This window comes from Paraburkholderia dipogonis, from assembly GCF_042680985.1.
In the GTDB taxonomy this organism is placed as follows: Bacteria; Pseudomonadota; Gammaproteobacteria; order Burkholderiales; family Burkholderiaceae; genus Paraburkholderia; species Paraburkholderia phytofirmans.
Genome location: NZ_JBHUFR010000016.1, coordinates 1 through 57,671 on the forward strand (window position 1 = coordinate 1; position 57,671 = coordinate 57,671).

Here is a 57,671-nt window from a genome sequence, read left to right on the forward strand (position 1 = left end):
ACATAGCCTGCACGCTCAGATCAAAGAGTTCCAGACGTCCATTTCTGCGCGCTTACCGTTCGTGGCCTCGATTCGCGCATCAATCGCTTTCTGTACCGACGCCACGAGATCGCTAAGTTCCTCTCGGACGGGTTCGTAGCGTTCCGGATCCAGCAGCGCGAAGGGCTTATCAAGTCGCACGATTTCCCCTGCGAATTGGAAATTGAGTGGCATTTCTTCAACAGCCAATATCAGTTGTTGGTCAGCAGGCGCTCGCTTCTCGATGAATCGAAGCATCTGCATCAAATGCTCATTGTCCTGGCCCTGCTGATTGGGAGAGTCAACGACGACAGGAAATCGGTGACCGTTTCCCGACTCCTTAGCTGTATGGAGGACTGCGAAAAGATACGCGAGCAAAGACCGGGGGAGTGCGCTTCCGGTCGCGGATATTGAAGCTTCAGGCTTCTTTTTGACATCTTCGCGCAGGTCCTGCACTTCGAGCTCGCCCGCGAATAGCTGAATGCGCTCCGAATAGAATTCGTTTATCTCCTTGGTTCGCTCAGGTACATCGTAGCGTGCGACTTCTTCCTTGAATGATCTGGCGTCGGATTCCTGCCTTGACAGATCGCGGCTGAGCTCTTCTATATCTTTCCGGAAAGCACCCTGCACGACGTGAACGCTTTGGCTATTAACGATGTCCTGAAGGCGCAGCGCACCTTTCTTCACCTTGAGTGTCGATTCAATTTCTTGCGCCGTTCGCTTAAGTCTATTCAGATTTCTCTCATTCTCAGAGAGACGCTGCTCGACACCGCGCATGTCCATTTCCAATTCGGCGACTACTGTCCGTAGCGTCGATGCGTCTTCGATCAACTCAAGCCGTACCGGAAAGCCGTTTTCATGGATGCTGCCGCAGGTCGGACAAGTGAGCGTCGGATGGGTTTCAGATTCCGTTAGATACTTGAGATCTCCCTCGAGATCTCGCAATGCGGTGCGGGCCGCGGTGATCTGACTTCCAAGAGTTTGCTTTTGAGCCGCAAGCTCAAAAACCTTCTTGCGCGCCGACTCTTGCTCAGATTTGAGAAAAGTTGAATTGTGGATCAAATCTGCAATTTCCTTCCGAAAGACATTAGTGTCTATCCGGACGACAGGCCGTGGGAGTGACTTCTTGACGCGCGCGAGCGCGACGCTCATAACGTCCAACTCGTTGCGCGTTTTTGCAGCCGCATCCTTGGCACGGGACTCGTGAAATTTCGCTGTGTAGTATCCGTTTGGGCGCTGCCCGGTAGTGTAGGCTACGAGCGGCTTCTTCCAGTTAGAGAACTGGCTCAGCTTGTCGAAGCTGCTCCATTGTTGGATCCAACTCGAGTCCTGATCCATATAAAACGGCAAAAAGAGATATGGAGGCGTGGCTTGGCTGAGCGTGTCTTGGTGCGTCGGCAACATCAGACGAAAGTCGAAGAGGTCAGCGAGGATTCCGCTCCATTCACGATAGCTTGTGGTTGCCTTCAAAGATTGTGACGTGTCGTCGCGTAACGCGTACACATTCACGTGGCGGAAGGCCGTATAAGTATGACCGTCGAGCGAAAACTGGAGTGCCGATAGTGCGAGACTATCCCATCGATCACTTTTTCCCTTTGTCTCGCATCCGAGTGTCCTGAAGATGTGTTTCACCAATGTCGACTTGCCCGTGTGGTTCTTCCCCACGAGAAGCGTCTTGTTCGAATCGAAGTTCACCCTGTATGCCGACCTTTCGGTCTCTGACACGAGCCAGAGCTTTATGAATCGCAAGCTTTTCATGGCTGCCTTTTCTCAAATTTCTAATCAGTCGAATTGTGTTTTCCAGTTCGTTCATCGGTTTAACCTATGAAGAACGACTGCAAGAAGGTAGGTTCGGTCAAAAACACCAGTTTCCTGGAACGGTGGCATTTCGGAAACTTGATCCGCGATCCAATTGGCAATTTCCCACATCGTTTGTGAGTCGGCGGGGTATCCATTCTTGTACGACTCTACTGCATCGACAAGCTGTTCCGTCAGCGCAGACGCTCTCCCGGCCTTATCGATGAGGAAGCGTTGCGCGCTCGCTCTGATTGCGCTGCGCGTAGCGAACGGAACCTTTTCAGATGTCAGTCCGGCAATGACCTCGTTAATGACGTCTGCATCGGACTTCCGTGAAAGAGTAAGGTGCAACATCCCGGAGAACTGCGTTTTGGAGATTCCACGCAACTTCATGAGATCGCCGTACGAGGCAGATTCTTGCGTCTCGGTGGCCTTGACCTTGATTTCACTATAAAGAGCCTTGCAAAACACATCGGCTCGCGCTCCGTGATCGGGAAACTTTGTAGCGAGATACTTGCTAACCCTCCCAATCGTATGGCTTTCGAGGTCATCCATCGCCAAGGGGCTTCGAACAAACGTGAGATCGGCGAAGTCGATCAGCTTTTCGTTGCAGCCGAGTTCGGTAGCAATGGCCGTTTGCAACGTGCTTTGTAATGCCGGCGAGAGTTCTGAGCCAGAAAACTCAATCTTTTCGACGGAGCTGTCACTGCTCGCAAGCTCTAGATCAACCGGGGCATTGCTTACGAACGCGATAGACCTCGTGTCGTCCCGGACGACGTTCCGTGACTCGAATAACTTCGCGAGGATCGACTTGCCTTCCTTCGGCTTTTTGCTCAAAGCCGTCTGTGTCCACTTTGTAGAGGTGCCTTCCTTCTTCTTTAACTGGAACAGGTCAAGACGACTTGGAGCGTTTTCACTATCTAGCACTGCAACGTCCTCGATGAACTCCAGCAGGACGACCCAGTCCTCCTTTTCAAGATCTAACTGAAGGATGTGACACAGCGCCCAATACCGCTGAAATTCGTGTCCCTTACCCCCATGCCTACCTCCACGCTCCTTTGTGAGGGAGTCGTTCAATTTCGCTTGCAGCATTACTTAGTCCTTTGTTGCCTAAGTTGCGCACCCTCTACCATCCGGAACTCACGCGGCGTTTCAAGGCGTACGTCCGGGCTGACCGAGCCACTACAAGGGAGCCGTTGGGCTTCTAAAGAGTGTTGCCAGCGAAAATTGTAGTATGGAAGCCGGATTTTTTGCTAGATTTTACTGTTCTCTCAATCGTTAACGAGCAGATTTGACGCAATGAGTGGTCGGCGAGCGGGGAGGCGTTGTAATCATGCGGGCAGCACGTCGCCTAGGTTAGGCAGGACGTTTGCTCTTAGTTTGTCCATCGCCTCCATTCCCGAAAGGATTACCTTGTTCCGGCCCGTTATCGCTTCTGACATTGGTGACCGTGCGTTATGGAGCTGGAGTCTCAGTGCGTAAGCAATGCATTCCTAACGAAAAGGCCGGTCTCTAGAAACGGCACTGCCACTCGCTCAACGAATCACTCGAGAGCATTTTCTCATGCAAATTGCATAAATCGGCAGAGGTCGGTACCCGACCTTGATACTCGAACGACTCGACCGGCAGAAAGCGGTCGTCAGTACACGTTGGTCGCGGCGAGACGAGTCGCTCACGATTGCTGAGATGCGAACGGCTGGGGAGCGTCATTGAGCAGACTGACCAAGCCTGCAACTGAATGTCAGCAAAGGCCGATTCCGGTCTTGGAGCGCAAAGAAACTATTACTCCGTCGGCTCTGATTCTTCACTCTGAATGCGTATGTAGCCAGCGACGATGTCTCCGGGATGGAAATTGAGGTGGGCGTGTCAACCGGAAGAGGGGGACTCCGTCACAACTGGCCGCTTCAATGTTGCACCAGGCGACGTCGACAAACTGCGCTGGGCCAGTCCGCATCGAATCCGCCATGCACACGCGTCCTATGCACTCGCGCGGTGCAGAGATGATGAGGCGCGAGCCAATCTCTGGCACGCGTCAATCAAGACGATGTCCCACGGCGACGACGTCAAGAGAGCGCATCAGCTAGCAGGCGTGTTCGCAGCCAGGAAGAGACTCTGAGGAAGCATTTATCGGTTTCGGCGAGAGCGCGAGTTGCGGCGCCTCGGACCCGCGAGGACACTAATTTTGCCAATCTCTGGGTGAGCCGCTTCGTAAACCTGCGCCTCCGCAACTTGCGAGAGAAACTTTTCCCGTGTCAGCTCGGCATATTTGCGGAGCCTCCGCCTTAGCACATCGGGCGATTCGTCGATGAGACTGAATTGGCGGCGTTTGGCTAAGATCTCAATCTTTTCGCGAAGTCTTAACCGCGCCTTTTGTCGGACTTTCATAGCTGCTCCGTGCAAAGTGTGCAGCACTACTGATGTAGAGCATGGAAAGCGCATTTGCGACGCCCGGGCATGAGTAACTCCGGTGCACTACATGCAGAATTCAAACGGAGGTCCAGATGGGTGATGGCATCTGCGCGGCTCGCAGCAGAGCTCGATTCCTTCAAAAACACGCTTCCAGATATAGTGCGACCTCGCGTTCCATCTGCGGGAAGGCAACTGCCACGAAAGTTAATTGTCGTCGCCTCTTCGCTGCAGACGCATGAATGACGGCAAAACCCAGCTATAAACTGTCGGTCTGTGCGTGTTTCGGTAGCCGGAGGCGCGTTTGGAAGTATCAGCTTTTCGCCTCGTGCCGGCGTTAAGGGCAAACCTCAATCGGAGGCGCTCTTCGTGGCAAGTACTGAGCGTGCGGCGGCCGTGATATCAGCCGGTCGGATCTCAGCAATGTTCTCGCGGATCGCTCGGGTGGCGGCGCGGTTCACCCCCTCTGCGATCACAGCATCCGCATCCGCAATCGAGCGACCCGAGAGCTCGGCAATGCATCGGCCGATCGTGCCGGTTACCAGTGTGTAGCGATTCTTGGCCACTTTCCACAACGTCGCGGTAACGTATTGCTCGATATCCGCACGCTCTGGCACGTCAAACCGGACCTTCTCGCTAAAGCGTCCTCCGCGTAAAGCCGCGGGATCCATACGATCATGATGATTCGTGGCCGCAACGAAGATGAGATCCCGGATGCGGCCGCCGGCACCGTCGAGCGTCGTGAGGATCTTGTTGGTCAACGATCCGACGTTCGAGTACCGCCGATCGACGAGGACATCGTCGGCCTCGTCGATGAACACGATTACCGGACGAATGTCGATGCCTTCGCGAACGAGGCGGTCCCATGAATCAGGCCGTGTCACGAGGTCGGCGCCAGTGATTTTCAGGAACGCATAGCCGGACGCTTTCGCGAGCGCCAGCGCAGCTTGCGTCTTGCCTGTGCCGGGCGGTCCGTAAAAGAGCAGGCCTCGAGGCAAACTGCCGCCGATTTGCTCTAACCGATGTACATTGCGCATCCGGTATGCCAAGTCGGACAGCACGTTGCGTGAATCCGCGGGCATGATGATGTCGTCCACAGCCTTGACGTTTTCGGGCAGTCGGCCGCGTCGTCCCTGAAGCAGACGCATGGCTCGCATTGCGATTTCGAAAGTGACAGGACCGGTGAACTCTCCCTCCAGTCGCATTTCGCGCAGTTGCCCACCGAGAGCAGTCAACCGTGATGCGCTGAATCCCTCCCAGCGGCCCGCCAGCGCCTCGACGGTGACGCGGTCGACGGTTTTGGGCCCGAGCTTTCTCAGGATAGAGTGGCCGATCAGATTGACGCGAGCCCTCAGATCCGGCGGCGGAATCTCGATCTTGAAATCGAAGCGACCTTCTCGGATGCCGGCGGTATCCAGCTGCTCCATGAAGTTGGTCGCCGCCATGAGAATCACATTCGACCCGCGCAGACTCACAATTTCCGTGAGCATCGTGTTGACGACGTCCCTGTCCATTGAGTGCATTTGGGCGCCGCCGTCGCGAGGTTTAAGGAACGAGTCGATCTCATCGATCAAGAGCACGCAGGCTCCCGTCCGGCGCGCCGTGTTGAAGACGGCCTTGATTTTCTCCGGCGTCTCATTAATCCATTTCGATGCCATGTCGCCGAACGCGATCGGGAGGAATGGCACCTGGAGCTCGCCGGCGAGAGCCTCCGCGAACAGCGTTTTGCCGTTTCCGGGCTCGCCGAAGAGCAGGATGCCGTTACGCGGCTCGTCGGTCCCCTCATCGTTCGTCAGGATGTCGCGTGCGGCGCGCAGCAGTCGCTGCTTGGTGTCTGCCATCCCAACCACGTTTTCGAAGGTGTACCGGGGTTTGCGAACGTTACTGTCGAAGTCGTGCTGTGACACGAGCGGGGGCGCCTGCCGCCGCGGGGGCTCAGCTGTTAAGGGTCGCGCTCGGACCGTCGTGCGAATGGGCGGCCTATCCAGAACTTCCGGAGTTATGGGAGCGGCGGAGTCTGCGGCAGCCGGTGCCGCCATTGTGGCGGGAGCCCGTGTCGCCAATTCGACGGGCGAGGCAGATGCCTCTCGTTTGGCGACGGTGGGACTCGACCGTGTGATTTTCGCGTCCAGCGAAACCCAGGCGCGGGCCCCGTCCACGATGAGTTGTTCTTGCGCGCGGCACGAGCGATACAACTTCTGGATAGTGGAAAGTTTCATGTGCTCCTCGAAAGTAGGATGGGTACGGGGGAACGTGCATCGCGCTTGACTAGCGGTGTCCAGTGTCTCGCGCGACATCGCGGACGCAAGTTGGGGCACCCAGTCAGGTCATGTGGTGCGTCCAGACCGGAATGCCCCAGCGGCGGCGATAAAAGCCGCGCATCCCGCGGCGCCGATAGCGCGGCGCGCGGATGGGCGCGTGACGCTCCACGTGCTTGTGTCCACGGAGTCGTTTCACGCGTTCGCGAAGTTCGTTACGCGCCTCGCGGCGTTTCCATGCGACTGGACGTGCGATCCGGCCTTGCAGCCGATGCAAGAACTGCTCGAGCACCTCGATGGGAACTTCGGTCGGGATGAGCAGCTCGGCGCGCCCATCGGTGATAGAGACAACCTCTCGGTTGTTGGCGGCAAAGGTGAATCGGCGGATTTTCATGGGAATTCTTCCTGTTCTTGGGAAAGGGGGGGCCGCGATATCCCGCGGCCCGAAGGTTCATTTGCAACGCTGCCTGATCCAGCGAATGAGCAGCATCAGGGGCTGGATGCACTCAAGAAAGAAGTCGCGGCACTCATTTACGAATACCTTCGCAAGCCGAAATCGGTCCATGTTTTGTTGCTCCGTTGAAAGAAAGCGGGCACGCCGGCCGTTGTGGGGCGGGTGGGTGCACGCGTTGTCGCGCAATGCGACGAACGCTGTGTAACTGCGCACGGTGATCGCAATGGAGGACCTCGCAAGGAGCGCATTCGGCGGTTGTACTGGTGCCGCGTGGGTCCGGGTAAGGGCGACGACATCGCGATCATCGATACGCGAACCATGTCGGCTGCGGGGCGCGGGCAACATGGTTCGCGTTGACTGACCTTGATGCCCACCCCCTCTGTTCAATGTCGAGGACGCAGGTACTAGGTGGGTGCGAGCTGCCGACTTCGTCAAGCGTGACAAGCGGCGTTCGCGACAGAAGTCGGTCGTCGGCCCCAGCCATGACGTCGAATGGACCGTCACACGCCTCGGCCGGACGATGTTCGGCGCCGGGGAGGAACGGTGCCTGTGCCAAAATAATCGCAGTACGAAGCAACTGTGTCGGCGTATGCGATGGAAGCGGGACTGTTTCATCAGAGACTCCGTGGAGGGTTGTCCGCCGGGGAAGGCACGCGTCGGCGGTGCGCATTGGTGCGCCGTTTATCCAGATAGGGCGGGCGGAGGCACTGGTCTGTCAGCCTCTTGCCCGACCCATCCCATCGCCGCGTCGTGTGTCGCGGCGACAGAACCAGGTTCTCACGTGGGCCCGTAGACGCAAATTGACGCCAAAGATATCGGCTTCGGCATCAATGCGAGATGAGCGGGCCGGCAAGGATTCGCATGCTCTTCGTCAAGCATGTTTTTCTGGTGGCCAATGTCCGCGAATCGTCGAGCAAGGCCGGCGGAGACGAAGCCACGCACGGATGCGGGAGCATCAGCGGCATTCAGAAGGGGGGATAGATGTCGACTACTGCTGGATCCCGTGCTAAGCCAGTTTGTCCATGTTCTCGCGGACCCCAGTGGTTGGGAGTGCCTCCCGATCGGTACGTCTGTTGCCCGGACGTCTATGCCGCGGCGAGATCGGGTCCTCCGGTATGAATGAGACCGCGCGATCGTTCGCGCGCGAGAATCTTGGCTTGCCGGTTCGGCAATCCGAATCTAAGCAGACCCGAGTGCGCGTGATCCAGGATGTTGTTGGAAGGCACTTGCTTTTCCTGCGACGCCTGTGGTACTTTTTCGCCACCGCCGTTGTGTACGGCAAGCATTACCCCAACGGGCTGGGCTCGCGCGGTTTTGGACGCTATCAGCGTCCACTCCGAGCCGATTTCCAGTCGCAACCCCCTCAGAAAATCTTTCCCCGCTTCGCCCTCTATGCGCGACGCGGCGGCGGCAATTTCTCTCAGTCCTCCCTTCGTACCCGTTTGGTGGCCTTCGGCCGAGCTCGCGTGTCCACTTCGCGTCGAGCGCATGAACTTCATCCAGCAGTGATTTTCGATGCCGGCATCGGCCGGCGTCTGTCGTTTGCCGTTTGTTGGTTGTGTCTTGGGGGGCAGCCGCGGGCCCCCGCTCGTGCCTTGGGGTGGCGAGGCGCGACGTCTGCAGTGGTCACATTGATGACTGCGGGCCGCGAACCCGGTTCGATCGCACCCCTGACCAGACCTAGGGGTTCGATTGAGTCTTGACTCGTGTCGCCATGGTGGCGACCACCCCGCTAGCGATTCGCGGCGGGGAATCGCAAAGGAGAAACTTGCAATGACTACCGGCAACATGGATGGATCGCGTGAAGGGGCCGAAGTGCAGAACGTCAACTCGCAGTCTTTGCAGGAGCGCCTGGCCAAAGTGACCGCGGCTGACGTGAACGAGTGTGCCGATCTTTACTTTCGCCTTGAACGCGCACGGCAGGGCCTGGGCCTCAAGAATTGGGCCTCGCTGCAGCGCTACTTCGGGCCGATTCCGCGCTGCGTGAAGGCCGTGGGCGGGAAGATCGTGGAGGGGAAGGAGCGTTAAAGCAGCCTGCGGAGCGCCGTGTTTGTGTGGCGCTCCGCAACTGGCTCGCGGTTTGAGTTGCCATGCGAGATTGCGGGCCCCGGTTGGGGCTCGCGGTTTGACTACGCCAACGGGAGGGGGATGGGAAGCGATCTGAAACGACAACTGCGCCTGCTGGCTGCGGAGCTCGACGGCGACCGAGGCAGCGACCGCCACATGGTCTATCACAGCGTGTTGCCGCGCATCGTGGATGTCCTCTATGAGCGAGGATTCAAGTTGCGTCGAGCTGAAAACATCGGACGTCGACACATCGAGGTCATTTTTTCCGCAATCTTTGAGCAAGGCGTGTCGCAGGGAAGCGTGCGCGTCGTCTGGTGCACGCTCGGCTATTGGCTAAGGTGGACGAGGAAAGAGCATCTGCTGCTGCCGCTGGAGACGTACTGGCAGAAATATCATATGGCAGACGTTGGGAGCCGGCGAACCGGTGACTCTTGAGCAAGGCACAGTGACCGCGGGTATCGCCGGCGCGCAGTAGGGAGCCGCAGCGCCAGCGCTGCTGGTCATGTAACGGGCCAGACGGTATTTGTCCATCGGGAGCGGTTAAGCGAGCGACAACCTGTTGGAGGTTGTCGCTCGCCCGGGTGACGCCGAAAGGGTTCCTTGACGTGTCCGGCGATCGGGACGTGATAGAAGGTCGGCCCGGACGGGAGCCTCCCGTCAGGCGGATCTCAGAATAGCGATGTTCGCGGCGTCCGCGCGCGTGAGCAGGTCAAGGCGATCGCCGAGCTTGCGCCAGGCTTCAATTTGCTCGTCTTTCCTGACTGCACGCTGGTAGATCCGCCGCATCCGGTTCTCGTCCAGATGGTTGAGGCATTTCTCGATCACGTCCGGACGCACGCCCAGTTCGCCCATGAGCGTGGCACTCGTGCGTCGCAAGTCATGAGGCGTCCAGTTGCCATCGGGCAACGTCAGCGCGTCGGTCAGCCTGGTCCCATTGGTCTTTGCCTTGCCGCGTTGCCGGTCGTGAAGCTGCTTGGTGATGGACTTGGGCGTCACCGCCCCGTCGACCCGATGGGAAGGAAAGAGCTGCACCGGATCATCCGACAGCGCGAGCAGGGCGTGCAGGTGAGACTTTGCGAAGTCACTGAGGTAAATCGTGTGGGACTTGCCGTTCTTCGTGTCTGGCAGAGTCCAGGTCCCCTCATGAAGGTCGATGGCATCCCTGGTTGCGCTGGTGAGTTCGCCGATGCGGCAGCAGGTCGCGAGCATGACCCATACCGCGTGGGTGGTCGAGTCGAGCAGGTTGGCGGCGGCAAGCCGGCTGGGCAGTAGTCGGACCTCGTCCTCGGCCAGGACCCGGTCGCGCTCGGTCTCCTTGCCGCCGACGTCGCGCTTCTTGATGCCATAGGTCGGGTCCGAGGGAACGATCTCGCGCACGAGCGCAAAGCCAAACATCTGGCGCAGCTCGGATAGCAGGCGGTTCGCGAGCCGGTTCGCGCCGCGCGCCTTCACCGTGTCGAGGATGTCCATCACATCGCGGCGTCTGACGTCCTCGGCGTAGTGCTCGCCGATCGCCGGCAGCACGTCCTTTTCCAGGCCGCGCCGCGTCTCCGCGCCGCCGTCCTTGCGGTGCGCGAGTTCGAGCGCCGCCCACCGTTCGAAGAGTGCGCGCACCGTCAAGCGTCGCTCGCGGGCGGCCTGTGCCTCACGCTCGCGCTGCGAGGCGCGTTCGGTTGCCGCCCGCGCGTCCTCGATCTGTTGCTGGATGTCGACGCCGCTGCGCGCGCGCGACCGGATCTCGGCGGCGCGCTCGCGCGCGCTAGCCAGGGAACACTGCCCCTTGCCGGTCCCGTAGGGTTCGGGGAGGCGATACTCGCGCTCGCGTCCATCGATCATATAGAGCACACACCAGACCGCTTTGCCGCTCGCCGCGATGTGCAGCCGCAGCCCCGTGTCGGCCGTCAATTTCCGCGGTTTGGTGCCATTGGCTCGCTGTGCTGCGATGGCGGCCTCGATATCGCGCACGGTCAATTTGGTCATGGGGGTCTCCGTGGTCGCGCGTCGGGCGCGATTGGTCCGTACCTGATTTACCCGAAATTTACCCGAAAATGCGCCGACTCACCCGGACTTTTTGCGAACTTCAGCGAACGATCTAATGATAAAGATTCGATAAAATTCAATGGGTTAGGTGGGTGATCGAACGTTGGCGAACGCTGGTGGACAATCAGATACCGTTATGGGGTGCAGGTGGTCGGAGGTTCAAATCCTCTCGCCCCGACCAAGATTAAAAAGCCGCACGCCGTAAGGCGTCGCGGCTTTTTCGTTTTCGGGGCCGCCACCTTCCCGACATCCCGCGACCGCACCGACCCCGCAACGAGCCCTTAAGCCCCATTCCAGCGGCCGAACCAAACGCCGTTATGATGACACTTGCATCATCCGGCATCTCCCATCGTCCCGTCCCATCCGAACTCCGTCTATGGCAACCACCGCGGCCAAGCCTGAAGAACCCACGCCGAATGGACTGCACGATCTGAGCGTTAAAAAGTACGCGTTCCTGCTGCTCGACAATTTCTCCCTCATCGCGCTCGGCGCGGCGGTCGATCCTCTGCGAATCGCCAACATGATCGTCGGGCGCCGCGTGTACGACTATCAACTGATCGGAACCGCCAGGGAGTACGCGCAATCGAGCGACGGCATCAAAGTGCTGCCCGATGCAACCATCGCCGATCCCGGTTCTTTCGATGCGGTATTCGTCGTCGGCCCCAATCCGATCCCGCGCAAAGGCATCGGTGCGGTGCTCGATTGGCTCCGCCTGCATGCGCGCAGCGGCACGGCGCTGGGTGGCCTCGACACCGGCAGCTACTTTCTCGCCCGCGCGGGTTTGCTCAATGGCTACCGCTGCACGATCCACTGGGAAGATCAGGACGTCATGCTAGGGCAGTTTCCAAAGCTGATCGTTTCCAACCGTCTGTATGAAGTCGATCGGGACCGCTATACATGCAGCGGCGGCGTCGCGCCGCTCGATCTGATGGTGCACCTGCTGGCCATGCCGCCGGGCAGCCGCTCGCTCGCCGCGCGCGTGCTCGAGTTGCTGGTGGCCGAGCAGCGCAGTCACGAGCAACGGCAACGCACGTCGTTGCGGCAATACATCGGCGCCGAACATATGAAGCTCGACGAGGCGCTGCAGATCATGGAGAGCAACGTCGAGGAACCGCTTTCCGTCGCGGAAGTGGCGGCATTTCTGGGCGTCTCGCAACGCCAGCTGGAACGCTGGTTCAACGAGCGTCTGGGCAAGACGCCGGCGCAGGCCTACCTGGAGATTCGTCTGCTGCGCGCGCGACAACTGCTCTATCGCACCGGCAAACCTCTCGAGGAAGTGTGCTCACGTACAGGCTTCACTTCGATGACGCACTTCGCCACGCGCTACAAGGCGCAATTCCAGATCTCGCCCATGGCGGATCGTCGGCGCTATCAGAACGCGCTTTAAAAGCGCACCGTCCGTGTTCCGATGCCCGCGCGCAATCGCCGCGCGTGGCCGCCTGCATCTCTTCCAAACATCGATTCGACAACGCAAACCGACAACGCAAACGCGGCGCCGTGGTAAACCCTCGATGTCGAAATAGAAAAGTATAGTGTCGCTTCGGAAAACGTTCGAAACCACCGAACTCCTACCATTCGCTCTCACCTACTGGCCTTTTCACCAAGGAGCGAGCGCATGAAAATGGAAAATCTGATTCGAATCGAGAACGGCGAAAAGGTGAAGCACACCTTCTCGGATGCGGAGTACGCGAGCCGTCAGGGCAAGCTTCGCGCATTGATGGCGAATTACAATATCGACGCCGTGCTGTTCACCTCGTATCACAACATCAACTACTACGCGGACTTCCTGTACTGCTCGTTCGGTCGTAAATACGGGCTCGTCGTCACGCCGCACAAAGTGGTCTCCATCTCGGCGAATATCGACGGCGGCCAGCCGTGGCGTCGCACGGTCGGCGACTACAACGTGGTCTATACCGACTGGCAGCGCGACAACTTCTTTCGCGGCGTGCAGCAGGAAATCGACAACAAAGGACGCGTCGGTCTCGAGTTCGATCAGGTACCGGTAGAGGTGCTCGAGAAGCTCAAAGCGGCGCTGCCGTCGGTGGAATTCGTCGACATCGGCGCGCAGACCATGCGCATGCGCATGATCAAGTCCGCCGAGGAAATCGAAGTCATCAAACACGGTGCGAACGTGTGCGACGTGGGCGGCGCGGCGCTCGCGGCGGCGGTGCACGAAGGCGTGCCCGAACACGAAGTGGCGCTGGCCTCGACGCAAGCGATGGTGCGCGAAATCGCCAGGCGTTTCCCCGATTCCGAACTGATGGACACGTGGACATGGTTCCAGTCCGGCATCAACACGGACGGCGCGCACAATCCGGTCACCACACGCAAAGTGCAAAAGGGCGACATTCTGAGCCTGAACTGCTTCTCTATGATCGCCGGCTATTACACCGCGCTCGAACGCACGATGTTCTTCGATCATTGTTCCGACGAGCACCTGCGCTTGTGGAAGGTCAACGTCGAAGTACATGAAGCGGGCCTGAAGCTGATCAAGCCGGGCGCGCGCTGCAGCGACATCGCTCACGAGTTGAACAAGATCTACGCGGAGTACAACCTGCTGCAGTACCGTACGTTCGGCTACGGCCATTCGTTCGGCGTGCTCTCGCATTACTACGGCCGCGAAGCAGGGCTTGAACTGCGTGAAGACATCGACACGGTGCTCGAACCGAACATGGTGGTTTCGATGGAGCCGATGATCATGCTGCCGCAAGGTTTGCCCGGTGCGGGCGGCTATCGCGAACACGACATTCTCGTGGTCGGTGAGAAGAGTGCGACCAACATCACCGGTTTCAGATACGGCCCGGAACACAACATCATCAAGGCCTGATTCAGAGTTTGAACCGGACCAAGCGCGACCTGATCTTGCGGCTGCGGCCGCAGGCATAAACATGATGTTGCAGGAGACGTCTCGATGTTTTCAAAAGAACAGACCATCGCCGGGTTCGATCCGGAATTGTCCGACGCCATGCGCCGCGAGCGCCAGCGTCAGGAAGCGCATATCGAACTGATCGCATCGGAAAACTACACGAGCCTGCGCGTGATGGAAGCGCAGGGCTCGGTGCTCACGAACAAATACGCGGAAGGCTATCCCGGCAAGCGCTATTACGGCGGCTGTGAACATGTGGATGTGGTCGAATCGCTGGCTATCGAGCGGGCGAAGCAACTCTTCGGCGCCGACTATGCGAATGTGCAACCGCACAGCGGTTCGCAGGCCAACGCAGCGGTTTATCTCGCGTTGCTCACGCCGGGCGACACGATTCTCGGCATGAGTCTCGCCCATGGCGGCCACCTCACGCACGGCGCAAAAGTATCGTTCTCCGGCAAGCTCTACAACGCGGTGCAGTACGGCGTCGATCCGCGGACCGGCTTGATCGACTACGACGAAATCGAACGCCTCGCGCTCGAACATCGGCCGAAGATGATCGTGGCGGGTTTCTCCGCCTATTCGCGTGTGCTGAACTTCGCGCGTTTTCGTGAGATAGCGGATCGCGTGAACGCTCTGCTGTTCGTCGATATGGCGCATGTGGCGGGACTCGTCGCGGCTGGCCTGTATCCGAATCCGCTGCCGCTCGCGGACATCGTCACGACGACCACGCACAAGACGCTGCGCGGCCCGCGCGGCGGCCTGATTCTCGCCAGAGCCAACGAGGCGATCGAAAAGAAGCTGAGTTCGATGGTGTTTCCCGGCACGCAAGGTGGCCCGCTGATGCACGTGATCGCGGCGAAAGCCGTGGCGTTCAAGGAAGCGTCGGGGCCGGACTTCAAGGCCTATCAGCAGGCGACGCTCGCGAATGCGCGCGCCATGGTCAACGTATTCAACGAACGCCGCTATGACGTGGTGTCGGGCGGAACAGACGATCATCTGTTCCTCGTGAGCCTGATCGCGAAGGGCATCACGGGCAAGGACGCCGACGCCGCGCTGGGCCGCGCGCATATCACGGTCAACAAGAACACGGTGCCGAACGATCCGCAGTCGCCGTTCGTCACCAGCGGCATTCGAATCGGCACACCGGCGATTACGACGCGTGGTTTCGGCGAAGCAGAAGCGGCACTGACGGCGACGCTGATGTGCGACGTACTCGACCACCTCGGTGACGCAAAGATGGAAAACCACGTACGCGAGCAGGTCTCGCAGCTATGCGCCCGCTTTCCCGTGTACGCGGGCTTTTGACCAGCCGCCTCGCCGCGACGAGGTTCCGATGAATACGATACGAGGTGTTCCCGCGATCAAGTGGGATGTCGTGATCAAAGCGCTGCAGACACGAAAACATATCCACAATATTAGGCCCAGACGATGGCTTCGGGTCTACGGGAGTGATAAAGCGAGCCACCCCCCAAGCTGAATAACAACCAGGAGACGTCTTCGATGCAAAAGAGCGTGGTAACAGGCGAGTTGGCGTGGCCCGAAAATGCACGCCCGCCGCAGTCCGCGCTTCCGGACCACGACCGACACCGTAGCGCATGTAGTGGACTGGTCGCTCTCCTGTGGTCCCTGAAACTTCCAGAGTTGCCCGCGTCGAGGCTCGACGGCAGACGAATGCCGTTGGGCCTGACGCGGGCTTTTTCTTTGGCTTTTTTTCGGTTCATTTCGCAGCCGGTTTCGCGTAAACCCGCGATGTCGAAATAAGAAAGTGTTCTGTCGCGACCGGAAATCTTCCGCCTGACCGAGCTTCTACTATTTGCCGAAACGACACACACCCGCGCGCATAGAGCGGATCCTGGACAGACGGCCACACCAGCCGTCACCACAACCTGGCAGTCCCACGTTTTCACGTTTGGAGATCGTAGATGAGTACCAGAAAAGCTGTTTCAGGCAGTTCCGCAGGTGCCGGCGTGATCGCACCGGACGACGGCGCATTCATGCACGCAGCCGCTGCGGAGCAAGGGCACTCGCGCGTTGATGGCCGGTTGCTCAAACGCGCGGCGACGGCCAGTTTTATCGGCAACTTCGTCGAGTGGTTCGATTATGCGTCGTACGGTTATCTCGCCACGATCATCGCGGTCGTATTCTTTCCGCGGACGGATTCAGCGACCGGTCTGCTCGCCGCCTATGGCGTGTTCGCGATTTCGTTTATCGTGCGGCCGATCGGTGGCATCGTGTGGGGCCACTTCGGCGACAAGATAGGCCGCAGGACAGCGCTCTCGCTGTCGATTCTGATCATGTCCTGCTCGACATTCGTCATCGCGTTTTTACCGACTTATGCGCAGGTTGGCGTACTCGCGCCGATTCTACTTTTGCTGGTTCGGGTCGTGCAGGGCTTTTCGGCCTCCGGCGAGTATGCCGGCGCGTCCGCTTTTCTAGCGGAATACGCGCCAGAGGGCAAGCGCGGTATCTACACCAGCATCGTGCCGGCGAGTACGGCGGCGGGACTTCTGTTCGGCTCCGTGTTCGTCGCCGTGCTGCATGCCGCGCTGACGACGGAACAGCTTCATTCATTCGGCTGGCGTTTGCCGTTCCTGCTGGCCGCGCCATTCGGACTGATCGGCCGCTATATTCGCGTGCGTCTGGAAGACACGCCGAAATTCAAGGCGCTGGAAGCGTCGCATCACGTTCCGCGCGCACCGGTGAAGGAACTGATGAGCGTGCACCGCGGCAAGATGCTGATCGCCTTCGGCGTGACGTGCCTGAACGCGGTGGCGTTCTATCTGGTGCTTAGCTACATGCCGACGTATCTGTCGACGGAAATGGGCATGGGTGAAACGGAATCCTTCATTGCAGCGACGATTTCGCTTGCCGCTTATATCGGGCTCATCTTTCTGATGGGGAAACTCTCGGACCGGGTCGGCCGCAAGACGATGCTGATCGGCGCGTCCATTCTGTTTGCGCTGCTGACGGTGCCGCTCTTCAAGGGACTGGTCGGCGCGAGCTTCGTGACCATCGTGATGATCCAGATTGCTTTCGGCGCGTTGTTGACGATGAACGACGGAACGCTGCCGTGCTTTCTAGCGGAAATTTTTCCGACGCGCGTGCGTTACAGCGGCTTTGCGTTCTGCTTCAACGCGGCCAATGCGCTGTTCGGCGGCACGGCGCCGCTCGTGGCCACGTGGTTGATCGGCGCAACCGGCAGCAAGCTGGCGCCGGCATGGTATCTGGTGGGCGCGGCGGGCGTCGCACTCGTTGCGATGCTGGCGAGCAAGGAGACCTCGCGAAGCCCTTTGGCGGACGATTGAGGCGCAGGCTTGGCCCCGGCTCGCTCGATCCCGCGCAAGCCGGAGCGTGAAGCCGCGACGAGCGGTTCGACCACAGCCGCTCGCTTTCGAATAAGCGCTCTATAGATTTGTCTATCACCCGTGTCCCGTATCCCACGCGCGCGTCTACCATGCACGTTTGCCCGCCGCGTGCGGTGCGTCATGATCAACGGGTGTTCGCATGAGTCTGCTACTTCGTTTGTTGCTTCTGATATTCACCAGCCGGCGCCGCAGCCGGCTGCATGTGCTCGATACGTGCGTCACGCCGTTTCGCGTCTGGTTGAATGACCTCGACGTATTGCTTCACATGAACAACGGCCGCTATTTCACAATCCTCGATCTGGCACGCGTCGATCTGATGATGCGCAGCGGCTTGTGGCGTCAATTGAAGGCACAAGGCTGGTATCCGGTCGTCACGCTGGAAACGATGCGTTTTCACCGCTCGCTCGAACTCGGCAATCGCTATGACGTCCGCACACGCGTGATCGGCTGGGATGAGAAGCACATCTTCATCGAACAAGGCTTCGTGCGCGACGATGCACAGGTCGCGCTGGCCGTCGTGCGAGCACGCTTTCTGAAGCGAAGCGGTGGTGTCGTGACGACCGCCGAGCTGATGCAACTGTCCGGCGTGACGCAGTCATCGCCCGTATTGCCCGAATGGGTCGCGCGCTGGAGCGAGGCCGAAGGAGGGATGGCGTTTCCGCCGGCTTCTTCGATTCCAGGTCAACAGGATGCGAGCACCGTCACGCGACGGTGAGCACTGTCGTGCGCCTCCGGGCGCGCGCGATCGATCGCCGCGTGCGCCAGCCGCGCTTGCGCATCCGCCTGCGGCGCAGTGATGTTCTATTCATAGTCACGAAGCCGCGACGGCATGAGATACGCCGACCGGTCGCCATTCAGCACTGAAGCCAGAACATGCATATCGATGCCGCCTCCCGTTAGTACAGCGGCAATGCGCTTACCGGCAAAATAAGGGTGGAGGGCCGCGGCAAGCGCAACCGCGCCCGCGCCTTCGACAACGAGATGATTGTGCTTCGCCAGACAGCGGATAGCTTCGGCCGTGTCCTCGAGCGTTGACACAATGACGCCGTCCACCAACGCATTGAGGTACGGCCAATTCGCGTCGAGTACGGTCGAGACGCCGATGCCAGCGACCATGGGCGTCGAGTCGACGGGTACCTCGACGATAGCGCCGGCCGCGAGAGAAGAATGAAACGGTGCCGCCGCTTCGCTTTCGCACGCATACAATTTTGCGCGCGAGTCCCAATGCGCGCACGCCAGCGCAATACCCATGATCAACCCGCCGCCGCCGAAGGGCACGAGGATCACGTCGACATCCGGCAGATCTTCCAGGATCTCCTGTCCGATCGAAGCGTCGCCGACGACCACATCGCGACACGCACAAGGATGCAGAAATGTGCCGGTTTCGCCGGCCGGTATTTCACCGCAGAGTATTGCCCACCATCTTTCGTAGGGCACGTCGATCACCTCGGCGCCTAGCGAGCGAAGCGCCTCGATCTTGCTCCTTGCCGCGGTATCGGTGACATACACTCTGACGTCCGCGCCGCGAACCCTCGTTGCTTCGGTCACGCCAAGCGCGAAGTTGCCGGTGCTCGCGGTATAGACACCGTTCGCCAGTTGAGCGGGCGTAAGGCTCGATACCGCATTCAGGGCGCAGCGTATCTTGAACGATCCTCGTGGCTGAAGGTTCTCCGGTTTGAGAAACACGCTTCGATCCGTGGCGGCCGCGTAGGGCAACAGCGGTGTGCGAACGACGGTCCCTCGGATCGTCTCCGATGCGCGCTCGATATCGGCTCGGGAAACATCGCCGAGATAACCCGGGCCGACACCATTCTCGAACGGCGTGCGCGCGTGATGCAGGATGCCGGAAAAGCTCATGATGTCCTCGCTTTCGTAGTCGTTGAAGGGATCGACTAGCCGCGTCGACGCAATTCGATGCGCAGGTTTCGCGGCACCATCGAAAACGCGAACACTTCCTCCACCTCGGACTCGCCGTCGACCAGCAACAGATCGAAGTTGCGGCACAGCATGGCCACTGCCGATCTCACTTCCATCAAGGCAAGGCTGCGTCCCGGACACAGGCGCGGTCCCGAGCCGAACGGCATGAACCCCGCGCGATGATGGCTGGCGGCACTCTCGCCGGTGAGCCAGCGGTCCGGATCGAATACGTCGGGCGCCGAATGGCCGCCTTGCTGCAGTCCTGCCTCGCGCGTCAATAGCGACAGCACCGCGCCCTTCGGGATCGCAATGTCGCCCACTTGCACGTCATAATTCGGCTCGACTGCGAGAACGGGCGTCACCGATTTGAGCCGCATGGACTCGCTGATGACCGCGTTCAGATAGAGGAGCGCGTCGCCTGCATCAAAATCTTCAAGCATGGCCGCGGATCCGATAACGGCATCGACTTCTTCCTGCATTTTTCGCTGGACGTCAGGCAGAGACGCCATGAAGTACGCCACCCAGGCGACCGTGTTCGCCGTCGTGTCCTGTCCGGCCAACAGGATGGTGAACACATTGGCCAGCACTTCGTCGTCTGTCAGCGGCGCTTCTCCGTCGTGTTGCGCCATGAGCAACGCCTCGAGCAGATTCGTGGGCATCGCGTCCGTTTCCGGGCGCTGCGCGAGCCGCGCGCGGTTGGCGGCGATAAGGTCCTTCGTGAGCGCCTGAACTGCAATCAAGGCGCGATCCAACGTCTTGTCGGCGGGTAGCTTGACGTAGTGCCAATAGGGGAAGGGCGCGTTGATCCGCCGGTTGATCATCGGGAACACGACTTCGAGATGCCGCTGGATCACCTCGCCCTCGCTTTCGATGGTATCCATGTCATATCCGAACGCGAGATTGGTGGTGACGTCCACCGTGTATCGCATCAGGTCCTTCTGGATATCGATGGATTGCTGCTCGCGCTCCGCTTTCTCCCAGCGTTGCAGCAGTCGACGTGTCATTTCGCAGAGCAACGGAAAGAAGGCGCGCAGATGCAACGGGTCCAGTGCCTTGGCGACGAGTTGCCGTTGCCGTCGCCAGGCCTCGCCTTCCATGGAGAAAACGCCGTTGATGCCCAACTCGCGCGCAACGGTTTCGATCACGTTCCAGCGACGATAAGCGCCAGGACGATCGCGCAACACCTGACTGATGAGAGCCGGATCGGCGATCGCCACGAATGGGCGTCCGATCAATCGGAACGTGTACACGGGGCCGAATTCCCTGCACCACTCTTCGAGTACGAGGTGCAGCTTCTCGGGACGTAGCTGCAACGTATTGCCGAGAAACGGAACGCGCTTGGGGCCGGGGAGCTGGGCAAGCGATCTCACGGGAGATTCGCGGCACGGCATTATCACGGGCGGAGCGGGGCGCTGCGCATTCCATGCGCGCACGTCGTTGCGATCGACTTTAACTTCGCCGTTCTCGACAATGGCGTCGAAGCGCTTCAGATTCGACCTACTCGGCCCTTGCTTGCAGCCTGACGAGCAGTCGAACTGCCAACCGTGTGCCCGGCAGGTGAGCACGCCATCTTTTACTGTTCCTTCAGACAGGAGCGTGCCTTGATGCGGACAGCGGCCCTGAAAAATCGAAATGGCGTTGTCGTGGCGCAGAACGATTAGATCGATTCCGTCGACGTTCGCCGCCTTGATGCCGTCGTCCTCGAGTTCTTTCGTGCGCGCTATGACCACCGTGTCCGGGGAATCCGAACGCACTGCCTGAAGACTCGCGTTCATCTTGTCGCTCCTTCGCGCCGGACAGCCATCGTTTTTCATTAATCGCGCGAACACAAGAGACGGTCCGGCGTCTTGTCGACGGCGAACGCTTTTGCGTTGCAGCGTGCAAACAGGTTCTTACGCGGCGTGAGGAAGCGGGCGCATTCAATTCATGACGCACCGCATTTAATTGGCGTCGTGAGCGGGCATCAGGCGCAATCCTGTGCCGGGTCTGTGCGACAGATGAGTCGCGAGCCATGCTGTATTCCCCGAGATTCGAGGAGGGCGCTCACCAAACCATACTAGTCGTTTATCGAAGCGAGCCAAGCACTCTATCTAGTGTCGTGCCGCCTTTTCGGCGGCTCCGCGAACACGCCTTCGGTTTCCGGATCGCGGGCGTCTGGCATGATGCTTGCCTTGCGTCGTCCGCGCTGACTTACGCCTGTTGTCAGACGTTTGGGAGCGGTTATCATTTTTTGCCTTGCCGACTCGATGCGCTATGCTGGGATAACGGCTAAAAAATAAAGTGCGCAAGGCAGATTCCGTGCTGGTGCAATGCCATCGAAATCCTGCCCCGATGCCCTATCCTTCGCCGGCGCCGGGGTCTTCGCATACGAAACAGGGAGGTAACATGCAAGGCGACCCAAAGGTCCTGGAATACCTGAACGCGCAACTGAAGAACGAACTCTCCGCGATCAATCAGTATTTCCTGCATGCCCGCATGTACAAGCACTGGGGGCTCGACAAGCTCGGCAAGCATGAATATGACGAATCCATCGGCGAGATGAAGCATGCGGATCTGCTGATCGAGCGCATCTTCCTGCTGAACGGCCTGCCGAATCTGCAAGACCTCCACAAGCTGCTGATCGGCGAAGAAACCAAAGAGATCATGGAGTGCGATCTGAAGCTGGAACAGATGTCGCAGGCCACCTGCAAGGAGGCCATCGTCTATTGCGAGTCGGTCCGCGACTTCATCTCGCGAGAGATTCTGACCCATATTCTCGACGACACCGAGGAGCATATCGACTGGCTCGAGACGAATCTTGAGTTGATCGACAAGGTCGGCATCCAGAACTATCTGCAATCGGGAATGGATGCGCCGGAGTGAATTCGCTTTAGTGAATGGCTGACGGGACGGCGAACTGAACGGCGGCAGACCGCCTTAAGCGTGAAACGCCCCATCATCGAGCGCACGCCCACGCAGGTTAGCAACAATCATGCTGGATCCGGCGAGTCTCAATCCACCGGCACGTTGCTGATCCGGTGCAACTCCGCCAGCTTGCTCAACAGGCTTCGAAGCGTGCTCTGCTCATCGGCGTCCAGCGCGCTAAAGAAGTGGTCGTCATTTTCATCGGCAATCGACGCGAGATCGGGCAGCGCGCGTTTTCCCTGCGGAGTCAGCGAAAGGAACTGCACGCGGTTGTCCTCATCGCTCGTCGCGCGCGAAATCCATTTCTTCTCTTGCAGCTTGTCCAGCACCTTGGAGATCGCACCACGCGTCATGCCCATCGCGTCGGCGAGTTGGGCGGGCGTCATGTCCGTCCACCTTTGAATCTGATTGAGCGCGACCCATTCGGCCACGGACACGCTGCGTTCCTGCAAAGCACGAGCGAAGTTGCCCGAGACATGATTGGATACGAGCCTCAGCCAATAACCCAGATGCGTTTCGAGGGCAGGCGGGGACGGCAGCCCTTTCTTCTGATTGCGCATGACCTTTCCCTCGGCTAATGATTGGCTTCCATGGAAATCATTGTGGTTTCCATGGAAAGTCATGTCAAGGTCAACGGCCCAGCGCGACGAACCGTTCGAGATGATGGTCCTCGTCGCCGAGTTGATGATCGATCATCACGAGGCGCTTTGCGTAATGTGCGAGCGGCAGCTCCCACGTCATGCCGATCCCGCCATGCAACTGAATGCATTCCTCCGCGACTAGCGCGCCGATTCGCCCGATGCTGTACTTGGCCGCCGACACCGCGCGCTCCCGCACCTTGCGCTCGGCACCGAGCGCCGCCGCTGCATTGATCACCGCCGAGCGGGCCTGCTCGATCTCCAGCAGCATATCGGCCATGCGATGCTGCAACGCCTGGAAGCTCCCGATCGGCACGCCGAACTGTTTGCGCGTGCGCAGATACTCCAGGGTGTAGTCCTTGGCGACATCCATCGCGCCAACGGCTTCGGAACACAGCGCGAGCACGCCGCAGCCAATCGCGTATTCGAGCGTCGCGAAGCCCGCGTCGGACGTGCCGAGCAATGCGTCGTCGCTGAGCGTGACGTTGTCGAATGTCACTTCAGCAGCGCGGCCGCCGTCGATCTTGCGATAGCCGCGCACGCTGACGCCGGCTGCATCGCGTGGCACGAGAAAGAGCGTTATGCCGGCGTCGCTATCGTCGTCACCGCCGGTGCGCGCCGAGACCAGAAAAAGCGAAGCGTGCTCGCCGTGCTGAACCACGGCCTTGGCCCCGTTCAGTTGCCACGTCGAGCCGCTTCGCTCCGCACGAGTCAATACGCGGGACAGTTCATAGTGGCTGTCCGGCTCGCCATGCGCGAGCGCGACGATTCGCGAGCCGTCGATCAATTCACCGAGCGCGGCTTTTTGCGCTTCATTGCCGCTGCGTGCAATGGCGTGGCCGACCATCAACGTGTCGAGAAACGGCTCGACCACGAGACCGCGGCCCAAGCTCTCGAACACCACGGCGATATCGAAACCGCCGCCGCCGAAACCGCCGTTTGCTTCTTCGAACAGTGCGCCAATAATGCCGAGCTCGGCAAAGCGGCGCCACAATTCGCCGCTATAGCCCTGGTCGGACTGCGCGATCCGGTCGCGCGTCGCGAAGCCGTACTGCTCGCCGACAAAACGGTTCAGCGTATCCGCCAGCATGCGGCGGTCTTCGGTGTGCTGGAAATTCATGAGGTGCGCCCCTTACAGTCCCAGGATCATTTTGGAAATGATGTTCTTCTGGATTTCGTTCGAGCCGCCGAAGATCGACAGCTTGCGATTGTTGAAATACAGCGACCCAGCGCTCGCGGCTTCGTCGGGACCGACCGGCATGCCTTCGAAGCCGTCATGCAAGGCTTCCTCGATGAACGGCTGCGCGTACGGACCCATCGCGCGCCGCGTGAGCGACGAGATTTCCTGACGAATCTCGGTGCCGCGAATCTTCAGCATCGAACTTTCGGCGCCGGGCACGCCGCCGCCCGCCACCGCCGCGATCACGCGCAGGTTGGTGGTCTTCATGTTTTCCAGATCGATCTCGACGCGCGCCATGCGCGCCGCGAACGCCGGGTCTTCCGCGAGCGGCCGGCCATTGCGCCGCTGTTTCGCGGCGATCTTGCGCAGGCGATTGAACGCGGCCACCGAGAAGCCGACGCCCGCGATATTGGTGCGCTCATACGTGAGCAGATACTTGGCGTAGGTCCAGCCCTTGTTCTCTTCGCCGACCAGGTTCTCGACCGGCACCCGCACGTCGGTGAAAAACACTTCGTTGACTTCGTGCTCGCCGTCGAGCGTGATGATCGGGCGCACTTCGACGCCCGGCGTCTCCATGTCGATCAGCAGGAAGCTGATGCCTTCCTGTTTGCGCACGTCGGTCGCGCTGCGCACGAGGCAGAAGATCATGTTCGCGAAGTGGCCGAGCGTGGTCCACGTCTTCTGTCCATTGACGAGGTAATGCTCGCCTTGCGTATCCACGCCGCGCACGGCGGCGGTTTTGACCGAGGCGAGATCGGAGCCGGCGCCCGGTTCCGAATAGCCCTGGCACCACCAGTCCGAGCCGTCGAGAATACGCGGCAGCCAATGGCGCTTTTGCGCTTCGCTGCCGTATTTGATCAGCACCGGGCCGAGCATGTTGACGCCGAACGGCACCACGCGCGGCGCGCCGGCCAGCGCGCATTCGTTTTCGAAGATGAATTTCTGCACCGGGTTCCAACCCGGGCCGCCGTACTCTTTCGGCCAGTGATTGGCGAGCCAGCCTTGCGCGTTGAGAATCGCGTGCCACTCGGCCATGTCGTCGCGCGTGAGACGGCGTCCGCCGTGCACCTTGCCGGCGAGACGCTGCGGGAGCTTGTCGCGCAGAAAGGCCTGCACGTCGGCGCGGAAGGCTTCTTCCTCGAGAGTGAAGTTCAGATCCATGGCGGGTGTTCCGGATTGGGTTGAGCGACCGGCGCGCGCTGGGCGCGGCCGGTCATGACGATGCACGTCGACGGTGATGCGCCGTTTCAGACGCTCTGGTTAAGGCTCGCGAAATCGGCGCCGCGTTCCACCAGTTCGACGAGCAGCGGCGAGGGCTTCCAGAAGAGCGGGTCTTGTTTGGCGAACTCGCGGATGTCGGCGAGAATCTTCGGCAGGCCGACCATGTCCGCATATTTCATCGGACCGCCGCGATAACGCGGAAAGCCATAGCCGTACAGGAACGTCACGTCGACGTCCAACGGCCGCAACGCGATGCGTTCATGCACGACGTTGGCGCCCTCGTTGATCATCGCGGCCATGTAGCGGCGGATGATCTCCTCGTCGGTGAAGCTGCGCGGCGTGATGCCGGCACGTACGCGTTCGGCATCGATGATCGCCTCGACTTCCGGATCGGGCGTGCCGCTGCGCGATCCTTCGGGGTACAGATAGAAACCGCGTCCGGTCTTCTGGCCGAACCAGCCGCGCTCGCACAGGCGGTCGGCGATCTGCACATAGCGCGCCGCAGGATTGCGAGTGGCCGCACGCCGCTTGCGTGCCGCCCAGCCGATATCGCCGCCCGCCAGATCCACCACCTGGAACGGTCCCATCGGAAGGCCGAACGCGCGCACGGCCGCGTCGATCTGATAGGGCGAGGCGCCGTCTTCCATCATGGCGTCCGCAGCGCTGCGATACACGGCCAGCACGCGGTTGCCGATAAAGCCGTCGCACACGCCCGCGCGCACCGGCGTCTTGCGCAACTTCTTCGCCAGCTCGAACGCGGTGGCGACCACGTCGGCGCTGACCTGTTTCGGCACCACCACTTCCAGCAGCTTCATGATGTTGGCGGGCGAGAAGAAGTGCAGGCCGATCACGTCGGCGGGACGCGAAATGCTCGACGCGAGCGCGTCGATGTCGAGATACGAGGTGTTGGTCGCGAGCACCGCGCCCGCTTTGCAGACGCGATCGAGTTCGGCGAATACGGCCTGTTTGACGGCGAGGTCTTCGAATACGGCTTCGATCACGACGTCGGCGCCGGCGAGCGCATCATATGACGTGCTGCCGCTCCAGCGCGCCATGAGCGCCGCTTTCTTCTCCGCGCTCAGGCGGCCTTTGGCGATCAGGCCGTCGTAGACTTTTTCGATGTGTGCGCGGCCACGTGCGAGCGACGCGTCGTCGCGTTCGATCATCGTCACCGGCAAACCGGCGTCGAGCACCGCGACGGCGATGCCCGCGCCCATCGTGCCGCCGCCCACCACGCCGATCGTGTTCAGCGCGCGTGGTTTGGCGTCGCGCGTTTCCGGCGCCTTGAGCACCTCGCGCTCGGCAAAGAACGCGTGAATCAAACCGGCGCGCTGCGGGCTGTCGATACATTCGAGGAACAGCTTGCGTTCGACCCGCAGACCTTCATCGAAAGGCTGTTCGATGGCGGCCTCGACGGCATCGACGATTTTCAGCGGCGAGAACAGGCCGCGCGATTTCTTCGCGGTTTCCGCTCGCGCCGTGGCCACCGCTGCGAGACTCGCGGCGCGGTCGCCGAGTGCCGCGGCGTCGCGCGTGCGGCGCACCGGCGCGTGGGCGGCCAGCAACTCGTGCACGTAGGCGAGGCCTTCGGGGAGGATGTCGTCGCTGCTGCCGAGGCGGTCGATCAAACCGAGCGCCAGCGCTTCCTTCGCGCTGGCGTGACGGCCGCTCAGGATCAGATCGAGCGCGGCCTGCGCGCCGATCAAACGCGGTGTGCGCTGCGTGCCGCCCGCACCCGGCAACAGGCCAAGTTGCACTTCAGGCAAGCCGAGCTTTGCGCCGTCGACGGCAATCCGGTAGTGCGCCGCGAGCGCCACTTCCAGGCCGCCGCCGAGCGCCGCGCCATGAATGGCAGCGACCACCGGCTTCGTGCACGCCTCGATGCGGTTGCACACGTCCGGCAGCGACGGGGGTACCGGCGGCTTGCCGAACTCGCGAATGTCCGCGCCGGCGATGAAATTGCGCCCCGCGCCGACGATCAGCACCGCTTCCACGGCCTTGTCGGCATCCGCGGCTTCGATGGCGGCGAGCAGGCCGCGCCGCACGCCGGCGGACAGCGCGTTGACCGGCGCGTGGTCGATCGTCACGAGCAGCACCTTGCCGCGCAATTCGCGCGTGACAACATCGGCCGAGGGATTGGGGGGCATGGCGTCTCCTGATGTGATGGGTCGCATGGCAAAGCATGCCGGGTCTGGCGAATTGTCCTGATTGTGGGTCGGTCAAGGTTTATTGACAATCACATGGACGGTTGACAGACTGTCAAAGTTTCTTTGACAAAGGCGCCCCCATGGACGTCAACTCTTTGACCCTGCTGGTAGACATTCTGGACGCCGGCAATCTCAGCGAAGCCGCGCGCCGGCTAAAGATGAGCCGCGCGAACGTGAGCTACCACCTGAATCAGCTGGAACGTTCCATCGGGCTGCAACTGGTGAGGCGCACCACGCGCCGCGTCGAGCCGACCGAGATCGGCCTGCAACTCTACGAACACGGCCGCACGATCCAGAACGCGCTGCTCGCGGCGCGCGAATCGGTCACCACGCTCGGGCAGAACCTGCAGGGGCGCGTGCGGCTGAGCGTGCCGAGCGGTTACGGACAACTCGTCATGTCGGACTGGCTGATCGCGTTCAAGCGGCTTTATCCGGGCATCGTGCTGGATGTGATGTTCGAAAACCGCGTCGAGGACCTGATGCGCGATGAAGTCGATATCGCCGTGCGCGTGATGTCCGAGCCGCCGCAAAACCTCGTGGCGCGAGACATGGGGCCGGTGCGCTATGTGGCGTGCGCGTCGCCGGATTTTGCGGACAGGCACGGCATGCCGCGGCAACTCGACGACCTGCGCACGACGCCGCTGATTACAGCGGCAGTGGTCGGCCGGCAATTGCGGGTGGCCGCTTATTTGCGCGACGAACGGCATGAAGTGCTGCTCGAGCCGGGCATCATCTCCGAGAACTTTCTGTTCTTGCGCCAGGCGGTGCTCGCCGGACTCGGCGTGGGGCTCGTGCCGGACTATGTGGTGCAGGACGATCTGCGCCGCGGCGACGTGCTCACCACGCTCGACGAATGGCGCTTGAGCATCTTCGGCACGCACATGTACATGCTGTATATGCCGAACCGGCATCACACGCGCGCGGCGTCGACGTTCATCGATTTCATTTTGCAGCAGGCACATGGCACGGGCCGTGGCTTGCCCGCGTAAACGACGAGATTCATCTTGCATCTCGCGCAGGTATGCTACGCAAAAAAGAGCGGAGACAAGAGATGAAATGGATCATCGGACTTCTAGCCGTGCCGGCGCTCGCCGTAGTCGTTCTGTTGATCTCCTGCTTGCCGGACGAAGACGCAATTCGTCTCGGCGGTTACATGGCGACTGCCGCCTTTGCCGCGCTCATCGGGTTTCTGCTGCGCTGGCGCGCCAGCCGGACTCAACAGCGTAATAAGCGGGCAGGTTGAGCGTACGTCTAGCTATGCGGCCTGAACGCTCTCGCGCAACTCGTCGCCGAGAAACTCGATAAACGTCCTCAGCTTGGCCGACAAGCGGTGCCGCTCCAGATAGATAGCGTGAATGTCCGCGTTCGGCAGCGTCCAGTCGGCGAGAAGCGGCACCAGTTCGCCGCGCCGTAGATGGCCCGCGATTTCCCACGCCGAACGCACGGCCACGCCGCGGCCGTCGAGCGCCCACTTCAGCACGGCGCTACCGTCGTTGCTGCTTAGCGGACCGTCCGCCTTCACCGTCTCCGATTTCTTGCCGCGCGGCAAGTTGAGTGGTCAGAAGTTGAGTCTGGCTCAAAAACTACCGAAACGCCCAGCGCGAAAAAATAGAAAGAAAAGTGTCGGCGACAACAACGCGCAAACGAAACATGAGCTAAACTCAGAAAACATCGAAAGCGCAGCACATGAAGGAGACACCCGAATGCCCGCAGCTTCGTCGAGTAGCTCGCCGCTCTCCAGCGGCTATTGTTCTGTTTTTCGCGAGGGTCTTTTCACCGGCAAGGTGGTCATCGTCACCGGCGCGGGCAGCGGGCTCGGCCGATGCACGGCTCACGAACTCGCATCCCTGGGGGCGACCCTTGCGCTGGTCGGCCGAAGCGAAGACAAGCTGAAAGCGGTGCAAGCCGAACTGGCCGCGGATCATCCGTCATCCGCTGGCGGCCACGAGATTTACTCCTGCGACATCCGCAACGAGCAGCAGGTGCGTGAAACGATCGCTTCGATCATCACGGATCTGGGCCACGTGGACGGCCTTTTCAACTGCGCGGGCGGCCAATTCCCCGCGAGGCTCGAAAACATCTCCCTGAACGGTTGGGACGCGGTCGTACGCAACAATCTGCACGGCACGTTTCTGATGTCCCGCGAGTGCTATACCCAATGGATGCAGCATCACGGCGGCGCGATCGTCAACATGCTGGCGGACATCTGGGGCGGCATGCCTGGCATGGGGCACTCCGGCGCGGCGCGCGCGGGCGTATGGAACTTCACCGAAACGGCCGCTTGCGAATGGGGCCACGCGGGCGTCAGAGTCAACGCGGTCGCGCCCGGCTGGATTGCGTCCGCGGGCATGGACAGCTACAACGAAGAGTACCAGGCGCTGCTGCGCACGCTGAAGCACAAGGTGCCGTTGCAGCGCTTCGGCACGGAATCGGAACTCGCCGGCGCGGCGGTGTTTCTGTTGTCGGAGGCGTCGGCGTTCATCAACGGTACGGTGATTCGTGTCGACGGCGGCGTGCCGAACGCGCGCCATTCATGGCCGCTTGCTGAAGCGCAGCGTACGATCGAATATAACGGCTTCCCGCGCTATCAACCGCCGACGGGCTTGCAGGAGCAGATACGATGAATCTCGACGGCCAGACCTACGAATCGCTGGCGGCGAACTTCGCCTGGGACATCCCGGCGCGCTACAACATCGGCGTCGACGTCTGCGACAAATGGGCCGACGGTTCGGGCCGCCTCGCGCTGATCTACGAGGACGCCGAGGGCAACGCCACGCGCTATACGTTCGACCAGTTGAAGGCGTTGTCCGACCGCTTCGCCAATGCGCTGCTCGCGGCGGGCGCGCAACGTGGCGACCGCATCGGCATCTTCCTGTCGCAATCGATCGAAACGGCGCTTGCGCACCTCGCCGCTTATAAGGCCGGCATGGTGGCCGTGCCGCTCTTCGCGCTGTTCGGCGTCGACGCAATCGAACACCGGCTCGGCGACAGCGGCGCGGTGGCATTGATCACCGATCAAGCCGGCGTGCGGAAGGTCGACGAAATCCGCGCGGCGTTGCCGGCATTGCGCAATGTCTTCAGCGTGGATATCGATCAGGACAACGTCGATCCGCAAGCGCCCGTGCGTTCATTCTGGCAGGCGCTGAACGGCGCACCCGCCAGCTTCACGCCCGCCGACACCGGCGCCGACGATCCCGCCGTCATCATCTATACCTCGGGCACGACCGGCAAGCCGAAGGGCGCGTTGCATGGGCATCGCGTGTTGCTGGGCCATCTGCCCGGCGTCGAGATGTCGCAACAGGGCTTTCCCGCGCACGCCACGCTGATGTGGACGCCCGCGGACTGGGCGTGGATCGGCGGTTTGTTCGACGTGCTGCTGCCATCGTGGCATCACGGCGTCGCGGTGTTGGCGCGCCGCTTTGCGAAGTTCGACGGCGAGGCCGCGTTCGATCTGATGGCTCGCCACGCGGTCTCGCATACGTTTTTGCCGCCGACCGCGCTGAAGATGATGCGCGGCGTCGAGCATCCCGAACGCTGGAGCCTCGCGTTGCGCTCGGTGGCAAGCGGGGGCGAATCGCTCGGCGAGGAATTGATCGGCTGGGGCCGCACGGCGCTCGGCGTGACGATCAACGAGTTCTACGGGCAGACGGAGTGCAACGTGGTGGTGTCGTCGTGCGCGGCGCTGTTCGAGCCGTGCTTCGGCGCGATTGGCCGCGCGGTGCCGGGGCATCATGTCGCGATCGTCGACATGGACGGCAACGAACTGCCGCAAGGCGCAATCGGCGATATCGCGGTGGCCGCGCCCGATCCGGTCATGTTCCTCGGCTACTGGGGCAACGAGGCCGCTACGCGCGACAAATTCCGCGGCAAGTTTCTGCTGACCGGCGACCTCGGCACGCGCGACGCGGACGGTTTCATCCGTTTCGTCGGCCGTGGCGACGACGTGATCACGAGCGCCGGTTATCGAATCGGACCGGCTTCGATCGAAGATTCATTGCTGCGTCATCCGGCTGTTTCGATGGCGGCCGTGATCGGCGCGCCGGATCCCGAGCGCACGGAGATCGTGATGGCGTTCGTGGTGCTCAAGGCCGGCTTTGTCGGCGACGAGGCGCTCGTGCGCGAGATCCAGCATCACGTCAAAACGCGGCTCGCCGCGCACGAATATCCGCGCCAGATCCGCTTTGTCGACAGCCTGCCGTTGACGCCGACCGGCAAGGTGATCCGCAAAGCCTTGCGCGAGGGACTCGCACAAGACGGGGACAAAGCCGCGGCAAAACCATGAGCACGGGTTCGCGCCCACCTTCCACGCGCAGCGGCAGGGCGTTCCGGACGCCGGGCACCCAACCGGGCGCGGCCTCGCTCGACGACACCGACCGCAAGTTGCTCGCGCTGCTCGCCGAAGACGCCACGCGCACTTATGCCGAACTTGGCAAGCTGCTGTTCCTGTCGGCGCCCGCTGTCCACGAACGCACCCGGCGTTTGAAGAAGGAAGGCGTGATCAAGGGCACCGTCGCCGCGCTCGACGGCGCGAGGCTGAATCGCCCGTTGCTTGCGTTCGTGCATGTCGATACGACGAGTTGGGCGGTGACGCGGCAACTTCTCGCGCTGCAGGAGCTACCCGATGTCGAGGAGATTCATACCGTGACGGGCGAGAGTGCGATGTTGCTCAAGATCCGCACGCGCGACACGCAATCGCTCGAACAACTGCTCGCGCGTATTCACGAGATCGAAGGATTTACCGGCACGCGCAGCTATATCGCGCTGACCACCTATCTGGAGCGCGGCCCGAGTCCCGAACTCTGAGCCTTGGGTCCGGAGTCCGACCGAAGCGCTGCGTGTCATGCATGCAGTGAAAGACCTTTCACGGCTTTATCCACCGCCTTCTTCGGCCCGCGCACCGCAATGCCGACGAGGTCGGGCGCATCGGCGGGTTCGGCGCGGAACACCTCGCGGTTGGCCTGATCGTGACCGGTCGCGAACATCGCGCGCACATAGACGGCGCGCGTCAATTCGCGTTCAATGCCCTGGCGGAACGCGCGCAGCAAACCCGCGTTGTCCGCCTGATACACCATCATCGGCTGGCCGAGCAGCGGCGCATGCCGACGGCCCGCCGCGTCCTCGTACGGCTCACCCATTGCCTCCGGTGCGGCGCCCGCGATCCCCGTCGCGAGAAACGCGGTCACATTGAGTTTTTGCCAGACAGCGAGATCGTCCAGCACGATGATCGCGACTTTCGTATCGAATTCCATCACGCACTACGCTCCACACATTCAGAAAGACGTCCAAACCCGATCTTATGGAAACTCGGCGCGCATGTGTATGGCAGTCGGGCAAAAACGAATGGCCCTCAACGGATGTGCGTGAGCACTACGTCGGCGTCGGGCTTTGCCTAATGCCAATTCAGCGCATGCTCGCTTGAACAGACCGGCGTGCTGCAATGCAACCTGACGTGGCGCCGCGTCCATCGCTGTTAGCGCCGCCGACGCGCGAGCGATTTCCGCGCAATCGACGCTGCTGCAACATAGGGCAAGTCCCTGGCGCAATTTAGCCGTGCATTACCACTCGCGTGTGCCGACTCCTAAACTTGATTCAACCAGGAGGGGACACCGATGGCCAAACTCATCCACACGATGATCCGTGTGCACGATCTGCCGCGCTCGCTTGCGTTCTATCAAAAGGCTTTCAATTTCGACGTAGCGCACCGGCTCGATTTTCCGGACTTCACGCTCGCCTATTTGCGCAACGCGGAGGCCGACGCCGAAATAGAACTGACCTGGAACAAAGGCCGCGAGGAACCGTATTCGCACGGCGATGGCTACGGTCACGTCGCTTTCGTGGTCGACGATGCGAAACACGAACGGCAGCGTCTGCTCGATCTCGGTATGACGCCCAACGATCTGCGCGAGTTTCACAACGATAACGGCGAGTTGCTGGCGCGTTATTTTTTCATTCAGGACCCTGACGGTTACAAGATTGAAGTGTTGGAACGCCACGGCCACTATCAATAGTAAAAGTCACCCGGCGGCCGCCGCGCGTAGTTGCAATACCCCACAAGCAACCATCTTGGATGGGACCGGAATAAGGCGTCAAAGCGCCAACTCCGGTCGACAGGAGACAACCATGAAGACAACGGTCATCCCGATCGTCGCGTCCGATCACGCACGTCATGAGCATCCTCATGAACACGATCATGAGCACGGCGGCGAACATCACGCGGCGAAGGCTGCCGCGGTCGCGTTGCGCATTCCGCTCACGCGCCGCGAGCTATTGAGAGGCACGGGTGTGCTGGTGGGCACGCTGGCGTTCTCGTCGGTACTGTCGACGCTGGCGCCGAGCCGCGCGTGGGCGCTCGAACTACAGGGTCTCGACACGCACCAGGGCGAAGTGATTCTGGCCTTTACGCGGCAGCTCTATCCGCACCCCACGCTCGACAACGCGGTCTACGCGCTGGTGGTCAAGGACCTCGACGCGAAAGCGAAAGCCGATCCGGCGGTACGCCAGCAACTTGCGGACGGTGTCAAACAACTCGACGCGCAAGCCGGTTCCGACTGGCTCAAACGCGCACCGGCGGACCAGGCGAAAGACGTCGCAGCGCTCGCGGGCACGCCGTTCTTCAACACGATACGCAGCACCGCGGTGGTGTCGCTGTACGCCAACACGATGGCGTATGCACACTTCGGCTACGGCGCTTCGGAGGGCGACGGCGGCTACCTGAACAAAGGGTTCAACAGCCTTTCGTGGCTGCCCAATCCGCCGCCTGCAGCGAGCGGCCCGATCCCGACGGATAGCTAATCGCGACGAGAGCTTTGCATGGGGCAGGAGTAAGCGCTAAAGCGCCAACTCCTGCCGACAGCGGTGCATGGGACAAGAGTAAACGCTGAAGCGCCAACTCTTGTCGACAGTGGAGAAAGAAATGGATCAGGACAACAACAAGGTGCGTTTTTCGCACAACGACGACAAGGTCGTCGTGATCATCGGCTCCGGCGCGGGCGGCGGCACCCTCGCCAACGAGCTGGCGCAGAAGGGCGTCAACGTCGTGGTACTGGAAGCGGGCAAGCTGCATACGCAGGGCGATTTCACGACCGACGAATGGGGCGCGTTCCAGATGCTGTCGTGGCTCGACAAACGCACCACGTCGGGCAGCTGGCGCATCGCCAAGGACTTCCCGAATCTGCCCGCGTGGATCTGCAAGACGGTGGGCGGCACGACCACGCACTGGGCCGGCGCGAGTCTGCGCATCCAGCCATACGAGTTCAAGGCAAAGACGACCTACGGCGATATCAAGGAGGCCAATCTGCTCGACTGGCCGGTCACGCGTGAAGAACTCGATCCGTACTACGACCGCGCTTCGCAGAAAATGGGCGTGACGCGCACCAACGGTTTGCCGGGCCTGCCGGGCAACAACAACTTCAAGGTGATGTCGGCCGGCGCGATGAAAGTCGGCTACAAGGATTGCAATACCGGCCACATGGCGATCAATAGTGTGGTGCGCGACGACCGCGCGCATTGCTTCCAGCGCGGCTTCTGTTTTCAGGGCTGCCGCACGGGCGCGAAGTGGTCGACGCTCTACACCGAATTGCCGCGCGCCCAGGCAACCGGCCATATGGAGTTGCGCACGCAGGCCCATGTGGTGCGTATTGAAACCGATGCGCGCGGCAAGGCGAAGGAGGTGCTCTATTACGACGGCAACGGCAAATTACAGCGGCAGAAGGCGCGCGTCGTCGCGGTGGCCGGCAACTCGATCGAGACGCCGCGGCTCTTGCTGAACTCGCATTCGAGCAAATTCCCGCAGGGGCTCGCGAACGGCTCGGGCCAGGTGGGCCGCAACTACATGCGTCACACCACGGGCTCGGTGTATGCGGTGTTCAACGACAAGGTGGAGATGTTCAAGGGCACCACGATGGCCGGCATCATCGAGGACGAAGCGGTGTTCAATCCGCAACGCGGCTTCGCGGGCGGCTATCACATGGAGACCGTGTCGCTCGGCCTGCCGTTTTACGCGGCTTTTCTCGATCCGGGCGCATGGGGGACGACCTTCAGCCAGGCGATGGATCAATATGCGTACACGGCGGGCATGTGGATCGTCGGTGAGGATATGCCGCGCGAGAGCAATCGTGTGACCTTGAATACGGACGTGAAGGATCAGTACGGCCAGCCGGTCGCCAACGTACATTTCGACGATCATCCGAACGACGAAGCGATGCGCGAACACGCGTACAAGCAGGGCACGGCAGTGTACGAAGCGGCGGGCGCGAAGACGGTGTATCGCGTGCCGCCGTATCCGTCCACGCACAATCTCGGCACCGCCCGCATGAGTGCGCGCGCCGAAGACGGTGTGTGCAACCGCTTCGGCCAGACGCATGAAGTGTCGAACCTGTTCATTTCGGATGGCAGCCAGTTCACCACCGGCGCGGCGGAGAATCCAACCTTGACGATCGTCACACTGGCGATTCGTCAGGCGGATCACATCGCGGGGCAGATGAATAAACGCGCGGTGTAAATGTGTAAAGCGGTTCGACGGGGCAGACGCGGCGTTCGGGTTCGATGCGATTGTCGGGCGGCGAATGCCGGCGTATGTTGACGAACGCGGGTGGCGTGCCGTGGCTGCATGAAAAGCGCCACGGCGCGCGTGCTTGTAATTAAGGAGCCAACGTTATGTGTGGGATATACATCAACGCCGATCCGATCCTGTACGAGTCGCGCACGCGCTCGTTGCGCATTCACGGCGTGATCACCACGGTGCGGCTGGAGAATCTGTTCTGGGACGTGCTGCACGAAATCGCCGCGCGCGAGAGCATGACGACCAGCCAGTTCGCCGTGAAGCTCTACGACGAACTGATCGCGTTGCGCGGCGAGATGCCGACCAACTTCGCATCGTTTTTGCGGGTGTGCTGTTTGCGCTATCTGTCGATGCGCACGGAGAAGGGCGCCGGCGCGCCCGATGCGTTGCCTGAACTGGCATTGGCAGTGAGCGAAGCGAAGCCGCGGATTCTGAAGACGGTTTGAGGCGGGCGGGCCGACGCGAAGCCGCTACTGCGGTTGGGCACGCCTACCCGCATGCTACGATATCCAGCTCATCACGCATAAGCTGGAGACCTGAATGCGTCCCGAGAGTGCCGCCCGTTTCGATGAAGAGTTCGCGCCTCGCATCGCCGAGGCTATTGCCGCCTGTTTCGCGACAACCGTGCAGACCAAAGTGCTGCCGTACGGCGGCCATGGGCATCCCACTCGCGTGCGGATTCACGTAGCGCCCATCGAAAACATGGGGCAGTACCCGTATCCGCTGAATCTGTATCTCACCTGGGACAGCGACGAAATCGAGCGACTGATGGGCGCGGAAGGGCCGGTGCGTTTCGCCGGCTATCTGGCCGCATTGCCGCGCAAGCTCGCAGCCTGGAATCATGCGCGCGAACTGGATTTTCTCTCGCATACGCAGGCCGATCCTCTGGTGTTGATCGGCGGACTCGATTTCGAATCGTAAGCGGCGCATTGCGCGCCGCTTCACCCTTGCATACAACGGGCGCCGCCCCCTCAAGCCGCAGCGCCCAGCCTGAAGAAACTCACGCTTTGCACGAGCCCCGATGCCTTGCTTTGCACCGCATCGGCTGCTGCGGCCGCCTGCTCGACGAGCGCCGCGTTGCTTTGCGTCACCTGATCCATCTGCGTGACTGCATCGTTGACTTCCGCGATACCCGCTGCCTGATCGACGCTTGCCGTCGCGATCGATTCGACGATGCGCGTCACGCTGCCTGCACTGGCCACCACGCCGTCCATCGTATTGCTCGCGTGATTGATCAGTTGCGTACCGGCGTCGATCGTGGCGACCGACTCGCGAATCAGCGCCTTGATCTCCTGCGCGGCATCGGCGGAACGTTGCGCGAGACTGCGCACTTCGCTCGCCACCACCGCGAAGCCGCGCCCTTGCGTGCCGGCACGCGCCGCTTCGACCGCGGCGTTGAGCGCGAGAATATTGGTCTGCGCCGCGATCGCTTCCACCACCGCGATGATATCGACGATACGTCTGGACGCCGCATCGATCTGGCCCATCGTGCGTACCGCGTCGTTCATCACGGCGCCGCCATCGCGTGCGGCTTGCGCGGCGGTTTGCGCGAGCGTGGTGGCCTCGCGCGCATTGGCGGCGTTGCGCTGAACCGAGCTGGTGAAATGCTGCATCGACGCGGCGGTTTCTTCGAGCGAGGCCGCCTGCTGTTCGGTGCGCGCGGACAGGTCGAGGTTGCCCGCGGCGATTTCCTGCGTGGCCGACGAAATCGTCGTCGCGCCTTCACGAATCTCGCTGACGATATGCCGCAGGCGTTGGTTCATGTCGTTGAGCGCGATGAGCAACTGGCCGGTTTCGTCGCGGCTCACCACCGCCACGTCCGCGCGCAGATCGCCTGCCGCCACCGCTTGCGCGACGCCCACGGCCTGCCTGACCGGCAGCGTGATGCTGCGGCTGAGAAACCACACCGCAAATGCGCCGACGCCGAGCGAACCGATCACGACCGACAGCAACAGCACTGCGGCGATCGTATAGGACCGTTCCGCCGCTTCGTTCGTGCGCACGCTGGAATCCTGGGCCTGTTGCATGACGGAAGCGACGATGTCGTCGATCGCGGCGGTCGGCGCGCGGTCGATGCCCTTCACGAGACCGTCGACCACGTGCGCGGTGTTCGGATCGGTGGCGTCGTAGCGCTTGAGCGCATCGAGGTAACTGTCCTGCAACGAAGCGTGCGTGGCAAGCGCCTTGTCGACACCGTCCACGTTCGCGTCCAACGCACTCAACTGATCCTTCAGGCGCAGCAGGGCGGCGTGCGTCGTGCCGCTTTCCTTGCTGAAGGCATCACGGTATTTGGCGAACGCGGCCGGATCGGCGCCGCGCAACAACAGGTCTTTCCATTCCTGCACCTGCTTCTTGAACTCGACCTGCGCGACGCGCGCCGTGTCGGCGGCTTGCGCATACCGACTAAGCGATTGCGCCGACTCGATTTGCAGCGCATGCGTTTTCGACAACGCGTGCCAGCCTTCCAGGCCCACGATCATCGTCGCGGCCAGCAATACCGCGCCGAGCAAGGCCAGCTTGACGGCGATCTTCAGATTTCTATAGAACGTCACTGCGGTGTCCCTGCAAAGGCGTTTAATCGAGTTTGAATTGCGTCACCGCGCCGGCGAGGCTCACCGCCTGGCTTTGCAGCGCGGCGGCTGCGGCGGTGGATTCCTCGACCAGCGCGGCGTTCTGCTGAACCATCTCGTCGAGCTGGCTGACCGCGCGGTTCACTTCCTGAATGCCGCGCGTCTGCTCGTTGGCCGCCTGGGTGATTTCGGAAATGATGGTCGTCACGTTGGCGACGTTGCTGACGATCTCTGTCATCGTCTCGCCGGCCTGGCGCACCTGGCCCGAACCCGACGTCACGCTCGCCACCGTCGATTCGATCAGCGCCTTGATTTCCTTCGCCGCCTGCGCGCTGCGCTGCGCGAGGCTGCGCACTTCACCGGCCACGACCGCGAAACCGCGACCCTGTTCGCCCGCGCGCGCGGCTTCCACCGCGGCGTTCAAGGCGAGGATATTGGTCTGAAACGCTATGCCGTCGATCACGCCGATGATGTCGGAGATCTTCACCGACGCATGCTGGATCTCGCCCATCGTCGCAATCACCTCGGAGATCACGACGCCGCCGCGCGAGGCGACCTGCGAGGCGGACACGGCGGTATCGTCGGCCTGCTTCGCGGCGCTTGCCGATTGCGTGACGGTCGAGGTGATTTCTTCCATCGACGCGGCGGTTTGCTGCAAGCTCGCCGCCGCGGACTCCGTGCGGCCCGACAGATCGACGTTGCCCGCGGCGATTTCATTCGCGGCCACGCGCACCGATTCGCTGGCGTCGCGAATCTGGCGCATCACGTGGCTGAGTTTGTCGATGAAAGTGTTGAACGAACGCGCGATCTGCGCGACTTCGTCATTGCCGACGGCGGGCAGGCGGTGCGTGAGGTCGCCTTCACCGGAGCCGATGGCATCCATCGCATCGCGCACTTTCGACAGACGCTGAAACGACACAGCGGTGACCGCGGCCACGATAGCGGCAGCGATGCCCGCGATCACGATCAGCGCGATCACCGAAGCGGTCAGCAGCGAACGCATACCGGCGGTCGCTTCGGCTTTGTCGAGCGCGACGACCGCGTACCAGTCGGTGCCGGGAATCGCCTGTGCGCGCAGCAGCTTCGTGCTGCCGTTCACGTCCATTTCGAGCGGACGCTCGGCGCTGAAGAGGGCGGCGAGCTTGTCGCCGGTCAGGCCCGGTGCGACATCGGAGACTGGCTTCAAAGTCAGTTTCGGGTCGGGGTGCGCAACGATATGGCCGCTCGCATCGATCAACATGCCGAAGCTCGCCGGTGTCGGATGAATCGCCTTGACGTTGGCGATCACGCTGTCCATCGCGACGTCGCCGGAGACCACGCCTTTCACCGCGCCGTCGCGTACCACGGGTGCGGCGAACGCCACCACCAGCTTGCCCGTGCCCACGTCCACGTAAGGCGGCGTGACCACCGGCTTGCCCGCTTCCGCCGCCTGTTTGTACCAGGGACGGCCGGTCGGATCGTAGTCGGGCGGAATGCCGGTCGGATCGGAGAACTTCGCGGTCTTGTCCGCATAGCCGACGTAGACGTTAGTGAATTTGCCGGCTGCGGCGATCTGCTTCAGCGCGGCGGACGGATCCGCTTGCAGCACCGCGTCTTGCAGCGAGTTGATCATCTGGCTGTTGGCGGCCACCCAGTCAGCGATGCCGCCTGCGTGACCGCTTTCGACCGCGCTCAGACTGCTGTCGATGGCATCGGCGTTATACGAGTTGGCGACGACGTAGTTGAGAACCGCGTTGGCGGCGAGCGCGACCACAACGATAGCGACGCACAGGGCGACGATGCGCGCGCGAATGGAGGTGAACATGTCGGGAGTCTTTCGGAGTGAGCGGTGAACCGGAGTCGGAGTCGGAATCGGAGTCAGAGTCGGCGAGGCGGTGGCCTCACAAGCTGTATACGGCTCCAATTAGTGGGACTTGAGCAGGGAATGCTTTCAATTGCTCACCAACGGCGGGTGAGCGGTGCGGGGCGGCGTGTCGGGTGCGCGCGAAATTCTTCTTGCGCTTTGGCTTTTTCAATGCGCACGGAAATAGCGTGTCGTCGCGCGCTGATCGATCGCTCGCGATACGCCGTGGTGCGATCATCTGGTGCATCGGTTTTACGCCGGACTTCAGTTGGCTCGACGCGCCCGTGCTCAACGGTCGCGGTTATCCGGCGCATACGCGCGACTTTACGCCGACCGACGGTTTGTATTTCGACGGCTTGCCGTGGTAGCGTGGCGTTGCTCGACGCCATTGCCAGGCATGTTGCAAGAAAAAACGGCCGCTGCGTTTTTCATCGCAGCGGCCGCTGTATTTCACCGAGACGTTCGGCTAAGGCTTAGCTACCCAGAGCCGGATCGCTCATGCTGCTCTTGCCGGTTTCCACGTGTCCGGCAAACCGCCGCGCGAACAGCGGATCCGTATTGACCGTAATCGCCAGGTCGTACCAGCCGTGAGCGTTGCGCAGATCGAGGTAGATCTGGTCGGTGTCGCCGCCGCGCACCGTATGCCGGATTACGTTGTTCGGGTCGTACGCGTTGATGATCTTGAATTGGGAAGGCGCGCTGCCCACGTTTTCAAGGCGCAACTGCAGATTGCCGTTCGCGACGTCGTAACCTTCCTCGACTTCGGGACGCGCGATGTCGGAGCCGTTCCACCAGCTGCGCGCGACCGGCTTGCCCGCGAAGCGGCGCAGAAAGCCATTCGGGCCGTACACGGTGAAGTCGTAGCTGCCGTCGGCATTCAACGGCAACACGTCCTGCAGGCGCTTGCCGGCTTCGACCGTATAGGTGCGCGGCGCGTCGAGACTGTGAGCGGCGTAGACGAGAAACACCGCGCCGGTGCGGCCCGTGTTGACGAATCGCATCGTGAGCTGGTTGGCCGAACCTTCGCCATGCACACGCACGAACAACTCGTAGGGCAGCGCGCGAGCGGGGCGCACGCCGGGTTCCTGCTTCGGCACGGCCTGCAACGCGGGCGGCAGCGGCACGTAATCCGGATGGCGGTTCTGATCCGGCGGCACGTAGCCGCTCGTGCCCGGCAGCGTCGGGAAAGCGTCGTTCGGATTGCTGAAGTTGAACGCCGACATCAGATCGCCGCACACCGCGCGACGCCACGGCGTGATGTTCGATTCGCCGAGATTGTGCTCGTGACCGAAACGCTTTTCGATGAAGCGGATCACCGACGTGTGGTCGAACAGTTCCGAGCACACGTACCCGCCTTTCGACCACGGCGACACCACCAGCATCGGCACGCGCGGTCCGAGTCCGTACGGGGCGGCGGGAATCTTCGCATCGCCCGGATAGATTTCGTTGCTGGTGTCGACGGTGGACAGACCGTTGGCGTTCGACGACGGTGCGAACGGCGGCACCATGTGATCGAAGAAACCGTCGTTCTCGTCGTAGTTGATCAGCAGCACCGTCTTGCTCCACACCTCGGGATTCGACGTGAGAATCTGCAAGACCTGGTCGATGTACCACGCGCCGTAGTTGGTCGGCCAGTTCGGATGTTCGGAGTAGGCTTCGGGCGCGACGATCCACGACACTTGCGGCAACGTGTTGTTCTGCACGTCGCGCTTGAGGATATCGAAGTAGCCGTCGCCCTTTGCGGCGTTCGTGCCGGTGCGCGCGTTGTCGTAAAGCGGATTGCCGGGCTGCGCGTTGCGGTACTGGTTGAAGTAGAGCAGCGAGTTGTCGCCGTAGTTGCCGATGTACGGGTTCTGCGTCCAGCCCCACGAACCGTTGGCGTCGAGACCGGTGCCGATGTCCTGATAGATCTTCCACGAAATGCCCGCGTTCTGCAGCACTTCGGGGTACGTGGACCAGCCGTAGCCGAGTTCGGAGTTGTCGATCACCGGGCCGCCGCCGCTGCCGTCGTTGCCGACCCAGCCGCTCCACATGTAATAGCGGTTCGGATCGGTCGGTCCCATTAGCGAGCAGTGGTACGCGTCGCAGATGGTGAAGGCGTCGGCGAGTTGATAGTGAAACGGAATGTCCTCGCGCGTGAAATAGGCCATTGTCGTGGCGCTCTTGGCGGGCACCCATTGATCGTAGCGGCCGCCGTTCCAGGCTGCGTGCGTGCTGGTCCAGTCGTGCGCGAGATCCTGCAGGAATTGCAGACCCAGATTCGGCGCGCTCGGGCGGAACGGCAGCACATAACCGGCATCTGCCGCGAGCGGCTGATACCACACGGGCTTGCCGTTCGGCAGATTGATCGCGCGCGTGTCGCCAAAACCGCGCACGCCCTTGAGCGTGCCGAAGTAGTGGTCGAACGAACGGTTCTCCTGCATCAGCACGACGATGTGCTCGACGTCGCGAATGGTGCCGGTCTTGTTGTTGGCGGGAATGGCGAGTGCATTGCAAATGCCCAGCGGCAGCATGCTCAACGCGGTGGCGGAACCCGCTGCATGCGCGGCGGAGCGCAGAAAATCACGGCGATTTTTTGAGGTCATGGTATTGGCTTTCGATCTTCGGTGAAGGAACGATGCACGCAGCACGCGAGACTCGCCCGCGCGTCGCGTGACGCGCGAAACTCAGTCGACGGTGTGGATAACGGGTGTGGCGAGCGGCGCCGGCGCGGCGGCGGACAATGCCGGGTCGGCGCTTGATGCGGGTAGTGCGGGGGTTTGAACCGTAACGGCAGCGGGCGCGGGTGAGGCGGATGACGGATTCGCCGGCAACACGACAGCGGCGTTGCTGTCGCCCGCGGAACTCACGGTGGAACTAACCGCGCGCGTGTCCGGGGTTTTGTCGTCGTCGTTGCCGCACGCGCCGAGCAGCATGCACAGCGACACGGCGGCCAGTGCGGCCGCCAAACGTTTGCGATGCAAGGCAATCGACGGTTTCGACACAATAGACATGGCAATGTCTCCGGCACGGGGAAGTTGCGCCAGGGCATCCATGTGCCCAGGTCAGCGATGCGCAAGAATAGTCGCTTACCTGTGTAACTTTTGTGAAGATGTGGAAATTTGGGTATTTGTTGAAAACTGCGCGACTGTCAATCCAGAATCGCGACGATGGCCTAGATCTTGACCAGATCTTCAAGTTCACCAGCGCTCATGACTTCAACGGTCAATAAGCGCCGCGCTCGACACGAATGCCGCAATGGCTTCGTTCAGCGGTTGCGGCGCGTCGCGATGCGGCGAGTGCCCGCAAGCGTCGAGCTTGACCAGTTGCGCATGCGGCACGTGTAAGGCGATCGTATCGATCTGGGCCATCGTGCCGTAGTTGTCGTCGTGGCCTTGCACCGCGAGCAACGGCTTACGGATCGACGCCAGTTCTTCCGCAATCGACCACTGCCTGAATGCCGGATTCAACCAGATGTCGTTCCAGCCATAAAACGCGGAATCGACGTCCGCGTGATAGCGGCCGAGCTTGCTGCGCAGGTCCGTTGTTTCGTAGAGCTGTTTGGTCTGCGCGATACTCTCCACTGAAATATCTTCGACGAAGACATGCGGCGCAATGGCCACCGCGCCGGCCAGTTCTTCCGGGTGTAGCGCTGCATAAAGCAGCGTGATCGAGCCGCCGTCGCTATGGCCGATCACCCACATGCGCCGCCGTTCGCGCCTATCGATATCGAGTGCGTCGAGCAAAGCGGGCAGAATGTCGCGCGCCTGCGCCGTCATGAAATCGACGGGCCATTTCACTGCATGCGGACGCGGCGTGGAAAGTCCGTAGCCGGGGCGCGAATAAACCAGCCCGCGCATGCCGAGCCGTTCGCACAGCGTCTGCGGCCAGTCGCGCCACATCGCGATCGAACCGAGACCTTCGTGCAGGAAGACAGCGATCGGCGCGTCGCCCGCCGCTTCATTGAGCCAACGATACTCGATGCGCAACGGGCCATGCGACGCGGTAGCCGGCAAGTCGGCGAACTCGCTGACGGTCGTCGCTGCAACGTTGCCAATGGCGGGGTTCTGCATAAATCACCTTATGACTGCTCGCGCAGTTTGAAGCGTTGAATTTTTCCGGTGGCCGTCTTCGGCAAATCGTCGACGAACACGATATCGCGCGGATATTTATGCGGCGCGAGGCGGTCCTTCACGAAAGCCTTCAACTCATCCGCGAGTATCTCAGAGGCCGCGAATTCACGCTTCAACACCACGAACGCGCGAGTTTTGACGAGGCCGTCGTGATCGACACCGACCACCGCCGCTTCGAGCACCGCGCCGTGCTGCACCAGCACCATTTCCACTTCGACCGGCGAGACATACTGGCCGCTCACTTTGAGCATGTCGTCGCTGCGGCCCGCGTAGACATAGCAGCCGTTCGCCAGCCGGCAGTACTTGTCGCCGCTGCGGATCCATTCGCCGAGAAAGGTGGCGCGCGTTTTCTCGCGGTTATTCCAGTACATTACGGCTGCGCTCGGCCCTTTGATATACAGATCGCCGACTTCGCCATCGGCCACGGCATGACCGGCGTCGTCGCGCAACTCGACTTCGTATCCCGGCACAGGACGCCCTGTAGTCCCATACTCGACCGCGCCCGCGCGATTGGACAGGAAGATATGCAGCATTTCAGTCGAGCCGATGCCGTCGAGAATCTCGCAGCCGAAATGCGCGGTGAAACGCTCGCCGATTTCACGCGGCAACGCTTCGCCCGCCGAGGCGCAGATACGTATCGCGACATCGGCGCGCGCGGGCAAGTTGGGTGAGACCAGCATGTTCGCGTAGAGCGTCGGCACGCCGTAGAAAACAGTGGGGCGATGTTTGACGAGGCGCGTGAAAATCGCGTCGGCGGTGGGACGCTCCGCCATCAGGATCGCGGTGGCGCCGACCGACAGCGGAAACGTCAAGCCGTTGCCGAGACCGTACGCAAAGAACAGCTTGGCCGCGGAGAACACCACGTCGCTCTCGGCGATACCGAGGATCGGCTTGGCATACAGCTCGGCGGTCCAGTACAGGTTTGCGTGGGTATGGACCGTGCCCTTCGGTTTGCCGGTCGAGCCTGACGAATACAGCCAGAAGGCGATGTCGTCGCAACCGGTTGCCGCGGCTTTGGTGGCTGGCGCGGCGGCGTCGATCAGTTCTTCGAGCAGCGGCGTAAGAAGCGGCTCGCCTTCACACGGCTCTGAGACGATCAACCGACAACCGTCATGTTCGACGGAATCTAGCGCTTGCGTTACGTTCTGCACCAGCGCACCCGAGGCGATCACCGCGCGCGCATGGCTATGCGTGAGCATATACACATAGTCGGCGGGCGTAAGCAGCGTGTTCGCAATGACCGGCACGACGCCCGCGTAAAGCGCGCCGAGAAAGGCAACCGGCAGGGCGATGGTATCGAGCATCACGAGCAGCACGCGCTCTTCGGGATGCACGCCGAGCGTGCGCAGCGCGCTCGCAAAACGCCGCGCGCGCTCTTCCAGTTCACCGTAGGTGATGCTGCCGGTGTCGTCGATATAGGCGGTCTTGGCGGCGCGTGTTTCGTTCAGTCGAAACAGGTAGGCCGCGAAATTGAATAGCGCGGGCGGCGCTTCGACTGTCGCGGCGGGCTGATTCGCGGCCTTTTCCAACAGGGCTTCCATGTGTCTCCTCCATCGGGTGGGCGCGGTCCGGCTGTTCTGTGCTCATGATCCGCTCGATGCTGTCAGGCTAATGTGCTTGCCCGGTCCTTATCGTTCGACTCGTGCGCGGTCACGTCGTGGGCAAATAAGTCGCTTGCGTCAGCGAGTCGATTGCCGCGCTCGCTGCTTGAATGGCCGAACGCCGGTGATAGAAACCCAGCGCGCGCAAGCCGCCGAGTTCCTCGCCGCCGCCAGCGCGGCCCGGGCCGCCGTGCAGCGACATCGGCATCACGTTGCCGTGACCCGTTTGACTCTGCTGCACCGAAGGCGAAATGGCATGCACGCGGCCGTGCGAATCCGCAAGTTCGAGCGCAAGGCAGCCGAGATGTGCTTCGTTGTTCGAATAGATCGAGGCGACGAGCGATCCCTGGCCACGTCGCGCGAGAGCGACGGCGTGCGCTTCGGGCAACATAGCCCCTTTAGCGGCGACGCGATAGGGCGCGACGCTCGCCACCGGTCCGAACACTTCGACATCGTGCAGCAGCGTCGCGTTATCCGGATCGTTGACCACGAACAGATGCGGCGCGACGCAAGCGGCGATATTCGAGTCCGCGTCGATGAGCGGCACAGCGGAGCCGTCGTAAGCGAGCGCGGCCTCTTCGCGCAGCGCCGCGATGCCGGCCAGCACGTTCTCGTATTGCTCGCGGTTCACGAGCGAGCCCATGCGCACGGTGTCGTTGCGCGGATTGCCGACGGTGATTTTCGCGAGCTTCGCGTTGAGCGCTTCGAGCACGGCCTCAAGCGCGGCCTCGGGGACGAACGCGCGCCGGATCGCTGTGCATTTCTGCCCGGATTTCACCGTCATTTCCCGCGCCACTTCTTTAATGAAGAGATCGAAGGCGGGTGTGTCGGGCGTGGCGTCGGCGCACAGAATCGCGCTATTCAGGCTATCGGCTTCGACGTTCAGACGCGCGCCGCGCTGCACGAAGGCCGGATGCGCGCGCAACGTGGCGGCGGTTTGCGCCGAGCCCGTGAACGACACGACGTCGAAAGACTGAATCTGATCGAGCAGGCCCGCCGAGCTGCCGCAGATCACCGAGAGCGCGCCGGGCGGCAGAATGCCCGCGTCGACCACATCGGCGACCATGCGTTGGGTGAGCCAGGCCGTCGCCGTGGCGGGCTTGACGATGACAGGCACGCCGGACAGCAACGCCGGCGCGGCTTTTTCCCACAAGCCCCACGACGGAAAATTGAACGCGTTGATAAAGAGCGCGACGCCGCGTGTCGGCGTGAGCACGTGCTGCACGCTGAACGATTGATCCTTGCTCAGCGAGACGCTATCGCCGTCACGCAGCGCATGCACGTCGCCGAGCGACGCACCGAGTTTCGCGTAATACGAAAGCGTGAAAATGGCGCCGTCGATATCGACGGCCGAGTCGTTGCGCGTAGTGCCCGAGTTCGCGGTGGCGATCGCGTAGTAGTCGTCGCGTTTCGCTTGCAGCAGCTTGACGATATCGGCGAGGCGGGCGGCGCGCTGCGCGTAGGTCAAGGCGCGCAACGCGGCGCCGCCGGTATCGCGCGCAAAGCCGAACGCGTGTGCGAGATCGAGGCCTTCGCTCGACACGCGCACGAGCGCAGCGCCCGTCACCGGATCGGTGAGCGTGACGCCGGCGCCGCTGCCGGCGATCCATTGGCCGGCTACATGGTTCTTCAGGAGTTCGGTCATGGCGGCACTCAGGCGGGAGTGAATTCGATGGCGCCTTGCGGCAGGAGATACAGCACCAGCGCCTCGCCGTTCGCCACCGTCGGCCGATGCGCGGAGCCGGGTCCGTACACGCACCAGCCGGCCGGGTGGCCGTCGAAGGTGGCGCCTTCGGTGAGCGGCATGATCAGATCGATCTCGCCGTTCGGATGAACATGATGCGGACCGGCAATATCCTTCATGTCGACGACGTCGACGGAAAAGCCGTGGGTCTCGGTCAGCGCCTTGAAGATGCGGCCGTAGCGAATGCCGCCGCCTTCGCGGTTGCACAGCCAGCCTTCGGCGACCCCGGTTCGGCATGCCTTAGCAAGCTCGCGGAACGCGTCGCCGCTGGCCGGATAGGTGTCGTTTAGCCAGTCCGCCAGCTTGCCGTCGAGCGGCCGGCCGTCGAGTTGCTCCGTGACGCCCGCGATCAGGCGCTGGAAATCATGTGGGGACATGCGAGCCTCCAGATCGGCGCCTTCGACCGCACGCGCACGTTAATGCATGCGAGTTGTCGCGCCATCTCCGTGACGCCGCCGAAAGTGCTCGACAGCGTTTGTTATTGGATCAATATTTGGCGAAAATTAACCGTTCACCTAGTGTCTGTCAAGCACTATAGTACATATATCGCAGTTAAGAGGCAGCAAAACATGAACCAGAATTACTCTCGCGCACCGCTGGACGACTCAGCCGACGAGGACGCAGGCCGCGCCGAACGCTCGCCGGAGCGCGGCGCCGAGCGCGATCCGTTTCTCACGGCGATGGGCGAGCGCGTGCGCCTGCTGCGCGCGCGCCGCGGCATGACGCGCAAGACGCTAGCCACGGAAACCGGCCTGTCGGAGCGGCATCTGGCAAATCTGGAGTCGGGGGTGGGTAATGCGTCGGTGCTGGTGCTGCGGCAAATCGCGGCCACCTTGAATTGTTCGCTGGCCGAGGTGATCGGCGACGAAACCACGGCGTCCGCCGAATGGCTGCTGATCCGCGAATTGCTGCAGGGACGCGATCAGGCGGCCTTGCAGCGCGCCCGCGTGGCGCTCGCCGAGATGTTCGCGCAGGCGCCGCGCGACCCGCATCGCAAGGACCGGATTGCGCTGATCGGCCTGCGCGGCGCCGGCAAATCGACGCTCGGACGGATGCTCGCGCAGGAGCGCAAAGTGCCGTTCGTCGAACTCACGCGCGTGATCGAGCAACTGGCCGGCTGCCCGCCCTCGGAGATTCATTCGCTTTACGGGGCGGCCGCTTACCGGCGTTACGAACACCGCGCGCTGGAGGCCGTGATTCAGGAGCACGAGCGCGCGGTGATCGCGTCGCCGGGCGGGTTGGTGTCGGAGTCGGGCACCTTCAATACGCTGCTGTCGCATTGCTATACGGTGTGGTTGCAGGCAGCGCCGGAGGAGCACATGCGCCGCGTCGTCGCGCAGGGCGACCTGCGGCCGATGTCGGGCAACAAGGAGGCGATGGACGATCTCAAGCGCATCCTGGCGGGGCGCGGCGAACTGTACGCCCGCGCCGACATGACCTTCGACACCAGCGAAAAAACCTTGGCCGACGCCTATCTGCAACTGCGCGACCGCCTCGCCGCACGACTTGCCGCGGAATCGCCCGACGAAACGCGACTCAGCTGACCTGCACTTCGGCGTCAGGGTTTACTAGCAAACATGCACTAAAGTGCTTTACATGGGTTTGGCGATGCACTATTATTCAAAAAAACGAGCTTAGCATCGTCCAGTCAGGAGACGCCCCATGTCCACAGCAGAAACCGCCGTCGCGCCCGTTGACTACCGCACCGATCCCTCGCAGTACAAGCACTGGAAGCTGAGTTTCAACGGTCCCGTCGCGACGCTCGGCATCGATATCGCCGAGGACGGCGGCATTCGTGACGGCTACAAGCTGAAGCTGAATTCGTACGACCTCGGCGTCGACATCGAACTGCACGACGCGATACAGCGCATCCGCTTCGAGCATCCCGAAGTGAAAACCGTGGTGCTGACGAGCCTCAAAGACCGCGTGTTCTGCTCGGGCGCCAACATTTTCATGCTCGGTCTCTCCACGCATGCGTGGAAGGTCAACTTCTGCAAGTTCACTAACGAAACGCGCAACGGACTGGAAGACTCGTCGCGTCATTCAGGACTGAAGTTTCTGGCCGCCGTAAACGGTGCGTGCGCCGGTGGCGGTTATGAACTCGCTCTGGCCTGTGACGAAATCTATCTGGTGGACGACCGTTCGTCTTCGGTGTCGCTGCCAGAAGTGCCGTTGCTCGGCGTGCTGCCGGGCACCGGCGGCCTGACGCGCGTCACCGACAAACGCAAGGTGCGGCACGACCGCGCCGATATCTTCTGCACGGTGGTCGAGGGCGTACGCGGCGAGCGCGCGAAAGCATGGCGTCTCGTGGATGAAGTCGTGAAGCCTAACCAGTTCGATCAGGCGATCCAGGCACGCGCGCTCGAACTCGCCGGGCAGAGCGATCGTCCCGCGGACGCACAAGGCGTTCTGCTCACGCGTATCGAACGCACCGATCGCAAAGACGGCCTCACTTATAAAACGCTCGACGTCACGATCGATCGTGCAAAACGTATCGCGACGTTCACCGCCAAGGCTCCGCAAAGCGAACCGCCCACGAATATCGACGCGATCGTCGCAGCCGGCGTGAACTGGTGGCCGTTGCAATTCGCCCGCGAACTCGACGACGCGATTCTGTGCATGCGCACCAACGAACTGGCGGTCGGCACATGGGTCTTCAAGACCGAAGGCGACGCCCGCAATCTGCTCGCCGCGGACGCCTCGCTCATGCAACACAAAGATCACTGGTTCGTGCGCGAGACCATCGGCCTGTTGCGCCGCACGCTGGCGCGCATCGACGTCTCATCGCGTTCGCTGTTCGCGCTGGTCGAGCCGGGCTCGTGCTTTGCCGGCACTTTCGCGGAACTCGCATTCGCCGCCGACCGCACGTATATGGCGGCGCTGCCGGGCAATGAAGAGGAAGAACCGGCCATCACGCTTTCGGAAGTCAACTTCGGCCTTTATCCGATGGTTACGCATCAGTCGCGTCTCGGCCGGCGTTTCTATGAAGAAGCCGAGCCGCTCGACGCCGTGCGCTCCCTGATCGGTCAGCCGGTCAGACCCGTCGAAGCCGAACGCCTCGGTCTCGTGACCGCATCGCCCGACGACATCGACTGGGCCGACGAAATCCGCATCGCGCTCGAAGAACGCGCCGCGATGTCGCCGGATGCATTGACCGGACTCGAAGCAAATCTGCGCTTCAACGGTCCGGAAACGATGGAGACGCGCATTTTCGGCCGTCTCACCGCGTGGCAGAACTGGATTTTCAACCGGCCGAACGCAGTGGGCGAGAAGGGCGCGCTCAAGGTGTATGGCAAGGGCAGCAAGGCGCAATTCGACGTCTCGCGTGTTTGATACGCATTGGATGCGCGCGTGATGGGCGTCTGAACGCCATCCGCGCAACGAGCGCGAAACAGGCCGCCGTTTGCCCGATACGCGCCACTCATCGTCACTGCAGTTTCCGAACCAGGAACCGACCATGTCAACGATCAACTACAGCGAAAAGATTCCGAACAACGTCAATCTCGCCGACGACCGCGCGCTGCAGCGTGCGCTCGAACAATGGCAGCCGAATTTTCTGGCGTGGTGGGGCGATATGGGCCCGGAAGGCTCGCACGGCTACGACGTGTATCTGCGTACCGCGGTAAGCGTCGACGCGGGCGGCTGGGCGCATTTCGATCACGTGAAGATGCCGGACTACCGCTGGGGCATTTTCCTCACGCCCGGCGAGCAGGACCGCAAGATTCATTTCGGTGAACACAAGGGCGAAGCGGCGTGGCAGGACGTGCCCGGCGAACATCGCGCGAATCTGCGCCGTATCATCGTGACGCAGGGCGATACCGAGCCGGCTTCGGTCGAACAGCAGCGTCACCTTGGTTTGACGGCACCCTCCATGTACGACTTGCGCAACCTGTTTCAGGTGAACGTGGAAGAAGGCCGCCACTTGTGGGCGATGGTGTATCTGCTGCATCGGTACTTCGGCCGCGATGGCCGTGAGGAAGCCGAAGCATTGCTCGGTCGCCGCTCAGGCGACGACGATAATCCCCGCATTCTCGGCGCGTTCAACGAGAAAACACCGGACTGGCTCGCGTTTTTCATGTTCACGTATTTCACCGATCGCGACGGCAAGTTCCAGTTGTCGGCACTCGCCGAGTCGGGCTTCGATCCGCTCGCGCGCACCACCAGGTTTATGTTGACTGAAGAAGCGCATCACATGTTCGTCGGCGAGTCGGGTGTGTCGCGCGTGATTCAGCGCACTGCCCAGGTAATGAACGAACTCGGTACCGACGACGTCGCGAAGATTCGCGCGGCCGGTGTGATCGATCTGCCGACTATTCAACGCTATCTGAACTTCCATTACTCGGTCACGATCGACCTGTTCGGCGCGGATCATTCTTCTAACGCGGCCACGTTCTATAGCTCGGGCCTCAAAGGCCGCTACGAAGAAAACAAGCGCGACGACGATCATCAGTTGAACGGTCAGAGCTACAAGCTGCTCGACGTGCAGGACGGCAAACTGGTCGAGCGTGAAGTGCCGATGCTCAACGCGATGAACGAAGTGCTACGCGACGACTACATCAAGGATTCGGTGGCGGGCGTGGGGCGCTGGAACAAGGTGCTCGAAAAAGCCGGCATCGATTTCCGCATGACGGTGCCGCACAAAGCGTTCAATCGGCAGATCGGCACGTTCGCGGGTACGCGTGTGTCGCCCGATGGCCGCGTGGTCAGTGAAACCGAATGGGCCGCCAATGAGGCGAAATGGCTCGCTACGCCGGAAGACCGCGCTTACGTCGCTTCCTTGATGGGACGCGTCACGGAAGCCGGCAAGTTCGCGAACTGGATCGCACCGCCGGCAATGGGCGTGAACCGCCAGCCGGTCGATTTCGAATACGTGCGCTTTAACTGAGCGCGCGAGCGGCGCACGGCACCATGCATGCTTGCGCCGCATCTCAAGGTGGAGGAAGTCATGAACGGCCCAGTATCGATCGAAGTTCTCCGGCAGCATCTGATCGATCCGGAAATCTGCATTCGCTGCAATACGTGCGAAGAGACTTGCCCGGTCGATGCGATCACGCACGACGACAACAACTACGTGGTCAAGGCGGAGATCTGCAACGGCTGCATGGCGTGTGTGCCGCCGTGTCCAACCGGCGCGATCGACAACTGGCGCACGGTGCTGAAAGCCGACGCGTATCCGATCGAAGAGCAGTTCACGTGGGACGTCCTGCCGGAACAGAACACGATGGCCGTGCCCGCCGCGGACGAGTCGCCGGGCGCGGGCGCGTCGGGCGATACCGCGGCCGAGGCGGGCGGCATCGAAGTGGATACCGTGCGCGGCTCGGTCGTGCCGCCATGGTCCGCCGCGAAACCCTACGTGAATCTCTACACGCACAAGGAGCCGACTAGCGCGACGGTGGTCGGCAACTACCGGCTGACGGACGGATCGACCGATAGCGACATTCATCATATCGTGCTGGATTTTGGGTCGATGCCGTTTCCGGTACTGGAAGGCCAGTCGATCGGCATTCTGCCGCCCGGCGCGAGCGCCGATGGCCGCGCGCATCACGCGCGCCAGTATTCGATTGCGAGCCCGCGCGATGGCGAGCGGCCCGGTTACAACAACGTTTCGTTGACGGTCAAACGTGTTTCGCAGCAACACGGCGACTCGTTGGACGGGGTGTGTTCGAACTACCTGTGCGATCTGAAGAAGGGCGATGTGGTCAAGGTGATCGGCCCGTTCGGCGGCACGTTCCTGATGCCGAACCATCCGAACTCGCATCTGCTGATGATCTGCACTGGCACGGGCTCAGCACCGATGCGCGCGATGACCGAGTATCGCCGCCGGCGTCGGCTGAAGGGCGCGACGGGCAAGTTGATGTTGTTCTTCGGCGCGCGGACCAAAGAAGAGTTGCCGTACTTCGGGCCGCTTACGAATCTGCCGAAGGATTTCATCGATACGAATCTGGCGTTTTCGCGTACGCCCGGTCAACCTAAGCGCTATGTTCAGGACGCCATGCGCGAGCGCGCCGTCGATGTGGCGCACATGCTCAAGGACGACAACACGCATATTTACGTGTGCGGGTTGAAGGGCATGGAGGATGGTGTGCTGCAAGCGCTCAAGGAAATTGGTGAGCGGCATCAGCTGGATTGGGAAGCGCTGTGGGTGAAGTTGAAGAAGGAGGGGAGGCTGCATCTGGAGACGTATTGACCGGATGGTGTCCGGTCGAGAATCGGCATGGGCACTGTGTGCCCGTACCATAAATCACCAGATGGTTTTGACGTGCGGATAGGCGCGGATCTTTTCGTCTTTCGTGACGAGAGGGACGGCAAACTTGCGCGCCGTCGCGACGATCATGCGGTCGGCGGGGTCTTTGTGGAACTCGCCAGGAAGTTCGACGGACTTCGTCGCGATTTCAACATCGACCGGCACGAAGCGTACGGATTCGATCTCGGAAACTTTGGCAAGCCAACGGCTGACATCCATCGACAGCGCGAGCCTTTCTCGTTCCACGAGCATGGCGATCTCCCACGCGGAGATGGCCGAAATGGCGATCTCGCCGTCGGTCAATTCATGCGCAATAGCCGTTTTTGCTTTCTTGCTCAGAGTCGGATCGCCTGTGGCCCACCAAACCAGAGTGTGGGTGTCCAGAACGATCACTCCGCGGCCTCCCAGTCGTCTTCTCCCACGGGCTTGGTGGGATCGTCGTAATGCAAAACCGTGCCGCGCAATACGTCAAGTGGGCTGCGTTCGACGCCGCGGTAAGGGCGTACTTCTACCGCTGGTTTGCCATGGTCCGTAACAATCATGCTTTCCCCCGTAGATTCCACTTGCCTGAAGTATTCAAGCGCCTTGGCTTTGAATTCCGATTTTGATACCAGATTTCCCGGCATAATTGTACCTATAGTCATATGTCTATAGTCACAATTATAAGATGGAAATAGAAATATCTATAGCGGTCGATATAGACGCATCTATTTATGTGTTGGACTCTCCCCGAATCCCCTTCCCCGGCGACACCGCCCCGCAAGCCCGAATCACCAACTGCACCACTTCCTCCGTCGTCGCATCGAACGCCTTTTGCGTCAACGCGCGCTTGCCCTTAAGCGCGCGAATTTGCGCATCAAAGTCTGCATAGTGCTGCGTTGTCGCCCAGATCATATACATCAGCGTCTGCGCATTCACCGGCGCGAGCAGCCCGCGCGCGATCCAATCGTCGATCACCTTCACGCGGCTATCGAGCCACGGCTTCACCCGCTCCGTGAGAATGTCCTCCATATGCTCCGCGCCGTGAATGATCTCGCTCGCCCAAACCTTCGAACCGAGCGGCCGGCGCCGCGACAATTCCATTTTCGCGCGCACGTACCCGCCGATCGCCTCGACCGGGTCGTCGCTGCACTCGAACGTATCCGCCGCGCGATGCCAGTCTTCGAACAGGTCTTCCAGCACGCGTCGATACAGCGCGAGTTTTGTCGGGAAGTAGTAATGCACGTTGGCTTTCGGTAAGCCAGCGCGTTCCGCGATCATCGCGGTGCTCGTGCCGTCGAGTCCGCGCTCGGCGAAAACCGCCTCGGCGCACGCCAGAAGGTGCGCTTCATTCGACTCGCGAATGTGCGCCTTGCGCCGCCGCAAAGGTGCGCGTGTTTCCTCGTTTTCCGTGATGTCAGCCGCCACGTCGTCGTCTCTCATGTTCGCCTTCGGCGGCATGGGTGCCGCGTCGCGCTTCATTCTAGTCGTTTGCCGCGCTGCCCACACGCGCATTCGTCGCACACGCTGAACGCGTGCTGCAGTGCAATGGCACACTTCTCGCTATGTTTCTCACCGCACGAAAGGTGTTGATTTGGCGAGTTTAATCGGCTACAACCTGTCCAACTGGACAGGATTGGAAGAGCGGCTGATACCCTAGGGTTTGCCCTCTGTGCGAGAGGGTGATCGATGGCATCGAATCTGCACCGCCCGCGTGCGGGCACGCCCCAAAACCCGCCGCCGATGCACCAGTTTCATGTCGGTTCACCGAAAGGAGCGAGACGAATGAATGCGGTATCCGAAGCGCTGAAGCATGCTGAACCCAGCACGTCGATCAAGGTCGACGGCAAGCGGCTGTGGGACAGCCTGATGACCATGGCGAAGATCGGCGCAACGCCTAAAGGCGGCGTCTGCCGCCTTGCGCTCACCGACCTCGATAAGGAGGGACGCGATCTGATCGTCAGTTGGGCGAAGGAAGCCGGCTGCACGGTCAGTGTGGACCAGATGGGCAATGTATTCATGCGCCGCGCCGGGCACAATCCCACTGCATTGCCGGTTATGACCGGTTCGCACGCCGACTCGCAACCGACCGGCGGCCGCTTCGACGGCATCTACGGCGTGCTGGGCGGTCTCGAAGTGATTCGGAGTCTGAACGATCACGGCATCGAGACGGAGCACCCGGTCGAAGTGGTGATCTGGACCAACGAGGAAGGCTCGCGTTTCGCGCCCGCGATGGTGGCGTCGGGCGTGTTCGCCGGCGTGTTCACGCTCGACTACGGTCTGTCGCGCAAGGACGTGGACGGCAAGACCATCGGCGAAGAACTCGCACGCATCGGCTATGCGGGCGATATTCCATGCGGCGGACGGCCGCTGCACGCGGCGTTCGAACTGCATATCGAACAGGGCCCGATTCTCGAAGCGGAGCAGAAAACCATTGGCGTCGTGACCGACGCGCAAGGTCAGCGCTGGTACGAAATCACGCTGACGGGACAGGAGGCGCACGCGGGTCCGACGCCGATGCCGCGCCGTCGCGACGCGTTGCTCGGCGCCTCTCGCGTAGTCGATCTGGTCAATCGTATCGGTCTGGACAATGCGCCGTTCGGCTGCGCGACGGTCGGCATGATGCAGGTCTATCCGAACTCGCGCAACGTGATTCCGGGCCGCGTGTTCTTCACCGTCGATTTCCGTCATCCGGACGATGGCGTGCTCGCGAAAATGGACGCCGCCTTGCGCAAGGGCGTGGCCGACATCGCAAACGGTATCGGCCTCGAAACCGAACTCGAGCAGATCTTTTATTACGCGCCGGTCGCGTTCGACGAAGCCTGCGTGAAGTCCGTGCGCGCCGCCGCGGAACGCTTCGGTTATCCGCATCGCAACATGGTGTCCGGTGCCGGACACGATGCCTGCTATCTGTCGCAAGTCGCGCCCACCTCGATGGTGTTCGTGCCGTGCGTGGACGGGATCAGTCACAACGAAATCGAGGACGCCACCTTCGAATGGATCGAGGCGGGCGCCAATGTATTGCTGCACGCCATGCTGGAGCGTGCGTGCGAGCCGGTTTCATAACGCTTTAGCGGTTGCGGTCCGTATCGACACGTTTGACCCGCTTCACCGTAGTGCCTATAAAACATGCCGTCCCGGCTCCCGCTCGAAGCGTGGCCGGCAGGAGCGGCTACGTCCTCACATCGAAGAAGGAACGAGTATGGCCATCAAGCAAACCGGCGATATCGCCGCTCAGCGGCTATCGCCCGAGCAGCTCTCGTGCGAGTTCTCCGACATCGCGCCCCTGCTCGACGCAAGCGCCGCAGCTGCGGCGGCGAGCCGCTGCCACTACTGTTACGACGCACCGTGCGTGAACGCCTGCCCGACGCAGATCGACATTCCCAGCTTCATCCGCAAGATCAGCAACGGCAATCTGAAGGGCGCGGCCGTGGATATTCTGTCGGCCAATCCGCTCGGCGGCATGTGCTCGCGCGTCTGCCCGACGGAGATTCTGTGCGAAGGCGCTTGCGTGCGGAACCATCAGGATGCGAAGCCGGTGGCGATCGGCGCGCTGCAACGTCACGCCACGGATTGGGCGATGGCGCGCGGCGAGGTGCTCTTCAAACGCGCCGCAGAAACCGGACGGCACGTCGCGGTGGTCGGCGCGGGTCCGGCGGGACTTGCCTGCGCGCATCGGC

The 57,671-nt window shown here is 61.6% G+C and carries 48 protein-coding genes and 2 pseudogenes (1 of these 50 running past the window's edge); 25 read left to right on the plus strand and 25 right to left on the minus strand.

All coding sequences use genetic code 11. The annotated features are described in order from the left end of the window. Positions 1–15: 15 nt before the first annotated feature. The 5 genes from ACFSNN_RS20140 to ACFSNN_RS20160 all read right to left on the minus strand — a co-directional run bounded on the left by ACFSNN_RS20140 (position 16) and on the right by ACFSNN_RS20160 (position 8,432). Positions 16–1,713 carry an ATP-binding protein gene (locus ACFSNN_RS20140; RefSeq protein WP_244322834.1) on the minus strand — a complete coding sequence of 566 codons (1,698 nt, stop codon included), beginning with the start codon at positions 1,711–1,713 and terminating at the stop codon, positions 16–18. A 114-nt stretch (positions 1,714–1,827) separates the two neighbouring features. Further along, positions 1,828–2,907, minus strand: a complete 1,080-nt coding sequence (locus ACFSNN_RS20145; protein ID WP_134458608.1) for a DUF4297 domain-containing protein — start codon at positions 2,905–2,907, stop codon at positions 1,828–1,830. A 1,664-nt stretch (positions 2,908–4,571) separates the two neighbouring features. Then, a complete protein-coding gene (locus ACFSNN_RS20150) occupies positions 4,572–6,062 on the minus strand; it encodes an AAA family ATPase (protein ID WP_166799285.1) in 1,491 nt (496 codons plus the stop codon). Between the two features lie 481 nt (positions 6,063–6,543). Further along, on the minus strand, positions 6,544–6,873 hold the full coding sequence (locus ACFSNN_RS20155) for a hypothetical protein (protein ID WP_134458612.1): 330 nt from the start codon (positions 6,871–6,873) through the stop codon (positions 6,544–6,546). A gap of 1,145 nt (positions 6,874–8,018) precedes the next feature. Then, on the minus strand, positions 8,019–8,432 hold the full coding sequence (locus ACFSNN_RS20160; RefSeq protein ID WP_134458614.1) for a hypothetical protein: 414 nt from the start codon (positions 8,430–8,432) through the stop codon (positions 8,019–8,021). Between the two features lie 274 nt (positions 8,433–8,706). Between ACFSNN_RS20160 and ACFSNN_RS20165 the strand changes: the two genes are divergently transcribed. After that, complete coding sequence (locus ACFSNN_RS20165) at positions 8,707–8,961, plus strand: hypothetical protein (RefSeq protein ID WP_134458616.1); 255 nt, start codon at positions 8,707–8,709, stop codon at positions 8,959–8,961. A 120-nt stretch (positions 8,962–9,081) separates the two neighbouring features. Next, positions 9,082–9,435: a hypothetical protein gene (locus ACFSNN_RS20170; protein WP_134458618.1), complete on the plus strand. Its 354-nt coding sequence runs from the start codon at positions 9,082–9,084 to the stop codon at positions 9,433–9,435. 222 nt (positions 9,436–9,657) lie between these two features. Here the strand turns inward: ACFSNN_RS20170 and ACFSNN_RS20175 are convergent, their stop codons facing one another. Then, complete coding sequence (locus ACFSNN_RS20175; RefSeq protein ID WP_134458620.1) at positions 9,658–10,980, minus strand: tyrosine-type recombinase/integrase; 1,323 nt, start codon at positions 10,978–10,980, stop codon at positions 9,658–9,660. A gap of 436 nt (positions 10,981–11,416) precedes the next feature. On the opposite strand from ACFSNN_RS20175, the gene ACFSNN_RS20180 reads away from it, so the two are divergent. The 5 genes from ACFSNN_RS20180 to ACFSNN_RS20200 all read left to right on the plus strand — a co-directional run bounded on the left by ACFSNN_RS20180 (position 11,417) and on the right by ACFSNN_RS20200 (position 17,986). Continuing rightward, a complete protein-coding gene (locus ACFSNN_RS20180; protein WP_134458622.1) occupies positions 11,417–12,427 on the plus strand; it encodes a GlxA family transcriptional regulator in 1,011 nt (336 codons plus the stop codon). A 228-nt stretch (positions 12,428–12,655) separates the two neighbouring features. Continuing rightward, the gene (locus ACFSNN_RS20185; RefSeq protein WP_134458624.1) at positions 12,656–13,867 is read left to right on the plus strand and encodes a M24 family metallopeptidase; all 1,212 of its coding nucleotides are present in this window, start codon (positions 12,656–12,658) and stop codon (positions 13,865–13,867) included. Positions 13,868–13,951: 84 nt separating this feature from the next. Then, a complete protein-coding gene (gene glyA, locus ACFSNN_RS20190) occupies positions 13,952–15,211 on the plus strand; it encodes a serine hydroxymethyltransferase (protein ID WP_134458625.1) in 1,260 nt (419 codons plus the stop codon). 617 nt (positions 15,212–15,828) lie between these two features. Beyond that, the gene (locus tag ACFSNN_RS20195) at positions 15,829–17,211 is read left to right on the plus strand and encodes an MFS transporter (protein ID WP_134458627.1); all 1,383 of its coding nucleotides are present in this window, start codon (positions 15,829–15,831) and stop codon (positions 17,209–17,211) included. Between the two features lie 199 nt (positions 17,212–17,410). After that, positions 17,411–17,986, plus strand: coding sequence for a thioesterase family protein (locus ACFSNN_RS20200; RefSeq protein WP_134458629.1), 576 nt, complete (start codon positions 17,411–17,413; stop codon positions 17,984–17,986). Between the two features lie 86 nt (positions 17,987–18,072). Here the strand turns inward: ACFSNN_RS20200 and ACFSNN_RS20205 are convergent, their stop codons facing one another. Further along, the gene (locus tag ACFSNN_RS20205; RefSeq protein WP_134458631.1) at positions 18,073–19,128 is read right to left on the minus strand and encodes a threonine ammonia-lyase; all 1,056 of its coding nucleotides are present in this window, start codon (positions 19,126–19,128) and stop codon (positions 18,073–18,075) included. Between the two features lie 35 nt (positions 19,129–19,163). Beyond that, positions 19,164–20,963: a cytochrome P450 gene (locus tag ACFSNN_RS20210; RefSeq protein WP_134458633.1), complete on the minus strand. Its 1,800-nt coding sequence runs from the start codon at positions 20,961–20,963 to the stop codon at positions 19,164–19,166. Between the two features lie 610 nt (positions 20,964–21,573). Between ACFSNN_RS20210 and bfr the strand changes: the two genes are divergently transcribed. Next, positions 21,574–22,050, plus strand: a complete 477-nt coding sequence (gene bfr, locus ACFSNN_RS20215) for a bacterioferritin (protein ID WP_012433725.1) — start codon at positions 21,574–21,576, stop codon at positions 22,048–22,050. A 128-nt stretch (positions 22,051–22,178) separates the two neighbouring features. On the opposite strand, the gene ACFSNN_RS20220 is transcribed toward bfr, so the two are convergent. The 4 genes from ACFSNN_RS20220 to ACFSNN_RS20235 all read right to left on the minus strand — a co-directional run bounded on the left by ACFSNN_RS20220 (position 22,179) and on the right by ACFSNN_RS20235 (position 27,278). Beyond that, positions 22,179–22,652: a MarR family winged helix-turn-helix transcriptional regulator gene (locus ACFSNN_RS20220; protein WP_134458635.1), complete on the minus strand. Its 474-nt coding sequence runs from the start codon at positions 22,650–22,652 to the stop codon at positions 22,179–22,181. Between the two features lie 70 nt (positions 22,653–22,722). Then, positions 22,723–23,850 (minus strand): acyl-CoA dehydrogenase family protein, encoded by a 1,128-nt coding sequence (locus ACFSNN_RS20225; RefSeq protein WP_134458636.1) that lies wholly within the window; start codon positions 23,848–23,850, stop codon positions 22,723–22,725. Between the two features lie 12 nt (positions 23,851–23,862). Then, positions 23,863–25,071 (minus strand): acyl-CoA dehydrogenase family protein, encoded by a 1,209-nt coding sequence (locus ACFSNN_RS20230; RefSeq protein ID WP_134458638.1) that lies wholly within the window; start codon positions 25,069–25,071, stop codon positions 23,863–23,865. 86 nt (positions 25,072–25,157) lie between these two features. Next, complete coding sequence (locus ACFSNN_RS20235; RefSeq protein ID WP_134458640.1) at positions 25,158–27,278, minus strand: 3-hydroxyacyl-CoA dehydrogenase NAD-binding domain-containing protein; 2,121 nt, start codon at positions 27,276–27,278, stop codon at positions 25,158–25,160. A 140-nt stretch (positions 27,279–27,418) separates the two neighbouring features. Between ACFSNN_RS20235 and ACFSNN_RS20240 the strand changes: the two genes are divergently transcribed. Together ACFSNN_RS20240 and ACFSNN_RS20245 are read left to right on the plus strand one after the other, a co-directional pair. Beyond that, positions 27,419–28,327 carry a LysR family transcriptional regulator gene (locus ACFSNN_RS20240; protein ID WP_134458642.1) on the plus strand — a complete coding sequence of 303 codons (909 nt, stop codon included), beginning with the start codon at positions 27,419–27,421 and terminating at the stop codon, positions 28,325–28,327. A gap of 62 nt (positions 28,328–28,389) precedes the next feature. Continuing rightward, entirely contained in the window at positions 28,390–28,581 is a 192-nt protein-coding gene (locus ACFSNN_RS20245; RefSeq protein WP_134458644.1) for a hypothetical protein, read from the plus strand. 12 nt (positions 28,582–28,593) lie between these two features. On the opposite strand, the pseudogene ACFSNN_RS20250 reads toward ACFSNN_RS20245, so the two are convergent. Beyond that, positions 28,594–28,881: pseudogene (locus ACFSNN_RS20250) on the minus strand (LysR substrate-binding domain-containing protein); the annotation flags it as partial. A 160-nt stretch (positions 28,882–29,041) separates the two neighbouring features. Here ACFSNN_RS20250 and ACFSNN_RS20255 point away from each other — a divergent pair. From ACFSNN_RS20255 to ACFSNN_RS20265, 3 genes are read left to right on the plus strand one after another with little or no spacing between them, the layout of a single operon-like run. Beyond that, complete coding sequence (locus ACFSNN_RS20255; protein WP_134458646.1) at positions 29,042–29,962, plus strand: SDR family oxidoreductase; 921 nt, start codon at positions 29,042–29,044, stop codon at positions 29,960–29,962. After that, positions 29,959–31,620: an acyl-CoA synthetase gene (locus ACFSNN_RS20260; protein WP_134458648.1), complete on the plus strand. Its 1,662-nt coding sequence runs from the start codon at positions 29,959–29,961 to the stop codon at positions 31,618–31,620. The genes ACFSNN_RS20255 and ACFSNN_RS20260 overlap by 4 nt, the downstream gene beginning before the upstream one ends. Beyond that, positions 31,617–32,141, plus strand: coding sequence for an Lrp/AsnC family transcriptional regulator (locus ACFSNN_RS20265; RefSeq protein ID WP_134458650.1), 525 nt, complete (start codon positions 31,617–31,619; stop codon positions 32,139–32,141). Before ACFSNN_RS20260 ends, ACFSNN_RS20265 begins: the two co-directional genes overlap by 4 nt. A gap of 35 nt (positions 32,142–32,176) precedes the next feature. On the opposite strand, the gene ACFSNN_RS20270 is transcribed toward ACFSNN_RS20265, so the two are convergent. Next, positions 32,177–32,587 carry a DUF2000 domain-containing protein gene (locus ACFSNN_RS20270; RefSeq protein WP_106279245.1) on the minus strand — a complete coding sequence of 137 codons (411 nt, stop codon included), beginning with the start codon at positions 32,585–32,587 and terminating at the stop codon, positions 32,177–32,179. A 360-nt stretch (positions 32,588–32,947) separates the two neighbouring features. On the opposite strand from ACFSNN_RS20270, the gene ACFSNN_RS20275 reads away from it, so the two are divergent. From ACFSNN_RS20275 to ACFSNN_RS20295, 5 genes are all read left to right on the plus strand, one after another. Next, on the plus strand, positions 32,948–33,346 hold the full coding sequence (locus ACFSNN_RS20275) for a VOC family protein (RefSeq protein WP_134458652.1): 399 nt from the start codon (positions 32,948–32,950) through the stop codon (positions 33,344–33,346). A 112-nt stretch (positions 33,347–33,458) separates the two neighbouring features. After that, a complete protein-coding gene (locus ACFSNN_RS20280) occupies positions 33,459–34,130 on the plus strand; it encodes a twin-arginine translocation signal domain-containing protein (protein WP_134458654.1) in 672 nt (223 codons plus the stop codon). Positions 34,131–34,251: 121 nt separating this feature from the next. Then, positions 34,252–35,838, plus strand: coding sequence for a GMC family oxidoreductase (locus ACFSNN_RS20285; protein WP_134458656.1), 1,587 nt, complete (start codon positions 34,252–34,254; stop codon positions 35,836–35,838). 155 nt (positions 35,839–35,993) lie between these two features. Next, complete coding sequence (locus tag ACFSNN_RS20290; RefSeq protein WP_134458658.1) at positions 35,994–36,344, plus strand: ribbon-helix-helix domain-containing protein; 351 nt, start codon at positions 35,994–35,996, stop codon at positions 36,342–36,344. A 94-nt stretch (positions 36,345–36,438) separates the two neighbouring features. Further along, on the plus strand, positions 36,439–36,819 hold the full coding sequence (locus ACFSNN_RS20295) for a DUF5594 family protein (RefSeq protein ID WP_134458660.1): 381 nt from the start codon (positions 36,439–36,441) through the stop codon (positions 36,817–36,819). 50 nt (positions 36,820–36,869) lie between these two features. Here the strand turns inward: ACFSNN_RS20295 and ACFSNN_RS20300 are convergent, their stop codons facing one another. Beyond that, complete coding sequence (locus tag ACFSNN_RS20300) at positions 36,870–38,450, minus strand: methyl-accepting chemotaxis protein (protein WP_134458662.1); 1,581 nt, start codon at positions 38,448–38,450, stop codon at positions 36,870–36,872. Positions 38,451–38,472: 22 nt separating this feature from the next. Next, on the minus strand, positions 38,473–40,272 hold the full coding sequence (locus ACFSNN_RS20305; protein WP_134458664.1) for a methyl-accepting chemotaxis protein: 1,800 nt from the start codon (positions 40,270–40,272) through the stop codon (positions 38,473–38,475). Positions 40,273–40,541: 269 nt separating this feature from the next. Here ACFSNN_RS20305 and ACFSNN_RS20310 point away from each other — a divergent pair. Further along, a pseudogene (locus ACFSNN_RS20310) lies at positions 40,542–40,676 on the plus strand (MSMEG_0569 family flavin-dependent oxidoreductase); the annotation flags it as partial. Between the two features lie 108 nt (positions 40,677–40,784). Here the strand turns inward: ACFSNN_RS20310 and ACFSNN_RS20315 are convergent. From ACFSNN_RS20315 to ACFSNN_RS20340, 6 genes are all read right to left on the minus strand, one after another. Next, complete coding sequence (locus ACFSNN_RS20315; RefSeq protein ID WP_134458666.1) at positions 40,785–42,896, minus strand: phosphocholine-specific phospholipase C; 2,112 nt, start codon at positions 42,894–42,896, stop codon at positions 40,785–40,787. An 81-nt stretch (positions 42,897–42,977) separates the two neighbouring features. Then, positions 42,978–43,304: a hypothetical protein gene (locus ACFSNN_RS20320; protein ID WP_134458668.1), complete on the minus strand. Its 327-nt coding sequence runs from the start codon at positions 43,302–43,304 to the stop codon at positions 42,978–42,980. A gap of 204 nt (positions 43,305–43,508) precedes the next feature. Continuing rightward, the gene (locus tag ACFSNN_RS20325; RefSeq protein ID WP_134458670.1) at positions 43,509–44,363 is read right to left on the minus strand and encodes an alpha/beta fold hydrolase; all 855 of its coding nucleotides are present in this window, start codon (positions 44,361–44,363) and stop codon (positions 43,509–43,511) included. Between the two features lie 8 nt (positions 44,364–44,371). Then, the gene (locus ACFSNN_RS20330) at positions 44,372–45,964 is read right to left on the minus strand and encodes a benzoate-CoA ligase family protein (RefSeq protein WP_134458672.1); all 1,593 of its coding nucleotides are present in this window, start codon (positions 45,962–45,964) and stop codon (positions 44,372–44,374) included. Between the two features lie 109 nt (positions 45,965–46,073). Then, positions 46,074–47,669 (minus strand): 3,4-dehydroadipyl-CoA semialdehyde dehydrogenase, encoded by a 1,596-nt coding sequence (locus ACFSNN_RS20335; RefSeq protein ID WP_134458674.1) that lies wholly within the window; start codon positions 47,667–47,669, stop codon positions 46,074–46,076. An 8-nt stretch (positions 47,670–47,677) separates the two neighbouring features. After that, positions 47,678–48,145 carry a DUF4863 family protein gene (locus tag ACFSNN_RS20340; protein ID WP_134458676.1) on the minus strand — a complete coding sequence of 156 codons (468 nt, stop codon included), beginning with the start codon at positions 48,143–48,145 and terminating at the stop codon, positions 47,678–47,680. Positions 48,146–48,337: 192 nt separating this feature from the next. Here ACFSNN_RS20340 and ACFSNN_RS20345 point away from each other — a divergent pair, with 192 nt between their 5' ends. From ACFSNN_RS20345 to boxA, 4 genes are all read left to right on the plus strand, one after another. Continuing rightward, positions 48,338–49,312, plus strand: a complete 975-nt coding sequence (locus ACFSNN_RS20345) for a helix-turn-helix transcriptional regulator (protein WP_134458678.1) — start codon at positions 48,338–48,340, stop codon at positions 49,310–49,312. Between the two features lie 118 nt (positions 49,313–49,430). Next, positions 49,431–51,101 carry a 2,3-epoxybenzoyl-CoA dihydrolase gene (gene boxC, locus ACFSNN_RS20350; RefSeq protein WP_134458680.1) on the plus strand — a complete coding sequence of 557 codons (1,671 nt, stop codon included), beginning with the start codon at positions 49,431–49,433 and terminating at the stop codon, positions 51,099–51,101. A gap of 124 nt (positions 51,102–51,225) precedes the next feature. Further along, positions 51,226–52,653: a benzoyl-CoA 2,3-epoxidase subunit BoxB gene (gene boxB, locus ACFSNN_RS20355; RefSeq protein WP_134458682.1), complete on the plus strand. Its 1,428-nt coding sequence runs from the start codon at positions 51,226–51,228 to the stop codon at positions 52,651–52,653. A gap of 60 nt (positions 52,654–52,713) precedes the next feature. Next, positions 52,714–53,955 (plus strand): benzoyl-CoA 2,3-epoxidase subunit BoxA, encoded by a 1,242-nt coding sequence (boxA, locus tag ACFSNN_RS20360; RefSeq protein WP_134458684.1) that lies wholly within the window; start codon positions 52,714–52,716, stop codon positions 53,953–53,955. A gap of 54 nt (positions 53,956–54,009) precedes the next feature. On the opposite strand, the gene ACFSNN_RS20365 is transcribed toward boxA, so the two are convergent. From ACFSNN_RS20365 to ACFSNN_RS20375, 3 genes are all read right to left on the minus strand, one after another. Further along, positions 54,010–54,405, minus strand: a complete 396-nt coding sequence (locus ACFSNN_RS20365) for a type II toxin-antitoxin system VapC family toxin (protein ID WP_134458686.1) — start codon at positions 54,403–54,405, stop codon at positions 54,010–54,012. Continuing rightward, on the minus strand, positions 54,402–54,638 hold the full coding sequence (locus tag ACFSNN_RS20370) for a type II toxin-antitoxin system Phd/YefM family antitoxin (protein ID WP_134458688.1): 237 nt from the start codon (positions 54,636–54,638) through the stop codon (positions 54,402–54,404). The genes ACFSNN_RS20365 and ACFSNN_RS20370 overlap by 4 nt, the downstream gene beginning before the upstream one ends. 85 nt (positions 54,639–54,723) lie before the next feature. Beyond that, positions 54,724–55,473 (minus strand): TetR/AcrR family transcriptional regulator, encoded by a 750-nt coding sequence (locus tag ACFSNN_RS20375; protein ID WP_208949510.1) that lies wholly within the window; start codon positions 55,471–55,473, stop codon positions 54,724–54,726. A gap of 303 nt (positions 55,474–55,776) precedes the next feature. Between ACFSNN_RS20375 and ACFSNN_RS20380 the strand changes: the two genes are divergently transcribed. Both ACFSNN_RS20380 and ACFSNN_RS20385 read left to right on the plus strand, forming a co-directional pair. Beyond that, positions 55,777–57,057 (plus strand): Zn-dependent hydrolase, encoded by a 1,281-nt coding sequence (locus ACFSNN_RS20380; protein WP_134458692.1) that lies wholly within the window; start codon positions 55,777–55,779, stop codon positions 57,055–57,057. 136 nt (positions 57,058–57,193) lie between these two features. Further along, on the plus strand, positions 57,194–57,671 hold the 5' portion of the coding sequence (locus tag ACFSNN_RS20385) for an NAD(P)-dependent oxidoreductase (protein WP_134458694.1). Its footprint extends 872 nt past the window's final position; only the first 478 of its 1,350 coding nucleotides appear in the window; the start codon lies at positions 57,194–57,196; its stop codon lies beyond the right edge, outside the window.

Coding starts and splice junctions, on each gene's coding strand:
- ACFSNN_RS20340 (WP_134458676.1), bottom strand. CDS start 48,145: ATGTCCCCACATGATTTCCAGCGCCTGATCGCGGGCGTCACGGAGCAA.
- ACFSNN_RS20185 (WP_134458624.1), top strand. CDS start 12,656: ATGAAAATGGAAAATCTGATTCGAATCGAGAACGGCGAAAAGGTGAAG.
- ACFSNN_RS20270 (WP_106279245.1), bottom strand. CDS start 32,587: ATGGAATTCGATACGAAAGTCGCGATCATCGTGCTGGACGATCTCGCT.
- ACFSNN_RS20375 (WP_208949510.1), bottom strand. CDS start 55,473: ATGAAGCGCGACGCGGCACCCATGCCGCCGAAGGCGAACATGAGAGAC.
- ACFSNN_RS20330 (WP_134458672.1), bottom strand. CDS start 45,964: ATGGAAGCCCTGTTGGAAAAGGCCGCGAATCAGCCCGCCGCGACAGTC.
- ACFSNN_RS20220 (WP_134458635.1), bottom strand. CDS start 22,652: ATGCGCAATCAGAAGAAAGGGCTGCCGTCCCCGCCTGCCCTCGAAACG.
- ACFSNN_RS20180 (WP_134458622.1), top strand. CDS start 11,417: ATGGCAACCACCGCGGCCAAGCCTGAAGAACCCACGCCGAATGGACTG.
- ACFSNN_RS20345 (WP_134458678.1), top strand. CDS start 48,338: ATGAACCAGAATTACTCTCGCGCACCGCTGGACGACTCAGCCGACGAG.
- ACFSNN_RS20170 (WP_134458618.1), top strand. CDS start 9,082: ATGGGAAGCGATCTGAAACGACAACTGCGCCTGCTGGCTGCGGAGCTC.
- ACFSNN_RS20145 (WP_134458608.1), bottom strand. CDS start 2,907: ATGCTGCAAGCGAAATTGAACGACTCCCTCACAAAGGAGCGTGGAGGT.
- ACFSNN_RS20295 (WP_134458660.1), top strand. CDS start 36,439: ATGCGTCCCGAGAGTGCCGCCCGTTTCGATGAAGAGTTCGCGCCTCGC.
- ACFSNN_RS20175 (WP_134458620.1), bottom strand. CDS start 10,980: ATGACCAAATTGACCGTGCGCGATATCGAGGCCGCCATCGCAGCACAG.
- ACFSNN_RS20305 (WP_134458664.1), bottom strand. CDS start 40,272: ATGTTCACCTCCATTCGCGCGCGCATCGTCGCCCTGTGCGTCGCTATC.
- ACFSNN_RS20380 (WP_134458692.1), top strand. CDS start 55,777: ATGAATGCGGTATCCGAAGCGCTGAAGCATGCTGAACCCAGCACGTCG.
- ACFSNN_RS20235 (WP_134458640.1), bottom strand. CDS start 27,278: ATGCCCCCCAATCCCTCGGCCGATGTTGTCACGCGCGAATTGCGCGGC.
- ACFSNN_RS20335 (WP_134458674.1), bottom strand. CDS start 47,669: ATGACCGAACTCCTGAAGAACCATGTAGCCGGCCAATGGATCGCCGGC.
- ACFSNN_RS20160 (WP_134458614.1), bottom strand. CDS start 8,432: ATGAAGTTCATGCGCTCGACGCGAAGTGGACACGCGAGCTCGGCCGAA.
- boxC (WP_134458680.1), top strand. CDS start 49,431: ATGTCCACAGCAGAAACCGCCGTCGCGCCCGTTGACTACCGCACCGAT.
- ACFSNN_RS20245 (WP_134458644.1), top strand. CDS start 28,390: ATGAAATGGATCATCGGACTTCTAGCCGTGCCGGCGCTCGCCGTAGTC.
- ACFSNN_RS20320 (WP_134458668.1), bottom strand. CDS start 43,304: ATGTCTATTGTGTCGAAACCGTCGATTGCCTTGCATCGCAAACGTTTG.
- ACFSNN_RS20280 (WP_134458654.1), top strand. CDS start 33,459: ATGAAGACAACGGTCATCCCGATCGTCGCGTCCGATCACGCACGTCAT.
- boxA (WP_134458684.1), top strand. CDS start 52,714: ATGAACGGCCCAGTATCGATCGAAGTTCTCCGGCAGCATCTGATCGAT.
- ACFSNN_RS20150 (WP_166799285.1), bottom strand. CDS start 6,062: ATGGCAGACACCAAGCAGCGACTGCTGCGCGCCGCACGCGACATCCTG.
- ACFSNN_RS20260 (WP_134458648.1), top strand. CDS start 29,959: ATGAATCTCGACGGCCAGACCTACGAATCGCTGGCGGCGAACTTCGCC.
- bfr (WP_012433725.1), top strand. CDS start 21,574: ATGCAAGGCGACCCAAAGGTCCTGGAATACCTGAACGCGCAACTGAAG.
- ACFSNN_RS20315 (WP_134458666.1), bottom strand. CDS start 42,896: ATGACCTCAAAAAATCGCCGTGATTTTCTGCGCTCCGCCGCGCATGCA.
- ACFSNN_RS20275 (WP_134458652.1), top strand. CDS start 32,948: ATGGCCAAACTCATCCACACGATGATCCGTGTGCACGATCTGCCGCGC.
- ACFSNN_RS20285 (WP_134458656.1), top strand. CDS start 34,252: ATGGATCAGGACAACAACAAGGTGCGTTTTTCGCACAACGACGACAAG.
- ACFSNN_RS20325 (WP_134458670.1), bottom strand. CDS start 44,363: ATGCAGAACCCCGCCATTGGCAACGTTGCAGCGACGACCGTCAGCGAG.
- ACFSNN_RS20165 (WP_134458616.1), top strand. CDS start 8,707: ATGACTACCGGCAACATGGATGGATCGCGTGAAGGGGCCGAAGTGCAG.
- ACFSNN_RS20195 (WP_134458627.1), top strand. CDS start 15,829: ATGAGTACCAGAAAAGCTGTTTCAGGCAGTTCCGCAGGTGCCGGCGTG.
- ACFSNN_RS20290 (WP_134458658.1), top strand. CDS start 35,994: ATGTGTGGGATATACATCAACGCCGATCCGATCCTGTACGAGTCGCGC.
- boxB (WP_134458682.1), top strand. CDS start 51,226: ATGTCAACGATCAACTACAGCGAAAAGATTCCGAACAACGTCAATCTC.
- ACFSNN_RS20155 (WP_134458612.1), bottom strand. CDS start 6,873: ATGAAAATCCGCCGATTCACCTTTGCCGCCAACAACCGAGAGGTTGTC.
- ACFSNN_RS20205 (WP_134458631.1), bottom strand. CDS start 19,128: ATGAGCTTTTCCGGCATCCTGCATCACGCGCGCACGCCGTTCGAGAAT.
- ACFSNN_RS20370 (WP_134458688.1), bottom strand. CDS start 54,638: ATGCCGGGAAATCTGGTATCAAAATCGGAATTCAAAGCCAAGGCGCTT.
- ACFSNN_RS20255 (WP_134458646.1), top strand. CDS start 29,042: ATGCCCGCAGCTTCGTCGAGTAGCTCGCCGCTCTCCAGCGGCTATTGT.
- ACFSNN_RS20240 (WP_134458642.1), top strand. CDS start 27,419: ATGGACGTCAACTCTTTGACCCTGCTGGTAGACATTCTGGACGCCGGC.
- ACFSNN_RS20225 (WP_134458636.1), bottom strand. CDS start 23,850: ATGAATTTCCAGCACACCGAAGACCGCCGCATGCTGGCGGATACGCTG.
- ACFSNN_RS20265 (WP_134458650.1), top strand. CDS start 31,617: ATGAGCACGGGTTCGCGCCCACCTTCCACGCGCAGCGGCAGGGCGTTC.
- glyA (WP_134458625.1), top strand. CDS start 13,952: ATGTTTTCAAAAGAACAGACCATCGCCGGGTTCGATCCGGAATTGTCC.
- ACFSNN_RS20230 (WP_134458638.1), bottom strand. CDS start 25,071: ATGGATCTGAACTTCACTCTCGAGGAAGAAGCCTTCCGCGCCGACGTG.
- ACFSNN_RS20200 (WP_134458629.1), top strand. CDS start 17,411: ATGAGTCTGCTACTTCGTTTGTTGCTTCTGATATTCACCAGCCGGCGC.
- ACFSNN_RS20210 (WP_134458633.1), bottom strand. CDS start 20,963: ATGAACGCGAGTCTTCAGGCAGTGCGTTCGGATTCCCCGGACACGGTG.